This window comes from Spirochaetota bacterium (assembly GCA_004297825.1).
Lineage (GTDB): Bacteria > Spirochaetota > UBA4802 > UBA4802 > UBA5368 > FW300-bin19.
Genome location: SCSX01000036.1, coordinates 1 through 56,030, shown reverse-complemented (window position 1 = coordinate 56,030; position 56,030 = coordinate 1). Strand labels below are relative to the sequence as shown.

The 56,030-nt window shown below is 58.2% G+C and carries 58 protein-coding genes, 3 tRNA genes and 1 pseudogene (1 of these 62 running past the window's edge); 35 read left to right on the top strand and 27 right to left on the bottom strand.

What is annotated here, in order from left to right:
* Positions 1-752, top strand: the end of a protein-coding gene (locus tag EPN93_07220; protein ID TAL36608.1) for a DUF4445 domain-containing protein. 787 nt of this gene lie to the left of the window's left edge; the window shows 752 of its 1,539 coding nt (coding positions 788-1,539); its start codon lies off the left edge, out of view; it ends in the stop codon at positions 750-752.
* On the opposite strand, the gene EPN93_07215 is transcribed toward EPN93_07220, so the two are convergent.
* The 11 genes from EPN93_07215 to EPN93_07165 all read right to left on the bottom strand — a co-directional run bounded on the left by EPN93_07215 (position 745) and on the right by EPN93_07165 (position 12,060).
* Complete coding sequence (locus tag EPN93_07215; protein TAL36607.1) at positions 745-1,404, bottom strand: bifunctional precorrin-2 dehydrogenase/sirohydrochlorin ferrochelatase; 660 nt, start codon at positions 1,402-1,404, stop codon at positions 745-747. The two genes, EPN93_07220 and EPN93_07215, sit on opposite strands and share 8 nt — an antisense overlap.
* Positions 1,405-1,408: 4 nt before the next feature.
* Positions 1,409-2,503 carry an addiction module antidote protein, HigA family gene (gene higA, locus EPN93_07210; protein ID TAL36606.1) on the bottom strand — a complete coding sequence of 365 codons (1,095 nt, stop codon included), beginning with the start codon at positions 2,501-2,503 and terminating at the stop codon, positions 1,409-1,411.
* Positions 2,493-2,798 carry a killer suppression protein gene (locus tag EPN93_07205; GenBank protein ID TAL36605.1) on the bottom strand — a complete coding sequence of 102 codons (306 nt, stop codon included), beginning with the start codon at positions 2,796-2,798 and terminating at the stop codon, positions 2,493-2,495. Before EPN93_07205 ends, higA begins: the two co-directional genes overlap by 11 nt.
* Before the next feature lie 127 nt (positions 2,799-2,925).
* Entirely contained in the window at positions 2,926-4,197 is a 1,272-nt protein-coding gene (locus tag EPN93_07200; GenBank protein TAL36604.1) for a radical SAM protein, read from the bottom strand.
* A 420-nt stretch (positions 4,198-4,617) separates the two neighbouring features.
* Positions 4,618-5,652, bottom strand: coding sequence for an Lrp/AsnC family transcriptional regulator (locus EPN93_07195; protein ID TAL36603.1), 1,035 nt, complete (start codon positions 5,650-5,652; stop codon positions 4,618-4,620).
* 221 nt (positions 5,653-5,873) lie between these two features.
* Positions 5,874-7,028 carry a hypothetical protein gene (locus EPN93_07190; protein ID TAL36602.1) on the bottom strand — a complete coding sequence of 385 codons (1,155 nt, stop codon included), beginning with the start codon at positions 7,026-7,028 and terminating at the stop codon, positions 5,874-5,876.
* A 150-nt stretch (positions 7,029-7,178) separates the two neighbouring features.
* Positions 7,179-7,799: a TetR/AcrR family transcriptional regulator gene (locus EPN93_07185; protein ID TAL36601.1), complete on the bottom strand. Its 621-nt coding sequence runs from the start codon at positions 7,797-7,799 to the stop codon at positions 7,179-7,181.
* Positions 7,800-7,865: 66 nt separating this feature from the next.
* Positions 7,866-8,759: a DMT family transporter gene (locus EPN93_07180; GenBank protein TAL36600.1), complete on the bottom strand. Its 894-nt coding sequence runs from the start codon at positions 8,757-8,759 to the stop codon at positions 7,866-7,868.
* Positions 8,760-8,783: 24 nt separating this feature from the next.
* Positions 8,784-9,845: a radical SAM protein gene (locus tag EPN93_07175; GenBank protein TAL36599.1), complete on the bottom strand. Its 1,062-nt coding sequence runs from the start codon at positions 9,843-9,845 to the stop codon at positions 8,784-8,786.
* Complete coding sequence (locus EPN93_07170) at positions 9,842-11,149, bottom strand: glutamyl-tRNA reductase (GenBank protein ID TAL36598.1); 1,308 nt, start codon at positions 11,147-11,149, stop codon at positions 9,842-9,844. Before EPN93_07170 ends, EPN93_07175 begins: the two co-directional genes overlap by 4 nt.
* A complete protein-coding gene (locus EPN93_07165) occupies positions 11,146-12,060 on the bottom strand; it encodes a hypothetical protein (GenBank protein ID TAL36597.1) in 915 nt (304 codons plus the stop codon). Before EPN93_07165 ends, EPN93_07170 begins: the two co-directional genes overlap by 4 nt.
* 90 nt (positions 12,061-12,150) lie before the next feature.
* Between EPN93_07165 and EPN93_07160 the strand changes: the two genes are divergently transcribed.
* The 5 genes from EPN93_07160 (at position 12,151) to EPN93_07140 (ending at position 16,651) form a co-directional block, all read left to right on the top strand.
* Positions 12,151-12,816, top strand: a complete 666-nt coding sequence (locus EPN93_07160) for a hypothetical protein (GenBank protein TAL36596.1) — start codon at positions 12,151-12,153, stop codon at positions 12,814-12,816.
* A 5-nt stretch (positions 12,817-12,821) separates the two neighbouring features.
* A complete protein-coding gene (locus EPN93_07155) occupies positions 12,822-13,610 on the top strand; it encodes a histidinol-phosphatase HisJ family protein (GenBank protein ID TAL36595.1) in 789 nt (262 codons plus the stop codon).
* Positions 13,607-14,338, top strand: a complete 732-nt coding sequence (locus tag EPN93_07150) for a laccase domain-containing protein (GenBank protein ID TAL36594.1) — start codon at positions 13,607-13,609, stop codon at positions 14,336-14,338. Before EPN93_07155 ends, EPN93_07150 begins: the two co-directional genes overlap by 4 nt.
* Positions 14,339-14,590: 252 nt before the next feature.
* Positions 14,591-15,535: a hypothetical protein gene (locus tag EPN93_07145; GenBank protein TAL36593.1), complete on the top strand. Its 945-nt coding sequence runs from the start codon at positions 14,591-14,593 to the stop codon at positions 15,533-15,535.
* 270 nt (positions 15,536-15,805) lie between these two features.
* Positions 15,806-16,651 (top strand): hypothetical protein, encoded by an 846-nt coding sequence (locus tag EPN93_07140; GenBank protein TAL36592.1) that lies wholly within the window; start codon positions 15,806-15,808, stop codon positions 16,649-16,651.
* Between the two features lie 82 nt (positions 16,652-16,733).
* Here the strand turns inward: EPN93_07140 and EPN93_07135 are convergent, their stop codons facing one another.
* Together EPN93_07135 and EPN93_07130 are read right to left on the bottom strand one after the other, a co-directional pair.
* Entirely contained in the window at positions 16,734-18,197 is a 1,464-nt protein-coding gene (locus tag EPN93_07135; protein ID TAL36591.1) for a hypothetical protein, read from the bottom strand.
* Positions 18,198-18,272: 75 nt separating this feature from the next.
* On the bottom strand, positions 18,273-19,013 hold the full coding sequence (locus EPN93_07130) for a RibD family protein (GenBank protein TAL36590.1): 741 nt from the start codon (positions 19,011-19,013) through the stop codon (positions 18,273-18,275).
* 141 nt (positions 19,014-19,154) lie between these two features.
* Between EPN93_07130 and EPN93_07125 the strand changes: the two genes are divergently transcribed.
* From EPN93_07125 to EPN93_07095, 7 genes are all read left to right on the top strand, one after another.
* Positions 19,155-19,859 (top strand): HAD family hydrolase, encoded by a 705-nt coding sequence (locus EPN93_07125; GenBank protein TAL36589.1) that lies wholly within the window; start codon positions 19,155-19,157, stop codon positions 19,857-19,859.
* Positions 19,860-20,005: 146 nt separating this feature from the next.
* Complete coding sequence (gene clpB / locus EPN93_07120; protein TAL36588.1) at positions 20,006-22,585, top strand: ATP-dependent chaperone ClpB; 2,580 nt, start codon at positions 20,006-20,008, stop codon at positions 22,583-22,585.
* Between the two features lie 164 nt (positions 22,586-22,749).
* Positions 22,750-23,217, top strand: coding sequence for a hypothetical protein (locus EPN93_07115; protein ID TAL36587.1), 468 nt, complete (start codon positions 22,750-22,752; stop codon positions 23,215-23,217).
* 64 nt (positions 23,218-23,281) lie between these two features.
* Positions 23,282-23,752: a YbaK/EbsC family protein gene (locus tag EPN93_07110; protein TAL36586.1), complete on the top strand. Its 471-nt coding sequence runs from the start codon at positions 23,282-23,284 to the stop codon at positions 23,750-23,752.
* 320 nt (positions 23,753-24,072) lie between these two features.
* Positions 24,073-25,188: a hypothetical protein gene (locus tag EPN93_07105; protein TAL36585.1), complete on the top strand. Its 1,116-nt coding sequence runs from the start codon at positions 24,073-24,075 to the stop codon at positions 25,186-25,188.
* Between the two features lie 262 nt (positions 25,189-25,450).
* Positions 25,451-25,702 carry a type II toxin-antitoxin system prevent-host-death family antitoxin gene (locus EPN93_07100; protein ID TAL36584.1) on the top strand — a complete coding sequence of 84 codons (252 nt, stop codon included), beginning with the start codon at positions 25,451-25,453 and terminating at the stop codon, positions 25,700-25,702.
* Entirely contained in the window at positions 25,699-26,118 is a 420-nt protein-coding gene (locus tag EPN93_07095; protein TAL36583.1) for a PIN domain-containing protein, read from the top strand. The genes EPN93_07100 and EPN93_07095 overlap by 4 nt, the downstream gene beginning before the upstream one ends.
* Positions 26,119-26,135: 17 nt before the next feature.
* Here the strand turns inward: EPN93_07095 and EPN93_07090 are convergent, their stop codons facing one another.
* Entirely contained in the window at positions 26,136-26,957 is an 822-nt protein-coding gene (locus tag EPN93_07090) for a crotonase/enoyl-CoA hydratase family protein (GenBank protein TAL36582.1), read from the bottom strand.
* A gap of 252 nt (positions 26,958-27,209) precedes the next feature.
* Between EPN93_07090 and EPN93_07085 the strand changes: the two are divergent.
* A pseudogene (locus tag EPN93_07085) lies at positions 27,210-28,661 on the top strand (DUF853 domain-containing protein).
* Here EPN93_07085 and EPN93_07080 read toward each other — a convergent pair.
* From EPN93_07080 to EPN93_07035, 10 genes are all read right to left on the bottom strand, one after another.
* Positions 28,662-29,642: a hypothetical protein gene (locus tag EPN93_07080; GenBank protein ID TAL36581.1), complete on the bottom strand. Its 981-nt coding sequence runs from the start codon at positions 29,640-29,642 to the stop codon at positions 28,662-28,664.
* The gene (locus tag EPN93_07075; protein ID TAL36580.1) at positions 29,575-30,549 is read right to left on the bottom strand and encodes a DUF2279 domain-containing protein; all 975 of its coding nucleotides are present in this window, start codon (positions 30,547-30,549) and stop codon (positions 29,575-29,577) included. Before EPN93_07075 ends, EPN93_07080 begins: the two co-directional genes overlap by 68 nt.
* Before the next feature lie 149 nt (positions 30,550-30,698).
* Positions 30,699-31,157 carry a nucleoside deaminase gene (locus tag EPN93_07070; protein ID TAL36579.1) on the bottom strand — a complete coding sequence of 153 codons (459 nt, stop codon included), beginning with the start codon at positions 31,155-31,157 and terminating at the stop codon, positions 30,699-30,701.
* A gap of 49 nt (positions 31,158-31,206) precedes the next feature.
* Positions 31,207-31,280: transfer RNA gene (locus tag EPN93_07065), tRNA-Arg, on the bottom strand.
* Positions 31,281-31,284: 4 nt separating this feature from the next.
* Positions 31,285-31,770 (bottom strand): hypothetical protein, encoded by a 486-nt coding sequence (locus EPN93_07060; GenBank protein ID TAL36578.1) that lies wholly within the window; start codon positions 31,768-31,770, stop codon positions 31,285-31,287.
* A 15-nt stretch (positions 31,771-31,785) separates the two neighbouring features.
* Positions 31,786-31,872 (bottom strand) — tRNA-Ser (locus tag EPN93_07055).
* Between the two features lie 37 nt (positions 31,873-31,909).
* Positions 31,910-31,993: transfer RNA gene (locus EPN93_07050), tRNA-Ser, on the bottom strand.
* 52 nt (positions 31,994-32,045) lie between these two features.
* Positions 32,046-32,906: an acetylglutamate kinase gene (argB, locus tag EPN93_07045; GenBank protein TAL36577.1), complete on the bottom strand. Its 861-nt coding sequence runs from the start codon at positions 32,904-32,906 to the stop codon at positions 32,046-32,048.
* A gap of 120 nt (positions 32,907-33,026) precedes the next feature.
* On the bottom strand, positions 33,027-33,377 hold the full coding sequence (locus EPN93_07040; protein TAL36576.1) for an anti-sigma factor antagonist: 351 nt from the start codon (positions 33,375-33,377) through the stop codon (positions 33,027-33,029).
* Positions 33,378-33,529: 152 nt separating this feature from the next.
* The gene (locus EPN93_07035) at positions 33,530-35,227 is read right to left on the bottom strand and encodes a UDPGP type 1 family protein (protein ID TAL36575.1); all 1,698 of its coding nucleotides are present in this window, start codon (positions 35,225-35,227) and stop codon (positions 33,530-33,532) included.
* Positions 35,228-35,249: 22 nt separating this feature from the next.
* Between EPN93_07035 and EPN93_07030 the strand changes: the two genes are divergently transcribed.
* From EPN93_07030 to EPN93_07010, 5 genes are all read left to right on the top strand, one after another.
* Complete coding sequence (locus EPN93_07030; GenBank protein TAL36574.1) at positions 35,250-36,587, top strand: glycerate kinase; 1,338 nt, start codon at positions 35,250-35,252, stop codon at positions 36,585-36,587.
* 201 nt (positions 36,588-36,788) lie between these two features.
* Positions 36,789-37,556, top strand: coding sequence for a hypothetical protein (locus tag EPN93_07025; protein ID TAL36573.1), 768 nt, complete (start codon positions 36,789-36,791; stop codon positions 37,554-37,556).
* 26 nt (positions 37,557-37,582) lie between these two features.
* Positions 37,583-39,010 (top strand): hypothetical protein, encoded by a 1,428-nt coding sequence (locus EPN93_07020; GenBank protein TAL36572.1) that lies wholly within the window; start codon positions 37,583-37,585, stop codon positions 39,008-39,010.
* 19 nt (positions 39,011-39,029) lie between these two features.
* A complete protein-coding gene (locus EPN93_07015; protein ID TAL36571.1) occupies positions 39,030-40,340 on the top strand; it encodes a PDZ domain-containing protein in 1,311 nt (436 codons plus the stop codon).
* Positions 40,341-40,348: 8 nt separating this feature from the next.
* Positions 40,349-40,795, top strand: coding sequence for a hypothetical protein (locus EPN93_07010; protein ID TAL36570.1), 447 nt, complete (start codon positions 40,349-40,351; stop codon positions 40,793-40,795).
* Between the two features lie 11 nt (positions 40,796-40,806).
* On the opposite strand, the gene EPN93_07005 is transcribed toward EPN93_07010, so the two are convergent.
* Positions 40,807-41,448 carry a hypothetical protein gene (locus tag EPN93_07005; protein TAL36569.1) on the bottom strand — a complete coding sequence of 214 codons (642 nt, stop codon included), beginning with the start codon at positions 41,446-41,448 and terminating at the stop codon, positions 40,807-40,809.
* Positions 41,449-41,600: 152 nt separating this feature from the next.
* Here EPN93_07005 and rpsF point away from each other — a divergent pair, with 152 nt between their 5' ends.
* The 8 genes from rpsF (at position 41,601) to EPN93_06965 (ending at position 46,764) form a co-directional block, all read left to right on the top strand.
* Positions 41,601-41,969 carry a 30S ribosomal protein S6 gene (gene rpsF / locus EPN93_07000; protein TAL36568.1) on the top strand — a complete coding sequence of 123 codons (369 nt, stop codon included), beginning with the start codon at positions 41,601-41,603 and terminating at the stop codon, positions 41,967-41,969.
* Positions 41,970-41,989: 20 nt separating this feature from the next.
* Entirely contained in the window at positions 41,990-42,424 is a 435-nt protein-coding gene (locus tag EPN93_06995) for a single-stranded DNA-binding protein (protein TAL36567.1), read from the top strand.
* Between the two features lie 26 nt (positions 42,425-42,450).
* The gene (gene rpsR, locus EPN93_06990; protein TAL36566.1) at positions 42,451-42,867 is read left to right on the top strand and encodes a 30S ribosomal protein S18; all 417 of its coding nucleotides are present in this window, start codon (positions 42,451-42,453) and stop codon (positions 42,865-42,867) included.
* 5 nt (positions 42,868-42,872) lie between these two features.
* Positions 42,873-43,766, top strand: a complete 894-nt coding sequence (locus EPN93_06985) for a DUF2232 domain-containing protein (protein TAL36565.1) — start codon at positions 42,873-42,875, stop codon at positions 43,764-43,766.
* Between the two features lie 14 nt (positions 43,767-43,780).
* Complete coding sequence (locus EPN93_06980) at positions 43,781-44,224, top strand: 50S ribosomal protein L9 (GenBank protein TAL36564.1); 444 nt, start codon at positions 43,781-43,783, stop codon at positions 44,222-44,224.
* 3 nt (positions 44,225-44,227) lie between these two features.
* Positions 44,228-45,577 carry a replicative DNA helicase gene (gene dnaB / locus EPN93_06975; GenBank protein TAL36563.1) on the top strand — a complete coding sequence of 450 codons (1,350 nt, stop codon included), beginning with the start codon at positions 44,228-44,230 and terminating at the stop codon, positions 45,575-45,577.
* On the top strand, positions 45,574-46,353 hold the full coding sequence (locus tag EPN93_06970) for an ABC transporter permease (protein TAL36562.1): 780 nt from the start codon (positions 45,574-45,576) through the stop codon (positions 46,351-46,353). Before dnaB ends, EPN93_06970 begins: the two co-directional genes overlap by 4 nt.
* 99 nt (positions 46,354-46,452) lie before the next feature.
* Positions 46,453-46,764 (top strand): anti-sigma factor antagonist, encoded by a 312-nt coding sequence (locus tag EPN93_06965; GenBank protein TAL36561.1) that lies wholly within the window; start codon positions 46,453-46,455, stop codon positions 46,762-46,764.
* Between the two features lie 6 nt (positions 46,765-46,770).
* On the opposite strand, the gene nadA is transcribed toward EPN93_06965, so the two are convergent.
* Complete coding sequence (gene nadA / locus EPN93_06960; protein ID TAL36804.1) at positions 46,771-47,682, bottom strand: quinolinate synthase NadA; 912 nt, start codon at positions 47,680-47,682, stop codon at positions 46,771-46,773.
* A gap of 247 nt (positions 47,683-47,929) precedes the next feature.
* Between nadA and mnmA the strand changes: the two genes are divergently transcribed.
* The 6 genes from mnmA to EPN93_06930 all read left to right on the top strand — a co-directional run bounded on the left by mnmA (position 47,930) and on the right by EPN93_06930 (position 53,009).
* Positions 47,930-49,006, top strand: coding sequence for a tRNA 2-thiouridine(34) synthase MnmA (gene mnmA / locus EPN93_06955; GenBank protein ID TAL36560.1), 1,077 nt, complete (start codon positions 47,930-47,932; stop codon positions 49,004-49,006).
* 245 nt (positions 49,007-49,251) lie between these two features.
* Positions 49,252-50,106, top strand: a complete 855-nt coding sequence (locus tag EPN93_06950) for an alpha/beta hydrolase (GenBank protein ID TAL36559.1) — start codon at positions 49,252-49,254, stop codon at positions 50,104-50,106.
* A 78-nt stretch (positions 50,107-50,184) separates the two neighbouring features.
* A complete protein-coding gene (locus tag EPN93_06945) occupies positions 50,185-50,937 on the top strand; it encodes an ATP-binding cassette domain-containing protein (protein ID TAL36558.1) in 753 nt (250 codons plus the stop codon).
* The gene (locus EPN93_06940) at positions 50,915-52,402 is read left to right on the top strand and encodes an N-acetylmuramoyl-L-alanine amidase (GenBank protein ID TAL36557.1); all 1,488 of its coding nucleotides are present in this window, start codon (positions 50,915-50,917) and stop codon (positions 52,400-52,402) included. The genes EPN93_06945 and EPN93_06940 overlap by 23 nt, the downstream gene beginning before the upstream one ends.
* Before the next feature lie 171 nt (positions 52,403-52,573).
* Positions 52,574-52,750 (top strand): type II toxin-antitoxin system Phd/YefM family antitoxin, encoded by a 177-nt coding sequence (locus tag EPN93_06935; GenBank protein ID TAL36556.1) that lies wholly within the window; start codon positions 52,574-52,576, stop codon positions 52,748-52,750.
* 88 nt (positions 52,751-52,838) lie between these two features.
* Positions 52,839-53,009 carry a type II toxin-antitoxin system RelE/ParE family toxin gene (locus tag EPN93_06930; protein TAL36803.1) on the top strand — a complete coding sequence of 57 codons (171 nt, stop codon included), beginning with the start codon at positions 52,839-52,841 and terminating at the stop codon, positions 53,007-53,009.
* Positions 53,010-53,093: 84 nt separating this feature from the next.
* Here EPN93_06930 and EPN93_06925 read toward each other — a convergent pair whose 3' ends face one another.
* Positions 53,094-53,972 (bottom strand): hypothetical protein, encoded by an 879-nt coding sequence (locus EPN93_06925; protein TAL36555.1) that lies wholly within the window; start codon positions 53,970-53,972, stop codon positions 53,094-53,096.
* Positions 53,973-54,207: 235 nt separating this feature from the next.
* Between EPN93_06925 and EPN93_06920 the strand changes: the two genes are divergently transcribed.
* Together EPN93_06920 and EPN93_06915 are read left to right on the top strand one after the other, a co-directional pair.
* Entirely contained in the window at positions 54,208-54,729 is a 522-nt protein-coding gene (locus EPN93_06920; protein ID TAL36554.1) for a sigma-70 family RNA polymerase sigma factor, read from the top strand.
* On the top strand, positions 54,726-55,850 hold the full coding sequence (locus EPN93_06915) for a hypothetical protein (GenBank protein ID TAL36553.1): 1,125 nt from the start codon (positions 54,726-54,728) through the stop codon (positions 55,848-55,850). The genes EPN93_06920 and EPN93_06915 overlap by 4 nt, the downstream gene beginning before the upstream one ends.
* The last annotated feature ends 180 nt before the right edge of the window (positions 55,851-56,030 follow it).

Below are 56,030 nucleotides of genomic sequence, written 5' to 3'. Positions count from 1 at the left end.
TGGACGGGCAGGGTCACCGCAGGGGCGTGTTCTTCATCGACCTGGGCACCAACGGCGAGATGTTCCTGCGCACGCCCTCCGGCGATATCTTCGCCGCGTCGTGCGCGATGGGTCCCGCGCTCGAGGGGATGAATATCAGCCACGGGATGACGGCCGACGAGGGCGCGCTCACCCACGTACACATGAATGCGAACGTGCCGTCCTGTGAGGTGATGGGCGGGGGGGAGCCCGTGGGCATCTCGGGGACCGGGCTTATCGACGCGGTTTCCATAATGCGCGGATCGGGGATGATCGGCGCGTCCGGCGCGTTCGCGAGGACCGGCGGCAAAGAGACGTTCAGAATAGTTTCGCATAACGGTATCTCCGCGGTGCGGATTTGCGGAAACGTGATCATCACCCAGAAGGACATTCGAAGCCTTCAGCTCGCAAAGGGGGCGTCCCTGGCCGGGGCAAATATTCTCTTAAAGGAAGCGGGATGCGCGGTCGGGGAGATCGGGCAGGTGTTTATTGCCGGGGCCTTCGGGGAAAACCTTTCGATCGACCATTTCAAGCGGCTTTCCTTCATTCCATTGTTCCCCCGCGCTGTGTACAGCTTCTCGGGAAACACGAGCCTGGCCGCGGCCGCGCGCGCGTGCGTCGATCCGGCCTTCATGGCGCGCACGCGGGAGCTGCGCGACGCGGCGCGCGTCGTGGAACTTTCCACGCACCCGGAATTCAACGACGAGTTCGTGCGTTGTCTCGATTTCAGCTGACGGGGGGAAGGCCCGCGCGGATGCGCAGGTAATGGGAGAGTGTGTGTTCCCGAAACGCGGCAGCGAGCTCGTCCAGGAGCGCGTCGTCGTTCACAATGCGTTTCATGATATCACCACGCTCGTCCGCCGATAGCTTCTTGAATGAAGCGTCCCCCTGGATAATCCTCCGTGCCTCGCGGAGCGCCTCGAGGATGACCTCCACGTTTTCCGGCACCGCCTTTTCGATCATGCGGCGGAGACGCGCCGCCATCGCGGGCGAAGCGCCGCTCGTGGAAACGGCAAGAAGGAAATCGCCCCTCTGCGTGAACGAGGGCACGATGAACGAGCAGTGGGGCGGATCGTCGACGGCGTTGATGAAGATGCCGCGTTCATGCGCCTCCCGGTACACGCGCGCGTTCACCAAGGCGTCGTTCGTGCACGAGAACACGAGCGCGGCGCCCTCCAGGTCGCCCTCCGCGTATTCCCGGGTATTGATGCTCACCGCTCCGTCCGCGGCGCGCGACGCGATTCCCTCGTGAACGCGCGGCGCGATCACGCGCACGCGCGCGCCCGCACGGCAGAGGTCCGCGACCTTGCGCAGCGCAACCTCGCCTCCGCCTATGACAACGACAAGTTTATCTTTAATGTCGAGTAATACAGGGTAGTATAACATTTATTTATTGATCGTTGGAAGATAATTCATATTTCCTTCTCAGGCCATTCAACTGGGCAAATGCGATCTTGCGCTCATGTTGCAGTCGTCCCACTACAATCGCAGGTGATATATTCATCTCCTTCGCGAATGTCTTAATTTTTTCTGCTGAGAAAATATTCGCCTGGATGAACTTCTCCCATTCTTCTTGTGGTATCAGAATATCCCTGGCAAAACTGTCAGCTTCGTTTTCCTTCGAATTATTTTCGATATTTGATTCAATGAATACATCCCGCTTGCCGTGCAGAAGAATATGCCCTGCCTCATGAAAAAACGTGAACCAGAAAATATCCTCGTATTTTCCACGCAGGCTCAATTGAATAAGCGCCCTTTCGGGATTAAGCCACCTTGTCACACCATACACGGGAACACCTTTTAATGGAGGTACAAAAACTAAAGCTATACCGGTTGCGGCGCACATTTCGATCATTTTTTCTGCGAAGAGATCCGGCACTTCCCTGGTATAAGGCTTTATTTGATTCAAAATAATCTTAAATCGAGTTCTATCAAAGGGTTTACATTGTATTTTCTGAGCCTCAATTTCACCAGCCCTCAACCATACCGATGTCGCTATTGGATTTTTAGTGAATGCTTTTGACTGTCGATATACAATGGAAGGTTTGTCCCATACGGAAGTCCATTCGTCCGGCGAGTTGATCCCAAAGAACTTAAAAACCTCGTTTAACAGCGCTTTTTCCTGTTTTATGGCGGGAAGCCAGTTATTTGAAATCATCTCTTTTATCGGCAAGGTTTTTATCCATTGCCGGTGTTTCAGCAGCTTGTCTCCCTCCGCTTTCTGCGCAACGAATTCATCGAATCTTCTTTGCCGGTTATTCCAGAAAGACGCGGGAATTCCCAGAACCCTCTCAAATTGAATCGCGGTTTCAGCGGTAATTGACGTCTTTCCCTTTATTATTTCATTTATCGTTTTTTTAGGGCGGCCTGTCCTTTCGGAAAGCTCCGCCTGGGACATTCCCTTTTCTTCCAACACATCGTTGAGGGTCTCGCCCGGATGGGTTACTGTTTCCGGATTATATTCGTTAATCATTCTATTTACCATGATAATCCTCCACGTCGATAACTTCTATCGCGGTTATCAGCTTTAAATCAATTCGTCCGTCTTTCGACACGGGCAAGGGATTTCCGAGTGGTCTGAAAATTAGACGCCTGGGATGCTCCGCGTCCATTGCCCATTGGCCCTTCCTGTTTCCAACGAGGGCGTGGCAGCGCCCCGGCAGGGTGAGCAGAACCTCCATGGTATCCGCATCTCTGATGTCATCAAGACGCCTTTTCAGTTTTCCAACCGCATTCTGGCATATTTTTCTGACCACAGTATTGCCGAAAACAATGTCCATCTAATTATATTAACCTTTAGGGTTAATATAATTATATTATCGAATTAAATTGTCAAGAAAAAAGCTTTTCTTGGTGGGATTATTGAGTGAAGGACAATAATTAACAATCCATAAGAATACGCTTCATCTACCGCTTAAGCTCCTCGGGCACGGAAAACTCCTCCCCGCACGCGCGAAGCTCGTTTTTCTTCTTTTCGTCGAGCCCGATCTCCTCGTCGCTGATAAAGCACTGCGGGTCCGGCGCCCACGGGTCGCCAAAGGTGCGATACGCCCGGACACGCATGGCCCCCGTGCAGAGCGCGCGGTGGGCGCACACGCGGCAGCGCCCCTTGATGTAGTCGGCCTTGTGCTTGAGGCCCTTCATGAGGGGCTCGCCCTCGTCCATCCAGATGTCGGCGAAGCTGCGCGCGCGGATATTGCCAAGGGTATAGTCCTGCCAGAACTGGTCCGGGTGCACGTTTCCCACGAAGTCGATGTTGCCGATTCCCACCCCGGTCGAATGCGCGCCGCCCCCGTTCCACGTGAGCAGTTCGCGAACCTCTTCCGCACGCGCGGTATTCTTCTCCCTGAGCTTCAGGTAGATGTACACCCCGTCGGCATGATTGTCCACGGTGAGGATGTTGATATCGAGCCCGCGGTTGAAGTAATCCTGGGTCCTTTCCAGTATGGTGTCCATGGCCGCGCGGGACTCGCGGTGCGTGAGATCGTCCGCGTAAAGATTGCCCCCCCGTCCCGAATAGACCAGGTGGTAGAAGCACGCCCTGTTGATTTTTTCGCGCTCGATGAAATCGAAGATCCCGTCAAGGTCCTCGTAGTTGCGTTTCGTCAGGGTAAGGCGCAGCCCCACGCGCTGGCCCACGGCGATGCAGTTCTCGAACCCCTTCATCGCGCGGGTGAACGCGCCCTTGACGCCGCGGAATTTGTCGTTCACGCCCTCCATCCCGTCCAGGCTTATGCCCACGTACACCACGCCCGAGTCCTTGATTGCGCGCGCGGCGTCGCGGTCGATGAGCGTGCCGTTGGTGGAAATTACCGGCCGGATCCGCCTTTCCGTGGCGCGCTCGATGAGCGTGAAGAGGTCCTTGCGCATGAGGGGCTCCCCGCCCGAGAACAGGAGCGAGGGGATGCCGAACTCCGCCAGGCCGTCCACGAGCGCGAGCCCCTCGCTTGTGGTGAGCTCGCCGTCGTACTTCCGGTTATCGGAGTCCGTGTAGCAGTGTACGCAGTTCAGGTTGCAGCTGCGCGTCGTGCTCCAGACAATGATGGGCCTGCGCTCGCTCGCGAGCACCTGCCGTTGGTGCGGGGCGTTCCCGTGCGCGTCGCCGTGCGCCTCGGTGCCGTAGCGCAGTCCGTCGCCCGTTGATGATCCCCCGCAGTAGAGTTTTCCTATATCGATCATGGCGTTCCTATTTTTTCCTGATAAATTCAAGCAGCCCGAGCAAAAAACCGGCTATCCCGATAATCACTGCCAGCAAGTTTACTACCACGTCGCTCGTATAAAAATACAGAACATAATAAACGGCGAGGGAGATGGTCAGAATCGCGGACAGGACGATCAGTTTATCGATGATTTGCATTCTGAATCTTGATCTGTCCCTTCAATTCGAGGAGATTGCTTTTAACCGTGTTCGCTATTTCACGCCTGACAACCCGGATAAATATCGAATAGAGGGCATAAATGCTTCCCGAGATGCCTATAATTATCAAGCTCAGATTAATCAATTGTGCATTGTTCATAAAACCTCGGTACTAATCCATTCTATGTCTAATTATACCCAGGAACGGCCGATTGTCAAATATTTACTGCAGCCACCCGGGTTTAAACACCTGAAAGATACTTCTCCGCCCATTTCCCGAAGTCCGGCGTGAAATACATGACCCGCCGCTTTTGGTATTCCTTAAGGCTTTTCAGCACCAGGTAATCATCGAGACCCGACTCGCGCGCGAGCGCGCCGATAATACCTTCCAGCTCCCCGTCGCTTTTTGCGTGAATCATCGCGAAGAGCGGATGCTCCCACCGACCGGGGAATACCGTGCGCCGGTAGAGGTGCGTGATGTGCGGGCATTTTTCGAAGACCGATACGAGCTCGGCCTCCCGCGCCACGGGGAGTTTCCATGCCGTCATCGCGTTCGCGCGATAGCCCGCGTTCTGGTGGCGCAGGACGGCCGCGTACCGTCGCATGATGCCCCTCTCCTTGAACGATTCGCCGGTCTGCGCGAGAAGCCCCGGGTCCATGACGACGCCGCGCTCCGCGGCGAGCCTGGCGAACGGGTTTTTCACGACCGGAAGGTCCGTCTGGAGGAGCGTGACCGCGAGGACCTCGTCCTCGCCCTGGACCGTGTTCTTCGCGCCGCCGGGCCTCGCCGCCAGGGGGGCATCTTCCGGTTCCGCATCGCCCACGGCAAGCATCACGCCAATCTTGAACATCTCCTCGTTTTTCAGGACCAGGAAATCCCGGGCGCCGCACCGCCGCGCGAGTACCCCCGCATGGTCCTCGATCGCCTGTCCCGGAGGAACCGCGAGCGTGAACCAGATGTTATAGCGGTGCCCCCGCAGGTAATTATGGCTCACCCCGGGGTGCGCGTTGATGATGCGTGCCGCCTCGTCCGCCTCTTCCCCGGGAACGCAGAAGGCGACAAGGCTCGACGAGTAGCCGAGCGCCTGCGCCGAGAAGATCGCCGAGATTCTCCTTATGACGTTCGCGCTTTTTAAAGTGCGGATCTCCGCGAGAAGCTCATCTATATCCAGCCCAAGCTCCGCCGCCAGCCCCGCGTACGGGTCCGCCGAAAGCGGCATATCGCGCTGGATACGGTTTAGAATGAGCTCCTGGGTCCTGGTGAAATGCGGTGACATTGCGGAATATCCTGTGCCGTGTATCGGTGAAGCGTAGCGCATGATTTATCCGGATGCCGTAAAAGTCAACCAACAGTTTGGCGAAAAATCGGCCTGCCGGTCCCGTTTTCACACCGGAACCGTCTGTACTGTAATGCGCGGTGAAGTCGTGCACCATGCACGGAATCGATTCCGTGCATGACGGCGAATACCGGGACAGGTAGTATCGGCGCGCAGCGCGGCTACGCCTTTAAAAACCATTCCACCGGCCTGCGCAAACTTACCGGGTCCGGGTACTTCGCAAGATAGCCGGTGCGAAGAATGAACTGCACCGTACCCTCCGCGCCCACTGCGCGCACCGCCTGCCCGCGCCACGGGGACTCCTCGAGTATCTGCGTCATCGGGTGCACCGCGACCATGCGCTCCCGCGCGCGCAGGAGCATACGCTGAAAGCGTCTCCCGGTCTCGATAAGTTCGGCGATCGATGCGCCGCTTGAAACCAGGAGCATCCATCCGCCGCAGTTCTTCACCTGGTCGGCCGTCATGTCGACGGTCCGGTCGCGGAAATCCTTCCCGAGCACGTCGCCGCGATCGTAGAAATTCCGCACGAACCAGCCGGCGAGTCCCCCTATTTCCATCCCCTCGGGGGTGAGACCGTTGCGGTGCTTTTTCGCGTCCGCATCCCTCCACCTGATCCAGTCGGCGAGCTCCGTCTGGGCGTCGTCGCGCCATGCCTGCGCGCGGTTCGCTTCTACGGTCGCCTGGGCGAGCCAGGCGCCCTGCGCGGAGGACGGCGTGAAGAACATGAAACCGGGCTCGCCGCCCGACAGGTGCGCGACATCCGCGCCGCGCAGCTCATCGCGGAGCATCCCCTTGCGCACCGTGCGCCGGGAGACGATTGCCGCGTCCGTGTCGCGGGTGCGCGCGCCGCCCGACAGACGCACATCGAGTATCTCCGCGTCGTGCGATCCGCGCGCGACGACCGAGTACTCCGCGCTCAATCCCCGCGCGCCCGCGGCCTCGACCAGGTTTTCCATGAACGCCCCCAGCGAGAGCAGGAGCTCCCTGTTTTCCGGGTCCACCGCCGGGAGCATGCGCGATTTTTCCGCGCCGATAATCCAGTTTCCCTTTCCCGCGACGCGGACCGTCCACGGCTGCGTGTTGTGCCCGCTGGGGGCAAGCGACGCCAGCCGCAGAATTTCGTATTCATCCGGCGACAAACCCGTTTTTCCCTCATCTCCCGCCGATTCGCGCAGGGCGGTTCTCGTCACCCCGGCACACGATAGTCCGGCGAGCGCAAGCCCCGCCGCGGTGGCCGAAAGTAAAAAATTCCGTCGGCACTGCCGTCCGTTTCGCTGCGCCCTTCCCATAAGATTGTGCAGGTCGTATGTATTCATGGTATTCCTCCTTCAAATGTCGAATAAATTGCCGATCTTCAGCGACACCTACGCGTCGATATCCACTGATACAAATATAGAGCAAATACTCTAATCGTCAACAAAAATGACGCGTCCCGGGAAAAAATATTCACGCGGGATACGAGTGGATCAGCGGGGGGAGGCCAGGATTTTCTCGATCTGGGCCAGGGCCGCGGGCGCGAGGTGGGGTTTCAGGAGGCAGTAGACCTGGAAGACGCTTTCGCGTATCCGCCCGGGGGTGATCCTGCCGCCCCCGATATACAGGTACGTGAGCCAGAAGTCGCTCACGATCCACCCGCTTATCAGGCTCGCCCTGAGCTCGGCGGGCGGCATGGAGGCGAGGATGCCCGCGTCCTGCATGGAGCGGTACAGCGCTTCCTGCTGTTCCAGGCGCTTCTTCAAATTGGCGTTGTAGCGCTTCCTTAACAGCGCGTCCTGCGCCAAAAGGGTGGCGAGCTCCAGGTAAAAGAAGCGATAGGCGTAATACAGGTCGCAGTTTTTCGAGAACATGTCCAGGAGCGCCGCCGCGGAAAATGCGGTATCGGCGGGACGCCCGTAAAGGCCGTCGAATTCGCGCACGATCCGCTCGAAAATCTCCCTGATTATCTCCTCCTTGTTGGCGAAGTGATAATACAGGTTCCCCGGACTTATACCCATGGACGCCGCGATGTGATTGGTGGTAACCGAATGGGCGCCTCGATCGTTGAAAAGATCGAGTGCCGCCTGGATGATCCTGTCCCGTGTTTTCATGGCGCGTACGACGGCACTTCTAAAGTAAATACTCTAAAAGGTCAACGCTTTTTGCGTTCCCGGGAATCAGGCCATGAACATGACGGCCGTGCCGGCGACGGCAAGGAATGCGCCGATAATCTCCTTGAAGCCGACGCGCTCCCCCAGCAGGAATACCGAGGGTACGATAAGAAAGACCGGCACCAGCGCCATGATGGTCGCGGCCACCCCCGTCGCGGCGTGTTGGAGCGCATAGAGGGAAAGCGAAACCCCCAGGAAGGGGCCGAAAAACGCCCCCAGGGCCGTGCGCGCCATGGCCGTCCGGTCCGCCGCCGCCGCGGGGACGATGCGCCATTTCCCCGATACCAGGAATATGACCGCGAACCCTGCGAGCCCGGCGATGATCCGGATATGTGTCGCCGCAAACGCATCGTAGCCGCCCATCCCGAACTTGGAAAGCACGAGCCCCCCCGCCTGCCCGAGCGCGCCGCCGAACGCGAGAAGCAGTCCCAGCGGGGAATACGAGAACGAGAACTTTTCCAGGCCGGGCTTCTTTTTTGTCACCACGAGCGCGATCCCGCCCAGGGTGAGCCCCATCCCCGCGAGCTCGGGTGCCCTCATCCGATCGCCGGTGATCAGCCAGCCCCCCAGCGCCGCGAGCGGCGGGGCGAGCGTCATCACGAGCATCGAGACCCGCGCCCCCACCATCGTGAACGACTGGAACAGGCACAGGTCGCCCAGGACGAAGCCCACGAGGCCGGACACACTCAGCCAGAGCCATTCATGCGCGCCCGCATCGAGCGGGAGCGGCAGGTTCCTGGTGACGAGCGTGAACGCCCCGAGGAAGAGGAACCCGAACACGAGGCGGATGATGTTGACGGGAAGGGATCCGACCCGGCGCGCCGCGGATTCGAACGCGAGCGCGGTCACCGTCCAGCACATGGCGGTGAGGAGCGCCGCGAGTTCACCCTGGTGTGTCATCCTTATTCTCCCATTTGATTCGAATCAGGGGTGCGCGCGGCGGGGGACATACACACAATACGGCTCCTCGTCGAAGCAGTCCCCGGTCGCGTAGTAGGCGCGCGCCCTGCAACCGGCGCAGAAGGCCTTGTACTCGCAGGCCCCGCATTTGCCTTTAAGGTTGGAAAGGTTCCGGAGTTCCCGGAAGAGCGCGGATTCCTCCCAGATCGTGCGGAAATTCGTCTCGAGCACGTTGCCCGCGATGCGCGGCAGGTAGCCGCAGGGCTGGACGTCGCCCCGATGCGAGATGAAGCACACCCCGCTCCCGGCCAGGCAGCCGCGCGTCATCGCCGCCATGCCGTGCGATTCGACGCTCACGCTGCGGCCCTCCTTTCTGGCCTCCTGGCGGATAATGCGGTAGTAATGCGGCGCGCAGGTCGCTTTGAATTCGAGCCTGGTTTCCTTCGATTTCCGGTAGAACCAGAGGAGCACCTCTTCGTATTTTTCTTTCGATATCATGTCGGTTTCGGCGATCTCGATGCCGCAGCCCACGGGGACCAGCATGAACAGGTGAAGCGCCGCGGCCCCCAGGTCCTGGGCGAGCCGGAGCACGCCCTCGATCTCGCCGACGTTGCGCCTGGTAACGGTGGTGTTGAACTGGAACTCGACCCCCACCGCGCGCAAGTGCTGCGATCCCGCGATCGCCTTGTCGAAGGATCCCGGTATCCCCCTGAACCCGTCGTGCGAGGGCGCGCCCGCGCCGTCTATGGAAATGCTCACCCTCCTGATTCCCGCGTCGCCTATTTCCCGCGCGATCTCCCCGTCGATCATGGTCCCGTTCGTCGCGAGCGCGACGGGAAGCGACAGGCCCGCCGCGTGGCGGGCTATCTCGAACAGGTCGCCCCTGTAGAGCGGCTCGCCGCCCGTGAGCACCATGATGGGCTTGGCAAATGACGCGATATCGCCTAGCACGCCCTTCACGCGATCGGTGGAAAGCTCACCCTCGAACACGGATTCGTCCGCCTGGGCGCGGCAATGGACGCAGCGCAGGTTGCACCGCTTGGTGAGCTCCCAGAACACCAGCCTGGGCGCGTTCGTGTTCATCATTTTTCGAAAAGCTCCTCGATTATGCGTTTCGTATCGCGCACGTCATGAGCGTCCCCGTTTTCCCTGGACGCGTCCAAATGTTTTTTTAACGTGGAGATGGGATTATGCAGCGTCTTCGTCATTATCTGGCGCGTGAGGTCCTCGATGATCCTGAAATCCTCGTCCGCGAGGTGTTTGAGTCTTCTCCGGCGGTACCGCTCGAGCTCGGCGACCCGGATCTCGTCGAAGGCCGACTGTAGTTTCTGGATGGCCGGCACGAGGGCGAGGCCGTCGTACCAGCGGATGAACTCGTCCGCGTCCGCCTCGACGAGTCTTTTCGCGAACTCCACCTCGCGCAGCCTGCTTTTCAAATTTTCATCCGCGATGGAGCGGAGGTCGTCGACGTTATACAGGAATACCGCGTCGAGCTTGCCCGCCTCCGGGTCCACGTTGCGCGGCACCGCGATATCGATGACGAATATGGGCCTTCCGCCGCGCCTTTTCTGGATCGCGCGCGCTGCGGCGGCGTCGATCACGTACCCCGGCGCGGTCACCGAGGCAATGATGATGTCGACCTCCGGGGCGACCGCGCCGATCTCGTCCAGGGGCACGATGCGCGCCTCGCGGTTTATTTCCTGCGCGATGCGTTCCGCGTTGTGGAGCGACCGGTTCGCGATCGTGATTCCGCCGATCTGCGCCTTGGTCAGGTATTTCAATATCAGCTCGCCCATCTCGCCCGCGCCTATCAGGAGCGCGTTGTGCCGCGAGAGGTTGTCGAATATCTTGCCCGCGAGCTCGGTCGCAATGTAGGCGATCGAGAGCGGGTTTTTCGAGATTTCGGTTTCAGTTTTTACCCGCTTCGCCGTCTTGAACGCCTGATGAAAGAGGCGGTTGAGCAATGGTCCCGTCTTTTTGGCGTGCACCGACCGGCTGTAGCAGTTTTTCACCTGGAAAAATATCTCGTTCTCGCCCACGACCATCGAATCGAGCGAGGATGCCACGGTAAACAGGTGCACCACGGCGTCCCGGGAGTACTTGCGGTATGTCTGGGCCTCGATCACCGCGCGGGGAAGCGCCGATACCGCCTCCATGTGCGCAAAGAGACCCTCCAGCGCGGCGTTCACGTCCCTGGAGGCGACATAGATTTCCATGCGGTTGCAGGTCGAAAGGTAGACTATCTCGTCCGCACCCTGGGAACAGGCGCGCTCGAAAAAGGCCGGGAGCTCACCCTCGCCCAGGGCGAACTTCTCCCGAAGCTCCACCGGGGCCGTCTTGTGGCTGATCCCGAGCATCACGAGATCGGGGCTGTCCGTGCGCGCGCTCATCGGAAGCTGTGGAACCCCTGCTGGATGAAGATATTCGAGAAAAGGACGAAGCCCAGGAGCACGAGGAACGCGAGCGCGGCGAGCTGGCTGCGCCTGTGAGGCCCCACCGCGTTCCCGCGGCTGAGCGTGAACAATGCAAGGATACACATCCACGAAAGGTAAAGGATCACCTCTTTGGCCGTGCCCTGAAACGGCGCGCCGAACACCGTATAGGTCATGAACATGCCGCTCGCGATCCCCGCCGAGAGCAGCAGGAACGCGCGGGATATCGCCCAGCGATTGAAGTTTTCGATGGATTCGAGCGTGGGAAAGCGGTAGATGAATTTCATCGAGCGTTTCTTGCGGAGCTGTCCCTCCATGACAAGGTACAGCACGGAACCGGCGAAGCCCATGAGGTAAAAAAGCTCGCCGAGCACGGACACGAGGATATGGACCGGGACCAGGCCATGCGAGAGGTCAAGGATGATCTTCCGGCTTGACCCGGTGAACGGGATGGACGCCGCCAGGATCACCGATATAAAGGGAAGCGCGAACGCCGCGAAGGTCTTCCATTGCGCGCTCCAGCGGGAAAAATTCAGGTAAATAAGCGTGAATATGAGAAGTGCAACGAAAATATAGAAAAATCCCCAGATGGTGAACGTTCCCTGCAAGAGTCCCGCGGGGGCGTCCCCGTAGAATCGCACCACGCCCGTGAGCATGAACAGGACCGAGGATGCGTAAAAGCCGCCGCGGGCGCGCGCGTAGTGGGCGCTGTTGTCGGTATGCAGCGAGTAGACCGCGAGCACGGAGGCGATCACGAAACCCGCGAGCGTGAGGATGAACGCCAGTTCGAACATGGAAAACCCTTCCGCACAATATAGCTCATTCTGTCTGCCTAATCCAGCCTTATTAGCCGGGATTAACTCAAGCATTTTTTAGTGACGCGGACCGCGCACGCCTAAATTCCCCGTCCCGGGTGAAAAAAACTTGTCGCCGGAAGGGCCCCTCGATAGATTTACGGTATGTTTGATATTCGAGATTACTACCGTGAGCACAGGAACCTCGGCGACGAGGAGGACATGCAGGGGACGGGCGAGCTTGAGGACGATATCGCCCTCGATATAGACAATATCCTCCGCAACCGCTTCGACTCTCCCTACTTGAAGGACAGGTTCAGGCACGGGAACACGGGGATCGATATCGTCTATCCCAGAATCGCCTACGGCAATGCGAAGAGCGTGATGAAGGGCCCGGACCACGTGCGCTACCTGCTTTCGCTCTACCCGTACAAGAGCGATTTCGACAACATCGACAAAATCGTCCTCAGGCCGCGCCACATAGAGTTCGGCGACATGGAGCTCATGGCGCTCTACCTGCGCAGGAAGCGAATCCTCGTATACTACCTGCACCATCCCCATGTCTACCCGGTGCGCGATTCGCGCTTTTTGCAGTACGCGGAGATGGTTCCCGCGGCCGCGGCGGAGCTTCTTCACCGCGAATCGGAGCACAAGGGGCCCGACAAGCCGGAGCGCGGCCTTCCCGCGCTGTGGTACCTGCTCTCGATCGTTTCCCATTCGGACGATTCCACCATAGACAAGTTTTTTGTCCGCAGCAACCCGCGCGAGCGCGGCGAGGCCGGCCGTCTCATACGCGAGGTTTCGTTCTACTATTCGCGCCACGGCTACTAGGCCGCATGGTCGATTACCACACCCACACCGAGTTGTGCGAACATGCCGTGGGCAGCGTGGACGATTATATCCGCGCCGCGATTGACGGTGGTCTTCAGGAGATCGGGTTCGCCGACCACGCGCCGCTTCCCGACAACCTGCGCGAGGGGATCACCATGCGGGTCGGTGACACCGAAAAGTACCTTTCCCTCATCGCGGGAAAACGCGCGGAATACGCCGGCCGCATCGCCGTGAAAACGGGCTTCGAGGTCGACTTCCCGTTCTTCGACACCTTCGACCGGAGGTACCTCACCCATCCCGGGATCGATTACCTTATAGGCTCCTGCCATTTTATCGGCGACTGGCCGTTCGATCACCCCGCGGCAACTGAGCGCTTCAAGGAACGGGATATCGACGAAATTTACACCGAGTACTACGCAATCCTCGAAAGGCTTATCGCGTCGGGCGCCTTCCAGATTATCGGACACTTCGACCTTGTGAAAAAATTCGGACACCGCGCACGCGCCGAATTCGAGGATACCATTACCGTGCTCGCGCGCGCCTGCGCATCGAGGGACATCGCCGTGGAGCTCAATACCGCGGGACTCCGCAAACCCGTGGGGGAAATCTATCCGTCCCAAAAAATTCTCGGCATACTCTTCAGGGAGAATACCCCCGTGACCCTGGGGTCCGATGCGCACGCCCCCGAAGAGGTCGCCTGGGAATTCGCACGCGCCGTGGAGCTGCTCAGGCGCACGGGTTACCGGTCGATCTCCGGGTTTTCCGCACGGCGCAGGTACGACATTCCCCTATGACGAAATTCGAGAAACGCGCCGACGGCGCATACGTGATTTCGGGAATGGAGCGCGCCCTGGTCGGTACCGTGGGCAGGGAAATCAACCGCGTCGATTACACCCTCGATCCGGCAGCGATCCGCCATGAGGAAAAAGCCCTGCTCGCGCCCGTCACGGGGCTTCCGGGCGCGCGCATCGTCATGCTGCAGCAAGTCCACGGCGACACGATCGTCGACATGCGCGAGCCCCCCGGTGAAGACCTTCCGTGGATCGCGGAGGCCGATGCGCTGGTAACCGCCCTGGGGGGCCTCTGCCTCGTGATCCGTACCGCCGACTGCATCCCCGTATTCATCCTGGATCCCGTACGCAGGGTCCTGGGAGCGGCGCATTCCGGCTGGAAGGGCACGAAACTGGAAATCGCGCGCCTCACCACGCGTTTCATGAAGGAGCGTTACGGCAGCGACCCGGCGAATCTGCGCGCCTTCGTCCTGCCGGGGATCGGACCGCGTTCCTATGCCGTGAACGAGGATGTCGCGTGCCTCTTCCCCAACGATACCGAGACGCGTGAAGGCAGGATTTACCTCGACCTGTGGCGGCATATCGCCCGCTCCCTCGCCGCCGAGGGCGTTCACCCCGATTCCATATTCATGACCGGAATCTGCACGCTCGAAAATTGGAAAAGTTTTTTTACCCATCGGGGCGGCGACGCGGGCCGCAATCTCAATTTTGGCGCGCTTTTTCCGGCGTAAATCAATACTGAACGATGTTCAGTATAAATAGACCCGGGTGTCAGTACAATAATTTCCGGAAATCCCGTTTATTTTCATTTTTTGTTGCACTCCTGTGTTTCAACGCGTAGTATTAATGACATTTCGCACCGGTGGGACGCGCCGCGACTCGAATACCTCATTCCAGATGATAGTCCCGATCGGGTTTTCAGTACGAGCCGCCGTTTCCCGGGCTCCTCACCGCCCGGAGCCAATCCAGGGAAGGAGAGACACATGGCACACACATCCAACGTTCAGCTAGCCGGCCTCCTCGATACGCGCGATCCCCGGGCGGTCATAGAAGAAATCCGGAGGATATTCTGCTACCATTATCCCAAAACCCGGTTCAAGAAGATAAAGTCATCGTATGGTCTGATAAAAAAACTCTTCGAGGGGCGCTTCCCCGGCTTCAGGTCGTGCAATACCGAGTATCACAACCTCACGCATACCCTGGACGCGACCCTCGCGTGCGCCCGCCTTTTAGACGGATACAACCTTCACCATCCGCCCTTTAGCGCGCACCTGGCCGAGTGCCTGCTCCTGGCCGGGCTCCTGCACGACACCGGCTACATCCAGGAATCCTGGGACACCGAGGGCACCGGGGCCAAGTACACGAGCAACCATGTTGAAAGAAGCGTTGGCTTCCTGGATTCACACGCCTCCGATTTCGGTGCGAGCGCCCAGGACGCCGCGCTCGTCGCGAAGATAATCCGGTGCACGGGACTCAGCATTAAAGTGGATTCGCTGCGATTCGACAACGAACAGGAACGCGAGGCCGGTTGCATACTGGGAACCGCCGACCTCCTGGGCCAGATGTCCGACAGGACCTACCTGGAAAAACTGCTCTTCCTCTACTACGAGTTCAAGGAAGCGAACGTGCCCGGCTTCAACACCGAGTTCGACCTCATCCGCAAAACGCTCGACTTCTACGAGATCGCCAAGGCCCGCATGAACGAGGCCTTCCGCGGAGTGCATGTATACGCGCAGTACCATTTCAAGACGCGGTTCGCCGCGGACGCACCCCTGTACCTCGAGGCCATCGAGCGGCACATGGATTATCTCCGCAAAATCGTCGCGGACGATACCACCAACTTCCGTCACAAGCTGAAGCGCGGAAGCTGGATCAAGCTCCATTTCGGCCGCAGGGAAGACGAGTCCGGAACCGCGCGCGTACATTAAGCCTCGCGCACCCGATTTAACACGGATTTAATAAACGGGACCACGGTCGTATTTTGTCCTAAATACCCGTGGATTTGCGCGATCGCCCCGGTCGCGCCGCCGGATTCGCTTTGCGCACGGCGTACCGGCGCATTAATTAGCGGAAATATATTTCCAACGAGCGCTCCGCGTATTTAACTCGCCATTAACATGAATCACCAGTTATTGGTTGCCGTGTTCCTGCCCCGGCGCTACCCTGTTTTCATGAAACTACAAGAAGGAGTGAACATCATGAAGAAAACATTGGTCTCTCTCGCACTCGTCGCGATCCTCTCGGCGATACCGGCGGTCGCGCAGGAAGCGGCCCCGGCCGCGGAAAAATCCTTCCTCACCTTTCCCGTATCGGTCACCTACTACAGTATTTACTGGTGGCGGGGTGTCGAGCTGAACGGAAAGGGCGCGGGGCTCATTTGGCCACAAGCCGGGATTAACCTGGGTGAAACTGGTCTCTCCGTATTCGCCGCCGGCGGCGTGAACACGGATTATTTTGCGGCCTCGGATTCAGAGGACCGGAAGTATTCTAAAACTTTGCATGAATTCGACGGGGGTCTTGCGTACACCACCGAGATCGCGGGCACCCTCACGCTCGGCTTGGGCGCTACCTACGTAAAGTATTTTTATCATGACGCGGTTACCCATACGGCGGACGATCCGAGTTTCATCGAGGGCGCCCTCTCCCTGGGCCTCAAGGTGCCTCTCAATCCAAAGATCGACTTCTACTATGACTATTATGTGAAGGAGAGCGCCGCGAAGACGCCCGTGGACGAGGATTACTATGTGAGCTTCAGCCTCACCCATGATTTCATCGCGACCGATGACGGCTTCAAGCTCACGGCGAATCCCTGGGTTTCGTATTACAACAACGCGTACCTGGACAGGAAGGGGTGGAGCGACGCCGGCCTAACGCTCACGACGGCGAAGGATTACAAGGGTACTACCTTCACCGCGAGTGTAAATTACGCACGCTCCCTTTCAAAGGATTTTCAGCCTGAGGTGGACATCAACGGCGACGGGATTTCGGGCAAGCTAAAAAACCATTTCTGGGCGGAGTTCGGCGTATCGAGAACGCTCCAGTAATAGATTCGCCCTCCTAGTAAATTTGCTGAACGTATCACGGCACGGCCCCGTCGCTTGCGACGGGGCCGTGTTCTTTTCACCGCTACCTGGCCTCTTTCCTGGAATAATACCTGGTGACGTGACCGATAGCCTTCATGGCCGATATGAGATCGTCATAGACGGGGATGCCGCGCGCGAGATAGGCCGCGCGCGCCGCGCGCATGACGTTCTCGATGTCCATCGATTCCGGTTCGCGCTTGTGGTTGGGGAGCACCGCGACCACGGGCTTCCCCGTGCAAGCGGCCGCGGCGGCGGCCGCGTTCGCAAACTGTTCCACCGGCACGATGTCCATGAGCGATTGTGCCCCCATCATGGGCACGAGCGATTTGAAATGGTAGAGGAGCTGTACGAGGATCAGTATGTCGACCCGCGGGTCCGATCCCGCGTGGGAGAGTATGCCCTGGATCGCGTCCGGCGGGACGAAGGGGTTCGCCACGTCCACCGGGTTTCCCGCCGATGACCCCGGCCTGGGGAGAAGCGGGAGGATTTTTTCCTGGAGCGCCGCATCAAAGGGCGGCATCACGAGCCCGTAGGATTCCGCCGCATCGGCGGCGGCGACGCCCAGGGCTCCCCCGCCCCCGACGATCGCGAGGCCCCGCAAGGGGCGCGCGGGGAGAAGGGAGAACGCGAGACAGGTGTCGGCGAGCTCCTCGAGCGATTGCACCTGGCACGCGTTGCACTGCCGAAGCGCCGATTCCCAGATGACGCCGCTCCCGCCCATGGACGCCGTGTGGCTCGCGACCGCCCGGCCCCCCGCCTCCGAGAGCCCGCCCTTGTAGAGCACGACCGGTTTCACGGCGGCGGTGCGCCTGAGCGTTTCGATAAATTTCCTGCCGTCCCCCACGCCCTCGGCGTACACGCCGATAACGCCTGTTTCGTCGTCCGTGCGCAGGTAGTCGAGGAGCTCCGTTTCGCGCAGATCGGCGCCATTGCCGAAGCTCACCACCTTGCTGAAGCGAATTCCCTTCCATCGGCCCGCGTGGCACAGGTCAATCGCCATCCCTCCGCTCTGGGAGATGAAGGCGACGGGACCCGGCTCGCGGGAGAGATCGGGGCCCGGAAGCATCGTGAGCCCGCTTTTTGGCGCGTAAACCCCGAAGCAGTTGGGCCCGATAACGCGAAGCCCCCTTGCCGCAACCGCGCGCACCGCCTCTTCGAGCGCCGCGCCCTCATCGGTACCAAGCTCGCGGAAACCGGCCGAGAGTATCTCGGCCCCCGCGGCGCCTTTTTCAAGGCATTGCCCCAGAGCCTCCGGTACGAGGTTCGCGGGGAGCGCGATGATGGCGAAGTCGAGCGGGCCGGGAATATCCGCGATGCTCTTATGAATGGGAAACCCCAGCATCTCGCCGCCCTTCGGATTCACCGCGTGGAGCGCGCCTTCGAACCCGATCGCGTGCAGGGCGTGCAGGATGCCCCGCCCGAAGCCGAAGCCCTGGGCGCTCACGCCCACCACGGCGAGCGACCGGGGATTGAAAATCCTTTCCAATTGCGCATGAGCGGCGTTCATATCACGCACCCCCGTTTTTCTGAGAGATAAATCGTTTCCTGAAAACGTCAAGTGATAACCGGGTGCTCATAGCGATCATTGTACTGACGCTATCCTGTACCGTACCCAGAGATGACCCTGTTCGAGCTTTTGCGCCTCCATGAGCTCCAGGCGTATCGGCCCCGCGCCCGCCGGAAGTGCCGGTTCCCTGAAGATTCCGTTCGGAATCCCGCCCGCGAGGCAGGGGCTCACGAGGAGGCTCATTTCATCCACGAGCCCGGCGCGCAGCAGCGCACCGTTGAGCGTCCCCCCGCTGTCCACGCGCACCGTGTTGACCAGGAATTCGCTCTTTAGAATTGCGAGCGCGTGTGCGAGGTCCACGTGATCCGCACCCGCCTCTATCGCATGGATGTGCCTTTCCCGTAGATACGCGCGATGTTCCGGCGGGGTCGCGGCCGAGCAAAGAGAAATGCCCTCCCGCCAGAAGGGGAGACTCTTCAAGTAATGCCATATCCTGAGCCTCCCCCGGCTGTCGGGAACCACGAGGAGCGGCCGGTTGTCGGTGCCTATCTCGAAAGGCGGCTCAAAAGTGTGGTGGTCCTCGTCGGGAAAGGGGCCCGGAACGGCAAGGAATGTATCGGCGCCCACGAGGGTGGCGTCCTCGTTCCAGGTTCCCGCCAGGCGGTAATACAGGGCCTGGTCCGCTTCGAACCCCGTTATGCGCCCGTCGGCGCTTATCGCGTTGTGCAGTACTACGTGGGGCCTGTCCTTCCCTGACATGGCGTTGTCCTCCGGGTTGGGGGTTCGTTTCGCGAGCGCTTCCCCTGCCGGAAGCATCGCCTGCCGGGTGAAATTTTCGCAACCGGAAAAAGAAAATATCGGCGCCCGCGCCACCGCATCTGATTTTTACCAATCGATTGACACGACGGCGCCCGGGAATTACCGTGATTGTATAGTTATTCAGGAGATTTCACCGCCATGGCATACGATCGCCTGTCGCCGATACTCGCTGGGAAAAGGGCGTGCATGTTCGACCTTTTCCACACCCTCACCTCGATTGAGGACACGACCCCGGACGCGCGCATGTCCTGGGAAATCCTGGGGGTGCCCAGGGATCTCTGGATCGAGCAACTCATGGTAAAATCCCCCGAACGGCTTAAGGGGTCCGATATCGACCCGTTCGCGACGATAGCCCGCATGGCCCGCGCGATACGGCCCGATATCCCCGACACGCTCATCCGCCAGGCGACCGAGAACCGGAAGCGCATATTCAGGCGCTCGCTCCTGTACATGCCGAAGGACTCGCTGCGAACGCTTTCCTCGTTAAAGCGGCTCGGCATGAAGATCGGGCTCGTGAGCAACGCTGATACGCTTGAGCGCGCGGGCTGGGAAGAATGCCCCGCGGCGCCCTTTTTCGACAGCGTTGTCTTTTCCTGCGACGTGGGTTTCATGAAGCCCGAGCCCGGGATCTACGAGATTTCGCTCCGGGCGCTCGACGAGCACCCGGAGCGCTGCGTTTTTTCCGGGGACGGCGGGTCGGAGGAGCTGCGCGGGGCCCGCGAGGCCGGCATTACCACGGTGCTGGTGCACGGCATGATCGGCAGGCTATGGCCGGAGCTCATTCCCGCGCGACGAATCCATGCCGACCACGTCGTCGAGCGCGTATCGGACCTGCTCGTGTGACACGCGTGGACACGCTTGACGCAGTGCGTTTTTTCATGTATTTTGATACTCAAAAAGAATTTTCATTGCCTGTATCCCCATTCTGATTAAAAGAAAACCAGGTTTTTGTATCGCGCCGCAGGGGCATTTTTTTCGGAGGCATCATTATGCGTATGGACAAACTCACGCTCAAGGCACAGGACGCGCTCAACACGGCGCAGAACGAGGCCACGGCGAACAACCAGGTTGAGATCCAGCCCGAGCATCTGCTGAAGGGACTCGCCATTCAGGACGGGGGCATCTTTACGACGATCGCCCAGAGGATAGGCGTGTCCCCTCACGAAATCGTGAACGAGACGGACCAGGCGATCGCGGCGCTTCCCCGGCAGGTGGGCGGCGGTCCCGGCGGTGGCGCCATGTCGCCGGCGCTCCGCGATGTGCTGAACGAGGCGTGGAACGAAGCCGTAAAGCTCAAGGACCAGTACATGAGCACCGAACACCTGGTACTCGCCCTCTCCTCCACGGGCGAAAGCAAGGCGCGGCGCATCCTAAACGCGCACGGGTTCATCCGCGACAACATCCTGAAAACGCTCATGGACATCCGCGGCTCGAAGCGCGTCACCGATGAAAACGCCGAGGAGAAGTACAACGCCCTGGAGCGCTTCAGCCGGGACCTCACGCGGCTCGCGCGGCAGAACAAGCTCGATCCCGTGATAGGGCGCGACGAGGAGATACGCCGCGTCATGCAGGTCCTCACCCGCCGCACGAAGAACAATCCCGTCCTCATAGGCGAGCCCGGCGTGGGCAAGACCGCGATCGTCGAGGGGCTCGCGCGCCGTATCATCGAGGGGGACGTGCCCGAAAACTTGAAGAACAAGCGACTGGTCGCGCTCGACATGGGCGCGCTCATCGCGGGGGCCAAGTATCGCGGCGAGTTCGAGGAACGATTAAAAGCGGTCATCCAGGAGATCGAGGAGTCCGAGGGAGAGGTGATTCTCTTCATAGACGAATTGCACACCCTGGTGGGCGCGGGCGCCGCCGAGGGATCAATGGACGCGTCCAACATGCTCAAGCCCGCACTCGCGCGGGGAGAGCTACGCTGCATCGGCGCGACCACGCTGAACGAGTACCAGAAGTATATCGAAAAGGATAAGGCCCTGGAGCGGCGCTTCCAGCCCGTCTTCACCAGCGAGCCGAGCGTCGAGGACACGATCGCGATCCTGCGCGGGCTCAAGGAAAAGTACGAGGTGCACCACGGCGTGAGGATATCGGATTCGGCGGTCGTCGCGGCGGCGGTATTATCGGACCGCTACATCACGAACCGCTTCCTGCCGGACAAGGCCGTGGATCTTATAGACGAGTCCGCCTCCAGGATCAAGATGGAGATCGATTCCATGCCCACGGAGATCGACGAGTACGAACGCAAAACGCGCCAGCTCACGATCGAGCGCGAGGCGGTGAAGAAGGAAAAAGATAAGGCGTCCAAGGAAAGGCTCGCGAAGATCGAGGAGGAGCTCGCGAACCTGAACGAGAAGAAGAACGTACTCGTGGGCCAGTGGAAACGCGAGAAGGAGATCATCACCTCCATACGCGCCATCAAGGAAAACATCGAGCTCATGCGCAGCGAGGAGGCCCGCGCCGAGCGCGAGGGGGACCTCAACCGCGTCGCCGAGATCCGCTACGGCAAGATCACCGAGCTCGAAAAGAAGCTCGCGGAAATGAACGCGAAGCTGGGGACCATCCAGAAGGACAAAAGCCTTCTAAAAGAGGAAGTAACCGAACAGGAAATCGCGGAGGTCGTGGCCCGGTGGACGGGAATCCCGGTTTCCAAAATGCTCGAGGGCGAGAAGGAAAAGCTCCTTTCCATGGAACGCATCATCGAAGACCGAATCGTGGGACAGAACGAGGCGATCGTCGCGATATCGGACGCGGTGCGCCGCTCACGGTCCGGCATACAGGATCCCAACCGTCCCGTGGGGACGTTCGTGTTCCTGGGGCCCACGGGCGTGGGAAAAACCGAGACCGCGAAGGCCGTGGCCGCATTCTTATTCAACGACGAGAAAGCGATCGTACGCATCGACATGTCGGAATACATGGAGAAACACGCGGTCGCCCGGCTCATAGGCGCGCCCCCCGGCTACGTGGGCTACGAAGAAGGGGGACAGCTTACCGAGGCGGTGCGCAGGCGTCCCTACGCCGTCGTGCTTATCGACGAGATCGAAAAGGCGCACCACGACGTGTTCAATATATTCCTGCAAATCCTTGACGAAGGAAGGCTCACGGACGCCAAGGGGCGCACCGTGGATTTCAGGAACACGCTCATCATCATGACCTCGAATATCGGCACGGCCTATATCGCTGATGCGTCCATCCCTATGGAGGAGCGGCGCAGGGGCGTGGAACAGGAACTCAAGATGAACTTCAAGCCCGAGTTTCTGAACCGGCTGGACGAGATCATCATCTTCAACCCGCTCTCGCGCGATAATATCCGGGACATCGTGAAGATCCAACTGAGCGACCTCGCCCGGCGCCTAAAGGAGCGCGGCATCCACCTGGAGCTTTCGAAGAAGGCGCTCGAATTCCTGGTGCAGGAAGGGTTTGACCCGCAGTTCGGGGCGCGGCCGCTCAAGCGCGCGGTTCAAAGACATATCCTGAACCCGCTTTCGGTGAAACTCCTGGGGGGAGAGGTTGCAACCGAGCAGGTGGTGAAGATCGACAGCGACGGGAAATCGATTATTTTGAAGTGATGGTGCTGATACGGCCCCCGGGGTATTCCGGGGGCCGGTCTGTGTTGAATGCATGAATAACTATTCTGCTTTAACCGCATATGCCTTCCGGATAAAGACAAAAATATTTTCTGTTTCATCACTCACCTCCGTAATAAGGGCATATCTGTCAACGGAGGCAAAATATGGGAATCGATACCAGTATCAACACCACGCGTGCCACTCGCGAGACCCTGCTCGATGCATCCATACAAACCGGCAAATCCCAGTGTTGGATCATTATTTTTCTAATGAAGCAGATGATGAAAAACCACCAGAAGCTGGGAAGGGCTAATCGGGGCGTAGAGCGCCAGGAAGTCGATGAAAATGAGGATTGGAAGGCGCTGCATATCTGCGTGTGCCCCAGGGACCATGACCTCTTTATGGATATGAAAAAATTTTTCAAACGCACCGTCTCCCTGCTGGTGGCGATGGCTGTCGGAGAATTGCTTGAGGGGCTGGTGCGCCGGATTTTGGCGAGAAAATTTGACGCGTACACAGATAATTATTCATTCAATAACTATTTCATCATTCTCCAGCCCTTGGACGGAGCCCTTTGCTGGAAAATATTCTGGGGAAAACCAATCGACTCCTCGCTTCTCTCACCACCCTGACGCTTGTTTTCATCCGTCCCCCTTAGTACGTTAGAGGTAATCTCAAACGTACAAGGAGGACGCTATGCCGGGACAGAAATTGCGCGCATTCCTGGACCAGAACAGCATCAAGTACGTGAGCATCATGCATTCGCCGGCCTACACCGCCCAGGGGATAGCGCATTCAGCGCACATCCCCGGGAAGGAGCTCGCCAAATCCGTGATCGTGAAGATCAACGGGAAGCTCGCCATGGCGGTCGTGCCCGCAAGCCATAAACTGAGCCTCGAGAGCCTCCGCCAGGCTGTTTCTACGAAAAATGTCGAGCTTTGCCGTGAGGAGGAATTCAAAGAGGTCTTCCCGGACTGCGAGCTCGGCGCGATGCCCCCGTTCGGCAACCTCTACGGGCTGGAGGTGTACGCCTCCCGCGAGCTTGCAAAGGACAAGGAGATCGCGTTCAACGCGGGGTCCCACAGCGAGCTTATCAGGATGGACTACACCGATTTCGAGCGCCTGACGAAGCCCACAGTTTTGGACATTACTGTGCTGAATTCATGACCGATAGCCCTCGGTAATGCGCATTTCCTACCCGGAATTATTAAAATCAGGGGGCTGATACAATTTACGTTGTTCAACCATGCGCCAATATGAGCATGCTCGCGCACTAAAATCACCATGAGCATGAATACTTATTCAGGCTCCCTTGCCGAACCCGGTAAATTCTCCCCGGTTGTCTTGCTTTAACCGGGTTTGCACCACCCACGACACCGCCCTGAACGCCCGCCCGGTCTAAAATTTATTGCCTTTTTTGCAACAGGGGAATATACTAAGATAATAGTCAGGAACATTGCCTTCGGGCGATGATTGAAGGAGGAGATATGAGAAAGATTTGTTTATTTGCTTTAGTATTAGGAATGATTGTGGGAATTGCACCCACACTGAATGCTGCGGTGATTTCCGGAACAGAACCAAAAATTTCAGGGACGGCCTTTGATGCCACCATAAATGGTTTTATAAACTCCGCGTTTACTAGTGCGATTGCCAGTGCGAACACGACCCTTGCAAAATACGATAAGCAAAACGACCTCGCGACCGGATTTGCGAACGCGAATATCTACTCTGCGCATGCGGGCACTTTGCAGGGATATCAGAACTACGACTTGTTCGCAATCTCAACTGGTGTAATGCTTGGCGCCCAAGCCCCAAGCGTAGATCCCTCCTACTATGATAAAATCGGACAAGAACTGGAAAAGAAAGGAGACTTGTATGCGGGACTGAGCGCGGGTATCTCCTTTGTCAACGTTGGTATCAATGCAAAATTCATCATGGACGATCTTTATCTGAACTTCAAATTTGGTAAGGTTTCCTGGAAACCCGTTGAAGAATTGGATGTTAATAATACCCTGATAGGAATTGGTGCCAACTACGCGCTTATTCGCGAGCATGGTATGGGCTGGGGATTTCTCAAATGGAGAGGGCTCTCCCTGGGGACGGGTCTAATATATCATAAGAGCGAAATAGTGTATGATGCGAAAATCGATACCCAAACACAACACTTTAACACAGGAGATATGGGCGGAGGTTTATATTTCCAAGGTGATGTCGTGGTGGACCCCACAGTCGCCATCGGTGTTACTACCTATTCTTATACGATTCCCGTCGACGTGGTAACATCTGTTCAATTATTATGGCTCCTAAACCTGACCTTGGGTGCAGGCGTTGACTTCAGCTATGGCAAAGCGGATATCGTTTTAAAATCGGCGGGTGATGTCGCGGTTGAAAATACGGACACGAACATCCCAGGTGCTTACACCTTTTTACCGGGGAAGGTATCCATCGATGGATCAACACTAGGCGAAAGACCTTATTTTATTCGACCAAAAATCATGGCCGGATTAGGACTTAATATTTCCGTTGTAAAAATCGATCTACAGGTAATTTATTACACGATGTCCGGAGCCGCCGTTGGCCTCACCGCTGGCATAGTCTGGTAAACTCTCCAATAAATTATACTCACGCTGGGCCGCCCTCAAGGCGGCCCTTCTCATTTCCGCATACTCCCGGCAAACCATACTTTACAGGCATGTTCGCGCATCAAACCCCATCCCCCTTCGCCGATTCACAGATTTCACCGAAAACCGAAACGCCGATACGTCCGGCGATGAAGGCGCGGATACGTATCCGTGCCTTCATCGCCGGACGCGCCTTTATTTTTCCCGCTCGACATTAACCAACTGGTATATTATACTGGTTTACATGAAAGTGAAAGAAAAATCCGTCGGCTCCTTCGAGGCCAAGACCTGCCTCGCCGCGCTTCTCGAGGAGGCGGCGGGGGGCGCCTCGGTGACCATTACCAGGCGCGGGACGCCCGTGGCGCGCATCGTTCCCTTCGCGGAGAAGGGCGAATCGGCGCGCCGCGACGCCGTCCAAAGGCTCGCGGAAATCCGCGCCACGGTGCGCGGCGACGGTTCCATCCGTGAGCTTATCGGCGAGGGGAGAAAGCGGTGACCGCCTGGGTGACGGATTGCTCGTTCACCTCCGCGCTTTTCCTTCCCGACGAAAAGTCCGTGCTGGTATCGGAATTTTTCAAGTCGCTGGGACCGCGTGACCGCGTAGTCGTACCCGCGCTCTGGTGGTACGAAACCGCCAATGTGATCGCGACCGCCGTGCGCAGAAAACGCATCAGCCACGCGGACGCGGCGGGCGTGATCTCATTGCTGGGCGAGCTTGGAATGGGAGATGAAAATATCTGCGGGCCGGATTACCTCACAGGCCTGTTCGACCTTGCGCAGTTGTACGGGCTTTCGGCGTACGACGCGGCATACCTGGAATGCGCGCTCAGAAACAGGGCTGCCCTGGCAACTCTTGACGACGACCTCGCCGCGGCCGCGGGACAGGCGGGTGTGAAACTTCACCGGGCATAAAGCCCGTGTGTTCGGGCTTATTTCCCCGTGAAATTGGGCTTCCGCTTCTCCATCTTCGCGGTCATCGCCTCGAAGAGGTCGTTCGAGGGAATGATGTTCGCGCTTATCGATGCCACGTACTTGAGGGCCTCGTCCACGCTCTTGCCTATCCCGTAGTTCAGCACGTCCTTGGAGGCCTGCACCGCGAGCGGCGAGTTCGCGGCGATCTCCATCGCCATCGCCTCCGCGCCGGCCATGAGCGCCTCCTGCGTGTCGAACACCTCGTTCACGAGGAGCACCTCCTTCGCGCGCTTCGCGTCGATATTCTTCGCCGTGTAGGCGAGCTCGCGCGCGACGCCCTGTCCCACGATGTGCGGGATGCGCTGCAGCACGCCCACGTCCGCGACGAAGCCCACGGCCGCCTCGCGCAGCGAGAAGCTCGCGTCCGCCGTGCACAGCCGGATATCGCACGCGGTCGCCATATCCAGCCCCGCGCCTATGCAGTAGCCATGTATCGCCGCGATCACGGGCTTGCGGCATTTCTCGATGCAGGTCATGGTCTCCTGCAGCATGTATATCTTGGGGATGAATTTCCACTTGGTCGCGCCCAGTTGGTCCCGGCTCCCCACCTCGGGGATCACGCCCGCCATGCCCATCATGTCGATCCCGGCGGAAAAATGCTTCCCCTTCCCCGCGACGATCACCACCTTGATCTCATCGTCCGCGTCCAGGTCGGCGAAAATGGGCGGGGTTTCCGTCCAGGCGGGTTCGTGCATCGCGTTGAACTTGTCGGGGCGGTTCAGGTATACCCAGGCGATGGGCGGTTTTTTCTCGACGATGTAGAACTGGTAGCCGGACATAGGTTCCTCCCGTGATCCGTGATTTACCGGCAATCTTCCCGCGCGTGCCGCATTTTTCAATACAAATTTGCCGCGTTTTTGGTGTTGACTGTGCTTCCGGTTCCTGATTAAATCATGAAGGCGAATCGGCCCCCCACTATTTTTCGGGTCCGATACTGCCACGCCGCGTGGGGACGCGGGAAGCCGCGCGACGGGACGCATCCCCGTCCGTACGCCGCGAAAAGTCCCCGACCGATATCACCTGGAGGAGTCATGGAAAACCTGTTCGTAGCCAAGGGCGACAAGGAAATCGAGCTGCTCGCGAAAATGGCGAACCGCCACGGGCTCATCGCGGGCGCGACCGGCACCGGCAAAACGGTGACGCTGCAGAAGATCGCCGAAAGCTTCAGCGCGATAGGCGTCCCCGTCTTCATGGCCGACGTCAAGGGAGACCTCTCCGGCATCGCCAACCCCGGGAAGGAAAACGACAGGATCAAGGCGCGTATAAAAGAAATGAAACTCCCGGCGTTCAAGGGCGAGGGCTGCCCTGTCGCCTTCTGAGACGTCTTCGGAAAGGACGGGCATCCCGTGCGCACCACGATCTCCGAGATGGGGCCCGTGCTGCTTTCGCGCCTCCTCGACCTGAACGAAACCCAGAGCGGCGTCCTCTCGCTCGTCTTCAAGGTTGCCGACGACAACGGCCTCCTGCTCCTTGATATGAAGGACCTGCGCGCCATGCTCAAGCACGTGGGCGACAACGCCGAGCAGTTCACCACCGAGTACGGCAAGGTGAGCTCCGCGAGCATCGGCACCATCCAGCGGGGGCTCCTCGCGCTCGAGGAGCAGGGTGCGGACCAGTTTTTCGGCGAACCGGCGCTGTCCATCGAGGACCTCATGCTCACGGTGAAGGGCAAGGGCGTCATCAACATACTCGCCTCGGACAAGCTCATCCAGTCGCCCAAGGTATACGCGACCTTCCTGCTGTGGCTTCTCAGCGAGCTCTTCGAAACCCTTCCCGAGGCCGGGGACCTGGACAAGCCCAAGCTCGTCTTCTTCTTCGACGAGGCCCATCTCCTGTTCAACGACGCGCCCAAGGCGCTCATGGAAAAGGTGGAACAGGTGGTGCGGCTCATCCGCTCCAAGGGCGTGGGCGTCTACTTCGTGAGCCAGAACCCGCTCGACATCCCGGAGATGATCCTGGGACAGCTCGGCAACCGCGTGCAGCACGCGCTGCGCGCGTTTACCCCCAAGGACCAGAAGGCCGTGAAGTCCGCCGCCCAGACGTTCCGGGCGAACCCCAAGATCAAGATCGAGACCGCGATCACGGAACTGGGCGTGGGCGAGGCGCTTGTCTCCTTCCTGGACGAGAAAGGCACGCCCTCGGTCGTCGAGCGCGCGTTCATATGCCCGCCCTCGAGCCAGATAGGTCCCCTCACCGCCGACGAGCGCAAGGCCGCCATGAAATCGTCCTCCGTTGCGGGAAAATATGACGAGCCCGTAGACCGCGAGTCCGCCTTCGAAAAGCTCAAGGGCCGCGCCGACAAGGCGTCGGAGGATGCCGAAAAAGAAGAGACGAAAAAATCCGGCGGGAAGAAGCCGGCGGGAAGGCGCGGCGACTCGGTGGGCGAGACGGTGGTCAAAAGCCTCGCGCGCGCCGCGGGAAGCCAGATCGGCCGCCAGCTCGTGCGCGGGGTGCTGGGTTCGCTCCTGGGAAAACGCTGGTAATTACTGTTCCAGGACCACCGGCGGGCTTCCGTCCCAGTCGAACGCGCGGCCCAGCGGGTGGTTCACGTCCAGGCCCTGCACGAACTGGTGCTTTTCATGATCGCGCACGCGCATCTTCATCACGTTCGAGCCCCGCTCGAAAATGAGGATGCGCGAATCGATCGTGTCCAGGAAAAAGTCCTTCTTTATCGAGGCGACGTCCATGAACAGCGTGCCGTTCAATTCCGGTACCGCGTTCGTCCTCCCCGGCACGTAGTAGGGCATGTGCGTATGCCCGGATATCCAGACGTCCACCCGGTACTTCTTCAATACCTCCGCGAACCGCTCGCCGTCCTTGATTATCATCGTGTAGATGGATGACGCCGCAAGGTTGCTTTCTTTCAAGTGGGCGTGCGTTACGGTTATGAGTATGCGGTCCTGGTTGTTCACCACCAGGTTTTTCCACCATTCAAAGGTGAGAGGGGAAATATCCGTATCGGGGCTGTTCTGTTCGTCCGACATGAGCACGATCAGGATATTGCCCACCGTGACCGCGTAATGCAGGGGGCGCGTGAAGTATTTCTGGAAGGTGGGGAAATCCTTGGCGTCATGGTTGCCCGCGATCTCGAACCAGTAGGGGACTCGGGCCCCCTCGCGCGTTTTCAGGAACCATTCATAATCCTGCGGGCTCTTCGAAAACTGTACGATATCGCCCGCGACGATCGCCATGGTCACGCCGGTAAGGTGGCGTGCCATGTCCTTCACCGCGGTCTCGTAGTGCCAGTACTGGGAGGGGGTGTGCGGTTGGATATCCGAATGCACCCACATGACAAGGGTGCTTTCGGTGCCGGAAAAATTCTTCCCGGGGAGTAACCGTGATTTATCGCATGCCGTGAAAACGCAGGCGACGGCCAGCAGGACGAGGAGCGCGCGCCTAAAATTCGTCGTTATTGGGAACACGTACCAGCTCCCATTTTTTCGCCTCCAGGGTAAGCGGAACATGATAATAATTGAATATAGACTGGAAGGTGGAAGAAGTGTATCCTGTCGGTAGCAAATCCCCGAATGCGATGGAATAATTCACCGAGAGTCCCAGGTAGAGGTTCTGAGTATTGCTCTTGTAATAATTGTTATAATAGCCGCGCGCATAGTATCCCAGGTCGACATTGAGGTAGCGCAGCGGGGTGCGCGACAGGTAAGGAATACCCCCCAGCTTGGTGGCCAGCAGGATTTTTTGCCCGCTGTAGTCCGTGAAAACATCTGAATTCTGGGTGAACGGCTCGAAATTTTTCCTGAACTTCTTTGAGGGGATCCATTCGCACTGCAGGGCGAACATGCGGTCCAGTACCGGAAACTGGTCGAGCAGGAAACCTGCGAGGATACCGACATTGTTACCCACCACATCCCAGGGATCAAATCCATACGCGGTCGACAATCCGTCACCGAATTCGAGTATCAGAGTGACGACTTCGGCATACGCCGCGCCCATAAGGTTCGCTTTCAGCCTGGAATCACCCGATGCCCGGAAAAGAAACGTGGCTGCGCGCTTCGCCGTATACGCGCCAAACATGTGCCCGAGCTTGTCGGAACCGCCATCCAGCGCATCGGCCCCCCATACGTCGGTGGGATGGACTTTAAATGAGTGCCCGGAAAACCATCCCCATTCAACAAGGCCCCACACGGTCACGAAGGCGGGGCCGAAAATATACATGGATGTCCTTACGGTTGTCTGGTTTTTCTCGTCGAAGGTAAAGGTGTCATAAAGGTTAATGGGAGTCAGCACGGTCGGCTCCCAGCGCGATACGGGCTCTTCCCTGGCCGGCTCGGTTTTCTCCTGAGCGAACGCCGAATTTGCAATCATGATAAGAATTACTAAGGTAACGATTCTCAGGATTTTACTTTTTTTCATGGCGTGACCCGATTGTAATATTCAAACAGCTGTTTCGCCCCTACTACGCATTGTATTAATTCGATGTCAAGCATATATCGACGACAAAATGTATGAATTTGACAATGATACTTTATCTGAAGAATATTAAATGAATTCATGGAATTTGTCTACTTTTTACGGAGATTTCGGAAAAAATCCGAGAGCATTCTTATGGACTCGTCCCGCAGCAGCCCGAACTCGATTTCCGGGACATGGTTGAGACGCTCGTTTCCGCACACCGAAAGCACCGTGCCGCACGCGCCGTATTTCGCATCCTCAGCCGCGATCACCACCCTCGCGATACGGGCATGCACCATAGCCCCCGCGCACATGGAACACGGCTCCTTGGTCACGTAGAGTACGCAGTCCACCAGGCGCTCATTCCCCAACACCCTGGCCGCCGATTGAATCGCGTTCAGTTCGGCGTGTCCCGCGGGATTGTTGCGCGCCCTGTTGTCATTGCGCCCCCGGGCGATCGGCTCGCCTCCCCGTACGACGACGGCCCCTACGGGGATTTCCCCCGCATCCGCGGCGGCCATGGCCTCTTCGAGCGCCATCCGCATGAAATATGTATCGTCCTTATCCATGGGAAAAAGTAAAAGGCGCGGAAACTGGTCCACGCCTTTATGGGTGATGCGCGTCTAAGAGGATTCGAACCTCTGACCTACGGATTCGTAGTCCGGCGCTCTATCCAGCTGAGCTATAGACGCGTGGTTAGAATTCTATGATACCGGTATATTTTCCCAGCACGGGGATTTCAAGGTTTTTTTCACGGTATGCCTCCCGCATGCCCCAGGCACACATCGTGAAATAGGCAAGGTGGAGCAGATAGATCACGAGTACAAGAAAAAAGCTTACCGGCCTCCAATCGCGCGGAACGAAGAGCAGGTTCAGGAAAAAGACCGCGAGCTCGACGCCAGCGAACGCGACCGCCGCGGTGAAGCCGTTCCTGCCGTGCGCCTCGCAGAAACGATGCCCGCGCTTAAGGTACAGGGGCAGCAGCCATCCCACGTAGGGTATGTATGCCGCGGCCGCGTAATATCGGGCATATTCCTCTATTCCGGGCGAGCGCCTGACCAGCTCGATTTTTTCCCGGACTACCGGCTCGTAGCTCCTCAGGTTAAGGATAAAATCCTTTGCCTTTAAAGCCCATGTGCGCGCCAGCGCGGCGTAAATCCTGACTTTTTCTGTAAGTGTCACCGCATCATCCTTATTCGGAGAGAGAGGGATTCGAACCCTCGGTACCGTAATTGGTACAACGGTTTAGCAAACCGTCCCCTTCGGCCACTCGGGCATCTCTCCTCGGTAGTACTGGTATTCTGTGCAATCCCTGATGAATCGGAGGGTGAGGGATTCGAACCCCCGGAGCTCATCACTCAACGGTTTTCAAGACCGCCTCTATAGACCACTCAGACAACCCTCCGCAGGGTAATTTATGAGGGGGCGATATTCTGTCAAATAGAATTTATAGGACCCTATTTGACGATCTCGGTGCCCACGCCGGCGTCCGTGAAAATCTCGAGGAGCACCGCGTGCTCGACCCTGCCGTCCACGATATGCGTCTTGTGGACACCCCCCGCCAGCGCGTCCAGGCAGCAGTTCACCTTGGGGATCATCCCCCCGGTGATGTCGCCCCGGCTAATCAGCCCCTGAATTTCCCCCATCCTGAGCGTCGATGCCAGCCGGCCGCCTATCTTCACCCCTTCGACGTCCGTGAGCAGGATGAATTTCTCGGCGCTCAGCGCCTCCGCTATTTTCCCCGCCGCGATGTCGGCGTTGATATTATAGGTCGCCCCGTCAGCACCGAAGCCTATGGGCGCGATGACGGGAATGAAGCGATCCCTGTCGAGCGTCTCGATAATCGCAGGGTTGACGGTCTGCACGGTGCCTACCTGTCCTATATCGTGCCTGGCGCCGCCCTCCTCGTGATACATTTTTTCCGCCACGAGGAGACCCCCGTCTTTTCCGGACAGACCCACCGCTTTTCCGCCCGCCATATTGATATTGTGGACGATTTCCTTATTGACCTTGCCCACGAGCACCATTTCGACCACGTCCATGGTCTCGCCGTCCGTAACCCTGAGTCCCGCGACGAATTCGCTTTTTTTCCCGATCTGCTTGAGGAGGGTGCCTATCTGCGGCCCGCCCCCATGTACGATAACCGGGTTTATGCCTACGTATTTCAGCAGCACCATGTCGCCGGCAAACGAGCGCCTGAGCGCCTCGTCCTCCATGGCGTGCCCCCCGTACTTGATGACAATGGTTTTCCCGTAGAACTGCCGGATATACGGGAATGACTCGGTGAGGGTCTTCACTTTTTCGATGTATTTCTGCATGCGCAACCCTGCCGGATTTTGATAATTCGCCGATTAAAGAAAACGCGCCGCCGGATTCTGTCAATACTATTAAGCGTTCCCATCGCGCGGAGATACCGTGCGAAATTATGGGGGACCGGTTTATCGCTTTTCAGAGAACGCAGCCAGGGCAAGCGAATCGGTGTCGTAGATACCAAAAAAATTCTGCAGGCTGCACAGCGTTATGATCTTCTCGGCCTCGATGCTCAGCTCGGAAAGCTTCAATTCGCCCTTGCTCCCCTCCAGCAGCTTGCGCACGTTGATGAGCGCTCCCAGTCCCGCGCTGGCGATATAGTCCACGGAGCTCATGTTGCAGATAATCTTGACGAATCCCGCCTGCATCTCCTGCATGAGTATCTCCCTGAGCTGGGGCGCGGTTTCCAGGTCAAGGTCGCCATCGAGTCTGAGAATGCTCACATCCCCGCGCCGGGACGATTTAAATTTAATTTCCATTCCTTTTCTCTCTGTGTATACTCGTATAATTCATTGTTTTTCAGGCCTCGTCAAATTATTTTTCATTTTTATTTCGCGCGCGTCTGGTCCGCCCCTTCCCCCGCCCACGCTCGAAGTCGATTTCAGTGCCGGATGATCCCCTTCAGGGGCACTCATTCGAGGTACACCCTCTCCTCGTTCGGAACCGAAAGATTTTCAGGGATATCATCAGGTTCGACCGCAAGGAGCGGTGAAATTTCGACCAGCTTGACCGCCGGCGGCAGGGCTATGCCGCGATGGGCCAGCCACCGCATGCATTGCCCCGTCATGAGCGCGCGGGCGGACTCCGCCGAATCCACCCCCGACGGATTTTTGACCGGCGCGAACTCATCCTCCCGCAGGGTTTCAAGGACAAGATTGCGCGGGGTCAGCGGGAGGGCGTCGAAAACGAACTTCTCGAACTTGAACCCATCGATGTCGGCGGCGCCTTTCCCGGTGTACGACCGGATTTTTTTCCTGGCCACATGAAACGGCAGGGACAGGGACGACCCGCCCGTGATCGATCCGATAAACCGGGTTCCAAAGAGATGTATCGCGATACTCCCCATGCAGTACCGCAGTGCGCCCTTCCCGTCCCGCGCTTCTTGCAGTTCCGCGGGAAGGTCCGAGTATTCAACCACCCCGGTAGTCCCGTCCTCGAATTTTACGAACACCCCTATCTTTTCGCCGGGATACGCCTTCATGAGGCCTTTGCTGGAAATATCGGCCCCCCGCAATTCGTGAAACCCGATAAACACGGGATCAAGTATCCGCACCAGGGGGTTATCCACCTGGAAATACGAGATAGTTTCTACGCCCCTGCGCTCCATCTCGGCCAGGGCGCCCGATCGCGCGAGCGCCGTAAGGCTGCCCCCGTGACCGTCCGGGTTCCTGAAAATCCTTCCGGGCCCCTCGAGGATAAGACGTCCCTCCGTATCCATGGAAGGGATCATGCTCTGCGGGAAAATGATGACGTCGCGTTCGTCGAGCCCGAAATACCCGTGATCGCGCAGATAGGCGGCCGTGTCCTCGTGGTTCGCCTCGGAGGTCATGATGAGCCAGGGCACCCGGGCCCCGTACTTGCGCGAATATTTTAAAATCTTCTCCGCGTGGATCTGGAAGAGCGACTTGCCCGAGACCGGCCCGACACCGAACATGCCCTTGGGGCCTTCAAAACCGAGCCTGCTGCCCTGTCCCCCGGCTACCAGGAACGCGGCCACCCTGCCGGATCGTATCGCCTCCTCGCCGCGCACCCTGGCGCGCTCCCATTCGGCCTTTGCCCCGTCATCCGCCGGCAGGGGGATATATTCGGCGGGGTCATAGCGCATCGGCGCGAGCGATTCCCCCGACGCCAGCGCGTGCAGCTTTTTCAACAATTCGAAATCAAGGGATTCAATTTCTTTCAGCAAGCCATGTCTGGCGCCTTCGTCCAGCCGGTCCCAGAAATCGAAGAGGTGTCCCTGGCCGTTATCATAGGCCCTGCGAATCACCTCGTCATAACCCTTGAAAGTAATCATCGCCCCCCCTTGAAAATGCGGTATCCCCTGCCTATCTCCATCCCACGCCCTTGACAAGCCTTTTCCGGGCGCGGGCGTGTCTAAAAATGTTTGAGTATATCGTGCACACCATGTATTGTTATTACATAAGGCCTGTCGGATTCCGGCCGGCCGAATAATGGTGCGTTCACCTGCACGTGTGCCGGAAAATCCGGGGGGGTCCGATAAATCGGGCCGGCCGGTGAGTTCTCTTCCCGCACGTCCAGGGTGGTCCGGTATCAAACCCGCTTCCCCGCGGCCGATGCCCGGAAACGGCGCCGATACGCGCATCAACATCAGGTATTGCGGAGGTACCTCTATGAAAAGCACATGCGACGACCTTGCCGCTATTTACCGGGCGGGGATCGATGCCGTGAGTCCGCATACCGCGGTACTCAATGGACTCAAATTGAAGGGAAATATGCTGATCGTACCACATGACGGCGGGACGGCGGCTGAATTCAATCTCTCCCAATATAAGAATATAATCGTCGTGGGAGGCGGAAAAGGGACAGCGCCCATGGCACGGGCGGTCGAGGACCTCCTTGGCGACAGGATTTCCGCGGGATGCGTCTCCCTGAAATACGGGTACGTTGAGCCGCTTCGTAAGATTGAGGTTATCGAGGCCTCTCATCCCCTGCCCGACGCCCAGGGCTTGAAAGCCGCAGGCACGATCCTCGACCTTATATCGAAGGCCGGTGAGCGGGACCTGGTTATCTCGCTCATCAGCGGCGGCGGATCGGCGCTCCTGCCGCTTCCCGCCGCATCGATCCCCCTCGATGACAAGATTGCCGCGACCAACCTTTTGCTGCGCAGCGGGGCGAACATCCACGAGATGAACGCGGTACGCAAGCACCTCTCGCTCGTAAAAGGGGGGAACCTTGCAAAGGCCGCCTACCCGGCGACCGTGATCAATCTCATGATATCGGACGTGTCCGGGGACGATATGGACGTTATCGCCTCGGGACCCTTCGTCCCCGACAAATCGACGTACGGGGACGCCCTTGGGGTGCTGGAGAAATATACGCTCGGCGGGCAGGTACCCGCATCGGTACGCGCGCACCTGGACCGGGGCGCGGCGGGAGAAATGGAGGAGACCCCCAAGCCCGGAAGCCCGGTATTCGGGCGCGTGACCAATCTCATCATTGCCTCGAATATAATCGCGCTCAAGGCGGGGGCCGCCGTCGCGAGAAAGCTTGGCTACAACACGGTGATACTCTCCTCGGTGATAGAAGGCGAAACAAGGGAGGTGGCGCGCATGCATACCGCGATCGCGCGGGAAGCGCTGCTTTCCGGAAACCCGGTCCGCCTGCCGGCCTGTATTATCAGCGGGGGGGAAGCCACGGTAACCGTAACCGGCAGCGGGCTGGGCGGAAGGAACATGGAGTTCGCGCTCCAATGTGCGCTCCTCCTGGAGGGAAGGGAGGGCATTCTCGCCGCGAGCATAGGTACGGACGGAAGCGACGGACCCACGGATGCCGCCGGCGCCTGGGCGGACGGCACGACCTGCGCACGGGCGCGCGCGAGGGGTGTTTCGGTTAACGATTATGTCGCCAACAACGACTCGTACAGGTTTTTCAAGGAGATCGGCGACCTGATCGTCACCGGTCCCACCAATACCAACGTTATGGACATGCGCATTATGCTGGTCCGGTGAAGGGCCAATACTAATGCCCCGTTTAGCGATATTGTATATGTAAATATTAAGATAAAAATTCCGGTTAAAATTTTTTTATTTTACAAAAAAAATGTTGCTTATAATAAAATTATACATTAAAATCATTTTAAGTCGGCATCATGCAGCATCGGGCAAGGATGCCCTATTATTAAGAAAGTTGCATAACAAAGGAGTCCCCGTATGAAACTCAATGTGTGGATGAAAGCACTCATTCTTTGTATGGCGGTATGTGTAGCTGCTACCACGGGAGTAATGGCCCAGGACGCAAAGGATGCGAAGAAAGATGAAAAGTCGGAATCGGCAGCCAGGGAATACACGCCCGCGACCAAGCCGGATGACAGCTATCTCGCCAAGTTCAACGCCATCGACGTATGTGAAAGGCTGGTGAGGGAAAACCTCGAGGAAATTTACATTCTTAAAGTTATCTCGTCCAACTACAAGGATCAGGGTTGGGACAAGGATTACCAGGGCCTGTACGATGGTTACAAGAAGGGCGTGGGTCTCTTCTACAAGCGCGACGCGATCAATGCCCGCGTGGAACTCGAGGACAACCGTAAAGGCATCCAGGCGCTCTACAAGAAAATATCCGGGTACTACAAGGGCCAGACCGAAAAGCTCCTGAGCGATTGCGCCGACGCCATCCTGAACCTTTCGCTCGACGAGAAGACTAAATCCGATCCCAACAAGAACAAGGTCGTCTTCCAAAACATGATGCGCCTGCGCATCGGGTACGGACAGTTGGACGAGGCCGAGGCCAATCTCATCGAGGGCAATTTCGCGAGCTCGGTATACCATTACCGCGTGGCGAAATCGTACGCTATACGCATAATGGAAGAGCTTGATCCCGAAGCATCGAAGAACAAGTTCGACACCGACAAGGCCGATAACCTTAACCGTATCCTGAATCCCGAAAGCAAGGAAACCGTTAAGAAAGAAACACCCAAATAATCGCCGCTCAAAGGAAATTGTAACGCATGAAAAGGGGGAAGAAATTCCCCCTTTTTCTATCACGCAGACGCACAAAGGCCCGCCCAGGAATGCATGCCGCCATGAAAAAGAGAATTTTCGTCGTCGCAGCCGTCGCGTACACGGCAATCGTAATCGGTATCGCCCTGTCCCGGCTTGGCAACTTCGGGATTCCCGTTTACCGGGTCATGCTCGATCCGGGACATGGAGGCTTCCGCCTGAGCGAAACCGACACCCACGGTGACCGATACGACCGCCTGAGCGGGGAGTACCTGGAGCACTACCGGGAAGGCGCCGCCGAGGGAAACCTGGAAGAGCACGCAATAGTATATGCGGTGGCGGAAAAGGTCCGAGACCTGCTCGCCCTGTGCGGCCCGCATGGAGACTTTTCATCGTTCCGCGCAATCCTGGCTCGCTACACCGACGCCGAAACTCCCCGTATTATAATAGAAACGGGCATGAGCCGGCCCGATTCGCGCAACCGGGATGAACTTAGAAAACTGCCCGACCCGAACGCCGCCTTCCGGGAGTTCGACTACCCGGCACCCGACGGCTCCACCAGGCCCGGTCGCATCTCACGGATTAACCAATTCAAGCCCCACCTCGTGGTTTCGCTGCACACGGACAGGTACGGCGGCCAATTCTATATGGGAATGAATCCGGTTATAGTTCCTCCCCCTTCATTCCTTCGCCAGGGGCTTGCCGTGCTCAAGGGGGAGCAGAAATCGAACAAGTTTTTCGTGAACAGCAAATACAAGGACTGGCTCGTCGAAAGCGCGGGCCGTACTGGATACGAATGGTTCCTGAGCGACACCTCGCTTTACTACACATGCTTTCCTCTCAAGGCCGATAAATCGGTCAATAAGGAGGCTTTCCGGGGATACCGTTACAACATGGTAACCTGGGCCTATGCGGACGATGAGGGCTGGGTCGAGACGGCAAAGAAACACCCCGCAAATACGCGCTATGCGGACACCCTGGAGAAGTTCGTTCCCGAGGGAAAATTCTGGGAACGGGAGCAGTCCCGCTTCGAGGATTATCGCCGGGACGACGGGGAGGAGGGACACGGCGGCGACAACCATTTCGCCTCGGCTGAAATCATCCGGTACATGATGTATGCCCTCCGTGCGGGAAAGATCGAACATCCCGATCAAAAACCGGGAAGGCCCTTCTATTCTGTCTGGCAGCTTCCCCTCTCGGTGAACGCCATAAGCGCCTACATCGAGCTGGGCTACCTGCTGAGCCCGCACTACCGCATGCTCTTCACCGAAAAGGTCGATGTACTGGCCGAAGGCATCGCCGTGGGAATATACTCGCTGTTCGCCGGGTTAACGCCCCGGCCGCAGGAGGGCGTGATGCCCAGAGGAAAAAGTATTGACCTGAAAAAATATTCAATCTCTAAATACTCAAGCTATTTCGACATCGTCGCGCCGTAAATCGGCGCGCATCCAATTAATGAAACACTATCGCTACCTGACAATGTGCATGTGCCTTGCGGCGGCCGTTTTTCCGTTCGCCGCCGCGGGCGGAACGCCGGAGCTGAACCGTGCATTCATCGATACCGCCAAGCGCGTGAAGCCCTCCGTGGTGAATATCGTTATTTACCAGACGAGCACGAAAGACGGGGAGCGCGTCTACGCGAAAACCGGGTACGGCTCGGGTACGATAATCACCGAGGACGGCTTCATGGTGACGAACTGCCACGTGGCCCGGAAGGGCGATTTTTACCAGGTGATCATGCACGACGGCACCGAATGCGAGGCCGAACCCTTTTCCGACGGTGCGTACTATATCGCCGACCAGAAGACCGACATCGCCCTCATGAAAATCGGGCCGTTGCCGCATGCGAAGTTCCAGCCCGTCAGCTTCGGCGATTCGTCCCGACTTGAAGAGGGGGAATGGGTCCTGGCCATTGGCAACCCGTACGGCCTGTCCCAGTCGATATCAAGCGGCATAGTATCGTCCAAGGGACGCACCGATATCGGATTCGCCGATATCGAGGATTTCATCCAGACGGACGTCCCGATAAACCCCGGGAACTCGGGCGGTCCCCTCGTCAATCTTTCCGGGGAGCTCGTCGGCATCAATACGGCAATCCGGACCGTGACCGGCGGCTACCAGGGGATCAGCTTCGCCATCCCCTCCAATACCGTGAAAATGATTTCCTACGAGCTCATGCGCTTCGGAAAGATCCGCAGGGGCTGGCTGGGATTTCTAATCCGGGAAAAAAAGATCCTCGCGAAAGGGGAGAAGACCCTGATCGAAGTGATTTCGGTCATCAAGGACTCGCCCGCGCAGACCGCGGGGATTCAGAGGGGTGACATAATCAAGGAGATCGACGGCAAGCGGATTTCCACGCTGGGCGAGCTCGTTTCCGTCGTAGGGAATTATCCCGTGGGAACGAAGCTCAGGGTTGCCATATCCCGCGACGGCCGCCTGTTTGAGTATCAGCTCCTTATGCGCGAAAAATCGGAGCCCGCGGCGTCTCCCCTGGATTCCCGGAGCCTTTTTTCCCTGTATGGGATCGAGATCGACGAGGACGCGCGTCCGGGCTCCGTAGTAATATCGTACCTGTCCCCCATGGGCGCAGGATACCAGTACGGCCTTGTCCGCGGGGATATCATCATTTCCCTTAACGGCGAGCCCGTGCGATCCCGCGGGGAATTCCTCGACGTGTTCAGGAAAAACAAATCACGCATCGCGCGCCTCGAAATTTCCCGCGACTCCCGCACCTATACCATCGGCTTCGCGTCCGAGGCGGAGTGAGCCGCGCCATGCCTGGGAGGTTTGCATCCGCGTTCGCACTCTGGTGTGCGCTGTCGGGCGCCGCTTCCCTGCACCCTTCCTCGGGCGAGATCGCCGCGCCCATACTCGGAAAAGAATTCTATGCCGGCCTCCAGGAAACCCAGCCGATCAAGCGTGATTATTTCCTGGACGCGCGCCTGAACCGCATTATTTCGGGAAAGGGAAGCGTCGTTGCGGTCGAAACCGTGAGCCGCTACAAAAGAAAATACCGGCTTACCCTGGCGGGCCAGGGCTCCGGCCCCGTTTCAATCACGTATCTTGTATTCACCGACCGGGATGAATACCTCAAGATGCTCCACAAGAACGACATTTTCGAATTCAAGGGACAGTTCATCATCTATACGCCGCTCAATTCGCTTCGGGATTCGTACATCTTTGACGTGGTGCTTGAAGACGGGGCAATCGTCGTGGAGTGACGCCGCAGCCTCTACTCCCGGTACACGGTGAATACATAATCGAGAATCGCCCCCCGGACCTTTTCGTGAATCCCCATGTATTCAATCCTGCATTCGGCCTCCCGGCCTTCCCCGTTCCGCGAAATCACGCGCGCGGTGATTTCCAGGCCCGATGGGGTGCCGATAGGCAGGTGGGCGTTCAGGAGATGCCCCACGGGAAGCTCGCCGGAACATGAGAGGACGGCATCCCTGTCCGATATTTCGGTGATCGTTCCGTCGTGCATCACGATCTCTTCGGTGTAAAAGCTCTTTTCCGCGTGGTTGACGCTTATCGGGTAGTACTTGACGGGCAGTGAGACCTTCGCGGTCAGGCACTTTCGCTCTTTGGTCGCCGATACGGTGTCCGCATGGGCGCACAGGAGTATGGGCGCCTTGACGAGAATTTTTCCCTTCACCTGCAGTTTAAACTCGTACGACGCGATATCCTCCCGCCAGAGATACCCGTCCAGGGTATCACCGTCGGCCGCGTGCTCATAGAGATCCTCCGGAACCTGCATCGCCAGGAAGTACTCGTTAACGTCGATTACGGTTACCTTGGCATAGCCGAACCCGCGCTTATAAACGCGAAGTGCCGATTCGATCTTGAGATTTCGTGTGCTTGTTATCGTTTTCATTGTATCGGGATCCCGGCGAACAGTCGCAGACTTTAAATAACTCCGTGTTTTTGTCAAATAACTAATATGAAGACGAGCGTAATTTAACCCTGAAACCTGAACATTCGCTAATTTTTATTAATTATATAAATATTTGTTGATAATTTGAACCCATGTCGGTGATAGTGAAAATCCTTTCTGCCGCACGCCCCTCAGCAGTGCGGCAAAAATTCCAAAGGGAGGAAGTAGACGTGACGAATTATGAATTAATTGTTATCCTGCGCATCAACGACTCACTCGAATCGAACAAGGAAAAAGCGAGATCAATTCTCCAGAAGTACGGGGTGACGTTTAACTCCGAGGATCACTGGGGAACCAGGAGGCTCGCCTACATGATCGACGGGGAAAAGGACGGCTGTTACCTGAATTGGAACATCCAGGCCCCGCCGGACGCGGTGCAGAAGGTCATCACGGAATACCGCCTCAACGGGGACATCCTGCGCTACCTCTTCGTCAAGGTTAAGAAGAAAAAGGTCGCCTAACCCGCGTACGGGGGAAATCTATGGCCAGCGACATCAATAAAGTCATACTCATAGGCCGGTTCGTGAAGGATCCGGAGCTGAAATACACGCAGGGAGGCTCCTCCGTGACCAATTTCAGCATTGCGAACAACCGGAGCTATACCCAGGGCGGCGAGAAAAAGGAGATGGTCTCCTATTTCAATTGCGTCGCCTGGGCCAAACCCGGCGAGCTCATCGCGCAGTACTGCAAGAAAGGGCAGCGCATCGCGGTGGAAGGAAGGCTTCAGCAGCGCTCGTGGGACGACAAGGACGGCAATAAAAGGTCCGCGGTAGAGGTCGTCATCGAGAACTTTCAGTTCCTGTCCGCAAAACCGGGACAGGGCGAAAGCGCCGATCACCACGAACCGCCGCAGGACTTCGGCGCGATGCAGGGCGGCGGCGGAGGCTCATTCTCCGACGACGATATACCATTTTGAAATTTTGAGATTACAGGAGCACGCACATGTCTGATGAAATAAAACAGGAAGCTTCAACCAGTACCGACAGTACCGACGTGGCAGCGCCCGCGACCGAGACACCCACGGCGCCTGCTGCCGCACCGGCGGCTGCACCGGCACCGGAAAGGCACCACGGCCGTGAACATCGTGAAGGCTCTACGTCGGCAGCCCCGGCGGAAGGCGGGAGCGATTACCAGGCCCCCCGGGTCCCCAGGTTTAAGAAAAAGGGATGCCGTTTCTGCCAGAACAAGAGCCTGGTCATCGACTACAAGGTTGTTGAAACCCTCGAAAGGTTTATTACCGACCGCGGGAAGATTCTTCCCCGGCGCATTACCGGTACGTGTGCCAAGCATCAGCGCGCGCTTTCGGAGGCGATCAAGAGGGCGCGAATCGTGGCGCTTCTGCCCTTCATAGTTCAATAACGGCGGTGGCGGTACTTCTCTTCTCCTCGCTCATCGGTCTCGCGTTCATCGCCGGCACGGCTTCCGTTTTTTTCCGATTTGGCTGGAAATCCCTGTCGGCAATTGTCCCGGTGACCGTGGGTATCGCTTTCGCGGCATATGCCTCGAACGGCGGCGGGAGCGCGGAGTACGCGATAATGGTTTTCGCGCCCTCCTTCACCGGGGTGGTCGCGGGATACAGTTTCAGGAACATGAAGTCCCTGCAGTTTTTCGCCATCCTGACCTCCGTGGTCATAGGGTGCGCGCTTACAGGGAATTATTATTACCAGAAGGTGAACGGGGGCGTTGACCTCCTTCAGGATACCAGGCAGCGGGCCGTGGAGTTTTTCTCCCAGGCCCAGATGGATGAACGCGAGCGTGAAGAATCGCTCGCGAAGCTTGACGCCTCGCTCGATCTGTTAAAGGACGTGATGCCGTTCGCGTATTTTCTGAATGCGCTTTCCACGGCCTTAATAGGATACTTTCTCGCGCGGGCGCTCCTGCGGCGCACGGGGGCAGCTGCTCTCGAAGAGTCCCCGGGGTTGGAGCTTTTCCGCCTGCATGACTATCTCATATTCGGACTTATCGGAAGCTGGCTTGCGGTGCTCCTTCTCAATAGGGAGTCGTACCAGGTACCACATATCGCCGGGCTCAATCTGGCGCTTTGCCTGTCGTCGCTGTACCTGCTGCAGGCCGTGGGTATCGCCAAGTTCGTCATGGGCGCCAGGAACGTTCCGCCTTTCGTATTGCCGCTTGCGCTGATCGTGGTGGTGATCCTGGGCGCGGAGTTCATAATGTTCTTTTCCATCGTATTACTGAGTATCGGGGCCCTGGATTTCTGGGCCGATTTTAGAAAGCTTGAAGCAAAGAGCAAAAATTAACAGGGGTACCAGCCATGAAAGTCATTCTTCAGAAAGATATTCCCAGCCTGGGCGAAGCCGGCGACATCAAGGACGTGTCCGAGGGTTACGCCCGCAACTTCCTGCTTCCCAAGAAAATGGTGATCCTCGCCAACGATTCCAGCCAGAAAGCGATCGAGCACCAGAAAAAGCTCATCAAGATAAAGAAGGACAAGCGCAAGAAGCAGAGCGAGAAGCTCGTCGAGGCGCTTACCGCCCTCGAGATCAAGATCGGCGCGCAGGTGGGCGAAGAGGAAAAGCTTTTCGGATCCGTCACCACCATGGACATCGCCAGGAAGCTCAAGGAGCTGGGGCATGTCGTCGACAAGAGAAAGATCCTTCTCGAGGAGCCGATCAGGAAGACCGGCGATTACGAAGTGTCCATCAAGCTTGAAGAGGGCATGATCGCCAAGATCAAGGTTTCGGTCATGAAGGAGTAGGCGATGCCCGTCGAATACCTGCCCCCGCAGGACGCGGAGGCCGAGGCATCGTGCCTTTCCTCGGTGCTCCTCAGCAAGGACGCGCTCATCAAGGTAATAGAAATCCTCCAGCCGGAGGATTTTTATCTTGATGCGCACCGCATCATATTCAAGGCGATTCACGACCTCGAGCGCAAAAACCTGCCCATCGACCTGATCACCGTCAAGCAGCGGCTCCAGGACCAGGGCCAGCTTGAAAAGGTGGGGGGCGACGGCGCGCTGGTGGATCTCTACCGCACCTCGGCCACGTCCGCGAATGCCGAGTACTATGCCAAGCGCATCAAGGAGATGAGCCTCAGGCGAAGGCTCATCGAGGTCTCGCAGGACGTGGTTCAGAAATGCTACGATCCCGCGCGTGATACGTACGAGCTTATGGACGAGGTCGAACGGGACATCTTTCATGTTACCGAGAAACGCATCACGTCCGACTTCAAGTTCATATCGGACATACTCGCGGAGAGCATCCAAACTATCGGGAGGATGTACGAGACCAAGAAGACCGTGACCGGGATGGCTACTGGTCTCACGGGCATCGACGAAATGCTCACCGGCTTCCACGGCTCCGAGCTCTTAATCATCGCCGCGCGCCCCTCCATGGGAAAGACGGCGCTCGCGCTCAACATGGCGCTCAACATCGTCTCGAAGGAGAAGCAGCCGGTGCTCTTTTTCTCGATCGAAATGCCCGCGTCCCAGCTGGGTCTCCGGCTCCTGTGCGTGGACGCGATGATCGATTCCCAGAAGGTCCGCACCGGCGGCATCACCCACGACGAGCTCAAGCGGCTTTACGCGAGCGCGAACCGTCTCGAGAAGACGCCCCTGTTTATCGACGACACCCCGGCCATCAACATATTCGAGCTTCGCGCGAAGGCGAGAAGAATGGCGCAAAAGGAGAAGCTTGGGGCGATATTCGTTGACTACCTTCAGCTCATTTCGAGCACATCGAGGGTCGACCGGCACCTCCAGATCGCCGAGATCTCGCGTTCCCTGAAGCAGATCGCGCGCGAGCTGGATGTCCCGGTCGTGGCGCTCTCCCAGCTCTCGCGGCAGGTCGAGTCGCGCACCGACCAGCGCCCCCAGCTTTCGGATCTGCGCGAATCGGGCGCGATCGAGCAGGACGCCGACGTGGTCATGTTCATCTATCGCGAAGAAAAGGTGAAGAAAGACAGCGAGAAAAAAGGCATCGCCGAGGTAATCATTTCCAAGCAGCGCAACGGCCCCACGGGCACCGTCGAGCTCAAGTTCTGGGAACAGTACACGCGTTTCGGGAACCTGGACAGGGTGCACGCATTCGAAGAGGCGACCGCGGGCGCATGACGGCGCGATCCGAACATGGCAGGGTCATCCGGTTCCTGGAAGGCCTGGGAGGGTACCTTCTTTTTTTCACGGACACCGTGAAGTGGACCTTTCGCCCCCCATTCGACGCGAAAAACGCGATCACCCAGATGGTGGAGATCGGCTACAATTCGATATCGGTCACCACGGTAACGCTTTTTTTCACCGGGATGGTGATGGCGCTCCAGATCGGAAAAGCCATGGACAAAATCCTCACCGGCTCTTCGATATTCATCGGAAGCGCGGTCGCCATTTCCATGTTCAGGGAGCTGTGCCCCGTGATCACCGCGCTCCTGCTTGCCGGCCGGGTGGGTTCGGCCATCGCGGCGGAAATCGGCACGATGAAGGTGACCGAACAGATCGACGCCCTGGTCACCCTTTCGGCCAATCCGGTGCAGTACCTCTCGGTTCCGCGGTTCCTGGCGTGCCTGGTGATGACGCCCATGCTCACCGTGCTCACGGATATCGTGGGGGTCCTCGGGGGAGGGGTTGTCGCCTATTTCGGCCTGGGGATCACGCTCGACAAGTACATCGAAAACATTTTGCAGAACCTGAGCGCGCTGGATTTTCTCACCGGCATATTCAAAAGCGTATTTTTCGGCGTCGAGATAGCCATTATCGCCTGTTACCAGGGATTCAACACGTCCGGCGGCGCCGAGGGCGTGGGGAAATCCACCATACAGGCAGTAGTCAAATCATCGATGGCGGTGCTCATCTCCGACTACTTCCTCACCTACCTGCTGCAGTTCATCGAGTAGACGCGCGCGCCGTTCCGCGGAGGAAATTTCTTGCATTTATCCGCGATTACGTACACATTTGAAAACTAAGGATATTCCCGTCGAAAAAGGAACCGGCCAATGGAAATAAAATCAAGGGTTGTTAAGGATTACCAGGTTTTCGAAATACTCGATGACATTACGAGTGAAAACGTCATGCAGCTCAAGGACATGGTGATCTCCGGGCATGACCCGAAATACAAAAAGGTCGTCCTGAATTTCAAGAACGTCACCTACGTGAACAGCTTCGCGCTGAGCGTTTTAATGAGTATACACAAGGAACTGGAAAAAAAGAATACCACCATATCCATCACCAACGCCGCGCCCAGCATAGTGGCGCTATTAAAAATGACCAAGCTTCACGAGGTGTTCCCCATCCTGGGCGATCTATAGCCGCCCCTAGCGCGACAGTTCCAGCATCCGCTCCAGGCAGCGCACCGCTTTTTCGGCTATATACGCCGGCACGGTGATTACCGGCGTCTCGGTCTCCAGGGCGCGTAAAATCTTGGGAAGCGTGATCTTTTTCATATTGGGGCAGATAAACGATTTCCCCGCCAGGATGTACTCGTTGTCGGGCGCGACGGATTTGAGCTTATAGAGCATTCCTGTCTCGGTCCCCACGATTATCTTTTTCCCGTGCACCGTCTGTACGAATTTCACCATGCCGCCGGTGGAAAGCACCTGGTCGGCCATATCCGCCACCTCCGGCCTGCACTCGGGATGCACCATCACGAGAGCCCCGGGATGCTCCCGTTTCACCGCGGCGAGGTCTTCGGCCGAAAATTTCTCGTGCGTGGGACAGAAGCCCTTCCACGGGATGATCTCCTTTTTCGTGAAGCGCTGCACCCAGCTCCCCAGGTTCTTGTCCGGCACGAAGATGATTTTATCCCCCTCGACGCGGTCCACGATCAGCTGCGCGTTCGCCGAGGTGCAGCACACGTCCGACAGGGCCTTCACCGCGGCGCTCGAATTGATGTAGGTGACGACCGTCGCGTCCGGGCGCTCCGCGCGCATCGCCGCGAGGTCGGCCGGTTCGGCCATGTCCGCCATGGGGCAGCCGGCGTCCGGGTCGGGGAGGAGCACCTTCTTCATGGGCGCGAGCATTGACGCCGATTCCGCCATGAAGTGCACCCCGCAGAAGACGATGATATTTGCGTTGTTGGAGGCGGCGATCCGCGCGAGCTCCAGCGAATCGCCGGTGTGATGGGCGATCGCCTGCACCTCGTCGCGCTGGTAATTGTGCGCGAGTATGATCGCGTTTTTTTCGCGCGCGAGCTCCTTTATCTGCGCCGCGAGCTGTTCGTCCGTCACTTCCCTGGTTTCGATCACGTTAAAAAATCCCCCTTCACGAGCGCGTCGTCCACGGTCATCATTTCCAGCCGGAGCCTTTCCGAGCGCAGCGTTTCGACCCGTTGTTCCATGGCGCGTTACCGGTCTTTCGATTGATAACAAGAATGCAGAATTTTGGCAACAATATAAAGCCCCGTCATTAATTTTGATTGCCTAAATCCGGCGTGCGATAATTCCTACAGGCAGTACAGGGGGGATTAACCAGGATATGCGTATCGCGGTTGCCATGAGCGGCGGCGTGGATTCCTCGGCAGCGGCGGCATTGCTCAGGGAAGCGGGTCACGATGTCTACGGCATCACCGCCAAGATATTGCTCTGCGCCGACATGGACGGGTGCGAGCCCCGCTTCGACGTGTGCTGTTCGCCGGAAAGCATCCGGGACGCGAAGGAGGTCGCGCACCGCCTGGGCTTCCCCCACACGGTGCTCGACGTCGAGGAGGATTTCTCGCGCGAGGTGATCGATCCCTTCTGCACCGAGTACCTTCGCGGCCGGACCCCGAGCCCCTGCATCCACTGCAACGCGCGCATCAAGTTCAAGAGCCTCCTGGAGTTTGCGCGCTCAATAGGCTGCGAGAAGCTCGCGACCGGCCATTACGCGCGCACCGGGATGAGCCCGGAAGGCCGCGCCTTCGTCTCGGCCGGCGCGGACCCTGCAAAGGACCAGTCCTACTTCCTGTTTTCACTGTCCCAGGAAATACTCAAGGACGTGCTGTTCCCCCTGGGGGAGCTTCGCAAGGCCGACATCCGCGCGATCGCGCTCCGACACAATCTCTGCGTCGCCGACAAGCCGGAGAGCCAGGAGATATGCTTCGTGCTGGACAACGATTACCCGCGCTACATAGAACGGCGCACCGGAATCGTCCCCCCTCCCGGCGACATCGTCGATTCCGCCGGAAAGAAAATCGGAACTCACCGCGGCATCCATCGCTATACGATCGGGCAGCGGCGCGGGCTGGGAATATCCTCACCCGAGCCCCTCTACGTGACCGGCATCGACAGCGCGCGCAACATCGTCATCGCGGGTCCCCGGGAGGAACTGAACCGGATCGGCCTGGTCGCCGGGGACGTCTCGCATATGAAGCTAGAATCCCTGGACGGAATCGATGCCTTCGTCAAGACGCGCTCCACCCAGAAGCCCTTTCCCGCACGCCTTACGGAGACGCCCGAGGGAATAAGGGCAGTGTTCATCGAACCGCATACGGGCATCTCGCCCGGGCAGGCCGCGGTATTTTATTCGGCGGAGGGCGACGTGCTGGGCGGGGGCTGGATCCTGAGCGCGTTTTAGCGACGGCGGGCGCCCCCTCCCAACGCGTTTTTGTCGGCGGCTGAAACCGGCATGCCCTTGATCGTTCTCACGATCTTACGCATCGTACTGCATAAAACGATTGAATTCCACAATGCCGCTTGTATCATTTTGCAGGGATTCATGGGGGGCCGATAACGCGTATCGGCCCCCCGCGCCTCTTCTGAAAATAATGCCATGCCGAATGCCATGCCATCACACCGGGAATCGACAGGAGGAAATCAACGATGTATCCACGCCCGCGCCTGGCGCGTCAAATATTCATGCTGTGCATCCTGCTCCCCGCGCTGCCCTGCGGCGCGGTCCGATGCGCCCCGCCGGAGACAGGCGCCATGATCTCGTTCACGGTAGCGGTGGACTCGGGCACGGGCGTTTCCGTGGACGTGTACACGCCCGAACATGCAGGCGCGCTTTTGGGGGACGTGCTCGTTCTGCCGGGGTGGAACCACCCGCGCGCGCGATGGCAGCACGAAACGCGGATACTCGCGCTCGCCCGGGAACGCGGTTTCCGGCTCGTATTCCCGGAAATGGGCAAGACCAACTATGAGTCGCGCTACTTCCCCGAGACCGTGCTGAAATGGGCGCCCGTTCCCGGCGGCGCATGGGTGCGCGACGCGCTCATCCCGGCGCTCCAGGAACGAGGCATCCTGAAGCCCGGCGGGAAAAATTTTCTCCTGGGCTATTCGACAGGCGGCAGGGGCGTGCTGCTCGTGAGCCTCCAGAATCTCGGGCTCTTCCGCGCCGGGGCGTCGCTCTCGGGCGACTGCGACCAGACCCTCCTCCCCAGCGAACCGCTCTACACCGAGCAGTACGGCGCGTTCGCGCAGAACGGCGCGCGCTGGAAGGCTGTTGATAACCCGCTCACCTCGATCGCGGAGTGGCGCATGCCGCTCTATCTTGGCCACGGGAAAAAGGACGCGGTGTGCCCGTACGCGCAGACCGAAATTTTCTACAACGCGCTGCGCGCGCACTATCCCCTCTTGCGCACGGTACTGCATCTTGATGCAGGCGCGGCGCACGATTTCGCGTACTGGGACTCGGAGCTCCCCGCGGTGTTCGACTTTTTCCGGGACACCGAATAGCCGGCCTGTTTTTGGGTTGATTTCAATCTCTTCCGCGGTATCATTGTGCCTGCCCGGATTCGGGGCATGCGCCCAATCATGAAGGAAAAAATCAGGATCGTCGATCTGCACAAGGGATTCGCGGGGAAGACCGTGCTCGCGGGCGTGAACCTTTCGGTGTACGAGGGGGAGATCCTCTGTGTAATCGGGAAGAGCGGCTCGGGGAAATCGGTCATCCTGAAGCACCTTGTCGGCATCATTCGGCCCGACTCCGGGGATATTTTCGTCGAGGGAGTCCCGTTCACCGGTTCCGACGAGATGACGCGCATCGCCCTCCAGTCGCGCTACGGCATACTCTTCCAGGGCGCGGCCCTCTTTGATTCCCTGTCCATTTATGACAACATCGCCTTCGGGCTTCGCAGGAAACACGTGCCCGAGGAAGAGATCGCGCGCCGCGTGCCGGAGCTCCTGGGCATGGTGGGACTGCGCGGCATCGAGGACAAAATGCCTTCGGAAATCTCCGGGGGGACTCAAAAGCGCGTGGGACTCGCCCGCTCGATCGCGATGAAGCCGGAGATCATGCTCTACGACGAGCCCACCACCGGCGTGGACCCCATCACCGCGGGCTCGGTGGACCGGCTCATCCGGAAGATGCGCGACGACCTGGGTATCACCTCGGTCGTCGTGACCCACGACATGAAATCTGTATCGCGCGTGGCGGACCGTGTCGCGATGCTCCTGGACGGGGTCATCGTGTTCGACGGCGCGCCGGCGGAGCTCATGGCGAGCGGCGACGAACGCCTCAGGCAATTCGTGGAAGGGAGGGCCCATGGTCCCATTAAGGTCGCGTAAACTACTGATCGCGTGCGCGTGTGTGCTCGTCTTCGCCGCGTGCGAAAAAAAATACCAGGGGAACATAACCGTGGGCTCCCACACCTGGCTCAAGGGCAAGAAAATATTCATCGATCCCGGGCACGGGGGAACGGCCGCGGCGGACAGCTTCCGCAGCGGGCCGGGCGGCCTCACCGAGGAAGAGGTCAACCTCGCGGTCTCGCTCCACCTCGCGTCCATGCTCAGAGGCGCCGGCGCGGTCGTCGCGCTCGCGAGGGAAAAGGACCTCGACGTTCCGCTCATCGAGCGCGTCCGGATGGCGCGGGAATTTTCCCCGGACCTTTTCCTTAGCGTTCATCACAACGGGACCATGCGACGCATGGACGGCGTCAATTACCCGTGCGTGCTCGTCTGGGGAAGCCCGGGGGTGAGCCCCGCGTCATTCGATTTTGCAAACCTGCTCCTGGGTGAGTTTCATCGCATCATGGACGCGCGGGGAAGCGTGCTCAGCGACTTTTCGGTCTTTCCCGAAACGGGGTCCATGATGCTCAGGGAGACGCACGACCTGTGTCCGGGTATTATCGGCGAAGCGGGATTTTTCTCCGACGAGCGCCACGCGATCCACCTGCGCGACGCGCAGTACCGGGAGCACGAGGCGGGGGCGTACTTCAATGCCGTGTCCGAATACTTCCGGCGCGGCGTACCGTCCGCCCGGGCGCAGATAAACTGCCGCGTGGAGAATACCGGCTATCTGAAAAATCTGCTCAAAGACCGCGAGCCCGCGATAATGCTCCTCCTGGACCCCGGCGCCCCGGGCGTCGATATCGACGACTCGACGATCCGTGTCACCCTGGACAACATCCCCGTCACGGCCTCGCGCATGAAGCCGGGAAGGTATTCCCTGGACTACGGGAGAAGGCTTTATCCCGGCGCGCACCGCATCCGCCTGGAGTTCGCAAACACATGGGGCCGGCGCGCCATGATCGTCTCGCTGCCGTTCCACGTCGCCGTCCAGCCGGGAGAGCACGATGCGCTGGTGCGTGAGGGGACGCGGCTCGCCTCCTATTACTACACGGCCCGTGAGGGGCTCAAGATGCTCCAGGCCGCCCTGTCCATGACCGTCACCGCGCCCGATGCAGACATGCTCCTCTGGCGGATCGCGCAGGGATTCGGCCTTATCGGCGCGCAGGAGACCTCACGGTATTATTTTTCGAAAATCGCGTATTTCTACCCGCAGAGTGAATACCAGGGAATGATTGGCAGGTACACGGGAGACCTGCGCTACCCGGTCGAGTATCATGGGAAGGAAATTCAATTTACCGAAGACTGCCCGGCGTGCCCGTCGAAAAACACCGTGCGGGAAATTCCCGTTATCGAGCCTCGATCGGTGGACGGGAAACAGGATGAAGGGTTTTACCTGTTGGAAAAAGCGAAAGCGCTTTTCAGGTCGTTAAGGGAACAGGTTGAGTCGTGGTGGACCAAGTGATCGACGAGTGTCAATCTACCATCCCTTTAAGGCGGCTCAGTTCCTCGTCGTGGATTTCCTTGTAGAGGCGCATCGCTGTCATCCCTGGAGGTAGGAGGGCTGAAGTAGAAAAAGAGTTGATGCGGAAGAGGATCAGTGAGTATATTATTACAATACAGGAAAGGAAACTATATGCAGACACGCCATGAACAATATATCATCGACAAGAATGGCGAAAAGAGCGCAGTGATTCTACCCATCGATGAATACCATGAGCTTCTGGAAGACATCCACGACCTCGCAGTGATCGCGGAGCGTCGGGACGCCGGCACCATTTCGCTTGCAGAATTGAAAAAGCGTATTAAATAGTTACATGTACGAGATTATAGTCTCTTCTGCGGTCGAGAAGGACTTCAAGCACATCGACCGTCAACACTACCGCCGTATTCTCGAATAAATTGAACTGCTAGGCGGCGATCCGCGTCCACAGGGTTCCCGTAAGCTGGTGGACACCATATCTTCGTACCGAATTCGTATCGGGGACTATCGCGTCATATATCAGATCGACGATGATGCCCGTGTCGTCACGGTGATGCATGTGCGCCACCGAAAGGACGCGTACACCTAGAATCCTCCGCGTCGTCTCAAGTACAGGATCCCCGTATATTTAAAAATTCTGTAATTGATCTTGGCTATCGTCTCAATCAACCCGTCACTGCGTTACCGTGCTCTTCACCTTCTCGTTCGGCACCTCCACCGTCCCCTCGGTCGTGCGTATTCTAAGAATGGCGCCGCGGCTTATGATGGCGCCCCGGTATACCTTCCCGGAGTAAAGGGTCACCACGTCTATGCGACCGTATTTTGCCTTTATCTCCTCCATGGTCGCGGGGGGAGGATCCTTGATTTCCTCGTCTATCTTCTCGAGCGCAGGCAGGAATGATTTGCCCTTCTCCTCCAGCGCTCCCGGCGCCATTGTCCGAATCCCCTCGATATAGTTTACCGCCTCGGCCTTGCTCAACACGAGTGATTCCGTTTTTGTGAGGCCGCGCGCCGTGATTCCGGCTTTTACATCAACGGCTTTCCCCTGTGTCACCTCCCCGGCCTTCCCGGAGACGGTTTCGGTCACCTCTACCCTACCCCTGGACACGCCTACGGTTCCCGTCCCGCGATCATACGAGACGCTGAAGATCGTTCCGCGCACCGCGGCGATGGCGGTGGGGGTCTTCACCCGGAAATCCTCCGATTTGCCAAGCTTGTCGATCCTTGAAAGCACCGTGCCGTGGAAAAGGTTCAGCTCGCTTTCCCCGGATTCAAAAAGTGTGACCGCCTCAATGCTGCTGTTCGGCAGGACCTGCACGATCCCGCGTTCGCCCATCTGGATGGTAACGTGCGACAGCGGCCCCGTTTTTATTACGTCCCCTTTCACAATTACTCGCGATACTTTAGCCGGAGTATACTCTCCCTCCAAGGCTTTCACCTGGACGTCTCCCACGGCGAGCACTACTACAGGGGTAACCGCTCCTTCCCTCGCGCACGATATCGCAAGTGTAAGGGCAAGAATTCCCGACAGTGCGCATATACTTCTCTTCATGGCAACACCTCTTCAATGCATGAAATAATCAGGGCCCTGTGAAATAGTGAACCCGACTACCATAAGTTGAACAAGAATAATTAAAGGGACAAAGAATATTTTAATGATTGATTTTTTCTTACGCCCTGATAAATCGAGAACGTTGTATGTTGTAACAATGCGCCGCCAAAAAGCGCAATCAGGAAAAAAATATTGTCCCTAAAAACCCCCTCAATCTACTTATCTGGAGAAGGCCATGCCCGGCATCGCTGAAGGGAGAGACCTCTTCGTCGACGTCTACGAGCGGTACTATGGGCTCATTTACAGCACCGCCTATGCCAAGCTGGGCAACGCGGATGACGCCATGGACGCCGCCCAGGAGGTATTCATCCGGTTTCACGGCAAGTCAAGTGAGGTCCGGGAGCCGCGCACCTGGCTTTATGGCACGTTGAGAAACGTGGTATTCGACATGATGAAGAAAAAAAAGCCGGACCTCACCGAGGGGGAAATGGACGACCTGGGAGTGGTCTTTGTAAACGGTTTCCGGGACACCAGGCTCATGATAAAGGAAGCCCTGGAAAGCGAAGCCAACTTCATTGACGAAAACGATCGCGTCCTCTTCGAACTCGTGGCGAGCTATGACTTCACCTACCGCGAGGCGGGCGCGCAACTGGGCATGTCCGAGCGACAGGCCAAGTACCGCTTTGGACTGGCAGTACGTCGCCTTACGGAACATTTCCGCGCGCGGGGAATCACCAACCTGGAGGACCTGCTATGAACGGCTCCGGGTTATTCCTCCAACTTTTGGAAAAGTACCGCCTGCGCCGGCCGGTGCCGGCAGATGTACGCGCCCGCATGGTGCGCGACAAACGCAAAACCCTCAGGCACATTTTACAGCAGAGCGGGGAGCTCTCTATGGGTGTCCGCGCGGCCCTGCCCCTGTACCGGGCGATACGCGGCATGGGATTAGCCCCCACCTTCCGGCAGGGAAGGATCGCCGCATCCGCCATGGTGGCCATGGTGTTCTGCGTCCTCTTCGCGGGGCTGTTAACCGTATCGCGACCGCTCATCGCTCCCTCGCACCCGGATAGCGGCGTGGTCATCTTCGCCTTGGGCGAGGTAACGCGCAGCGGCGCGGATGGAACGACGGCGCCCCTGAAAACGCGGGACTTCCTGGAAAAAGGAGACCGAATCAAAACCGGTGAAGATGCAGCGGCGATAGTTCAGATAGGCGATACCATCATGGTGCGCCTGCAGCCGCGAAGCGAGTTGTCCGTAGAATCCCTGCTGAGCGACCCCGACCTCGCGCTGTCCCTTCGTTCCGGAACGGTGCTGGCCAGGCTTCAGGGCCTCGTGAAGGACCGCTCCTTCACGGTCAAAGCCCAGACGGTGACCGCCTCCGTGCGCGGCACCGCATTCAGCGTCACCGCAGGCGCACCTGATATCGTCGCCGTGGCCGAGGGGACCGTGTCGGTGAAGCACGACAAGAACGGAACCGGGCAGCTCATAAACGCGGATGCCGCCGCCGATGGGGGCGACGAGCTGGTGAAACGCCCCATCACCCGGACCGAACGACTCGAGATCGAGCGCGTGCTCCGCATCCCCTTCATGAAGGATCCCATGGATGCGCCGCAAAAGGAATTTGAAGACCTGGCTGCGCTGGTGCAAAAAAACGATGCCGAGATCGACGCGACCCTGAACAAGCCCAAGGCTGAATCGATTCCCGGCACCCTGGACGAGATCAGGGCGAAGTACGGTCGCATCGATGTAGTATATCTCTATTCAGGGGAGACGGTACGCGGCGCCATCATCGGCCGCGGAGAGACGATACGGCTGATGGTTCCGGGAGGATACCGTTCCATTCCAAAGGCATCGGTGCGGAATACCGGGGTCGAATAGCGGCGATCACGCGGTAAATTTTTTGTCCGTTTTTCCCGTCTCCCTCAACTAATCCGTAATGAAGTGAACCACACACCGCCTGAAGGCGGTGGCTTCGTGTTCGGCTAAAGCCGACTAAAGATCATCATCAGTTTTAAAGTCGGTATCTGTGGGCTCCTTGCCTTGATCCTCAATATATTT

What these genes read in the sequence shown, in the direction of transcription:
- EPN93_07215 (TAL36607.1), bottom strand. Translation starts at nt 1,404, where the DNA reads ATGTTATACTACCCTGTATTACTCGACATTAAAGATAAACTTGTCGTT.
- higA (TAL36606.1), bottom strand. Translation starts at nt 2,503, where the DNA reads ATGGTAAATAGAATGATTAACGAATATAATCCGGAAACAGTAACCCAT.
- EPN93_07205 (TAL36605.1), bottom strand. Translation starts at nt 2,798, where the DNA reads ATGGACATTGTTTTCGGCAATACTGTGGTCAGAAAAATATGCCAGAAT.
- EPN93_07200 (TAL36604.1), bottom strand. Translation starts at nt 4,197, where the DNA reads ATGATCGATATAGGAAAACTCTACTGCGGGGGATCATCAACGGGCGAC.
- EPN93_07195 (TAL36603.1), bottom strand. Translation starts at nt 5,652, where the DNA reads ATGTCACCGCATTTCACCAGGACCCAGGAGCTCATTCTAAACCGTATC.
- EPN93_07190 (TAL36602.1), bottom strand. Translation starts at nt 7,028, where the DNA reads ATGAATACATACGACCTGCACAATCTTATGGGAAGGGCGCAGCGAAAC.
- EPN93_07185 (TAL36601.1), bottom strand. Translation starts at nt 7,799, where the DNA reads ATGAAAACACGGGACAGGATCATCCAGGCGGCACTCGATCTTTTCAAC.
- EPN93_07180 (TAL36600.1), bottom strand. Translation starts at nt 8,759, where the DNA reads ATGACACACCAGGGTGAACTCGCGGCGCTCCTCACCGCCATGTGCTGG.
- EPN93_07175 (TAL36599.1), bottom strand. Translation starts at nt 9,845, where the DNA reads ATGATGAACACGAACGCGCCCAGGCTGGTGTTCTGGGAGCTCACCAAG.
- EPN93_07170 (TAL36598.1), bottom strand. Translation starts at nt 11,149, where the DNA reads ATGAGCGCGCGCACGGACAGCCCCGATCTCGTGATGCTCGGGATCAGC.
- EPN93_07165 (TAL36597.1), bottom strand. Translation starts at nt 12,060, where the DNA reads ATGCTTGAGTTAATCCCGGCTAATAAGGCTGGATTAGGCAGACAGAAT.
- EPN93_07160 (TAL36596.1), top strand. Translation starts at nt 12,151, where the DNA reads ATGTTTGATATTCGAGATTACTACCGTGAGCACAGGAACCTCGGCGAC.
- EPN93_07155 (TAL36595.1), top strand. Translation starts at nt 12,822, where the DNA reads ATGGTCGATTACCACACCCACACCGAGTTGTGCGAACATGCCGTGGGC.
- EPN93_07150 (TAL36594.1), top strand. Translation starts at nt 13,607, where the DNA reads ATGACGAAATTCGAGAAACGCGCCGACGGCGCATACGTGATTTCGGGA.
- EPN93_07145 (TAL36593.1), top strand. Translation starts at nt 14,591, where the DNA reads ATGGCACACACATCCAACGTTCAGCTAGCCGGCCTCCTCGATACGCGC.
- EPN93_07140 (TAL36592.1), top strand. Translation starts at nt 15,806, where the DNA reads ATGAAGAAAACATTGGTCTCTCTCGCACTCGTCGCGATCCTCTCGGCG.
- EPN93_07135 (TAL36591.1), bottom strand. Translation starts at nt 18,197, where the DNA reads ATGAACGCCGCTCATGCGCAATTGGAAAGGATTTTCAATCCCCGGTCG.
- EPN93_07130 (TAL36590.1), bottom strand. Translation starts at nt 19,013, where the DNA reads ATGCTTCCGGCAGGGGAAGCGCTCGCGAAACGAACCCCCAACCCGGAG.
- EPN93_07125 (TAL36589.1), top strand. Translation starts at nt 19,155, where the DNA reads ATGGCATACGATCGCCTGTCGCCGATACTCGCTGGGAAAAGGGCGTGC.
- clpB (TAL36588.1), top strand. Translation starts at nt 20,006, where the DNA reads ATGCGTATGGACAAACTCACGCTCAAGGCACAGGACGCGCTCAACACG.
- EPN93_07115 (TAL36587.1), top strand. Translation starts at nt 22,750, where the DNA reads ATGGGAATCGATACCAGTATCAACACCACGCGTGCCACTCGCGAGACC.
- EPN93_07110 (TAL36586.1), top strand. Translation starts at nt 23,282, where the DNA reads ATGCCGGGACAGAAATTGCGCGCATTCCTGGACCAGAACAGCATCAAG.
- EPN93_07105 (TAL36585.1), top strand. Translation starts at nt 24,073, where the DNA reads ATGAGAAAGATTTGTTTATTTGCTTTAGTATTAGGAATGATTGTGGGA.
- EPN93_07100 (TAL36584.1), top strand. Translation starts at nt 25,451, where the DNA reads ATGAAAGTGAAAGAAAAATCCGTCGGCTCCTTCGAGGCCAAGACCTGC.
- EPN93_07090 (TAL36582.1), bottom strand. Translation starts at nt 26,957, where the DNA reads ATGTCCGGCTACCAGTTCTACATCGTCGAGAAAAAACCGCCCATCGCC.
- EPN93_07080 (TAL36581.1), bottom strand. Translation starts at nt 29,642, where the DNA reads ATGTTCCGCTTACCCTGGAGGCGAAAAAATGGGAGCTGGTACGTGTTC.
- EPN93_07075 (TAL36580.1), bottom strand. Translation starts at nt 30,549, where the DNA reads ATGAAAAAAAGTAAAATCCTGAGAATCGTTACCTTAGTAATTCTTATC.
- EPN93_07070 (TAL36579.1), bottom strand. Translation starts at nt 31,157, where the DNA reads ATGGATAAGGACGATACATATTTCATGCGGATGGCGCTCGAAGAGGCC.
- argB (TAL36577.1), bottom strand. Translation starts at nt 32,906, where the DNA reads ATGCAGAAATACATCGAAAAAGTGAAGACCCTCACCGAGTCATTCCCG.
- EPN93_07040 (TAL36576.1), bottom strand. Translation starts at nt 33,377, where the DNA reads ATGGAAATTAAATTTAAATCGTCCCGGCGCGGGGATGTGAGCATTCTC.
- EPN93_07035 (TAL36575.1), bottom strand. Translation starts at nt 35,227, where the DNA reads ATGTTGATGCGCGTATCGGCGCCGTTTCCGGGCATCGGCCGCGGGGAA.
- EPN93_07030 (TAL36574.1), top strand. Translation starts at nt 35,250, where the DNA reads ATGAAAAGCACATGCGACGACCTTGCCGCTATTTACCGGGCGGGGATC.
- EPN93_07025 (TAL36573.1), top strand. Translation starts at nt 36,789, where the DNA reads ATGAAACTCAATGTGTGGATGAAAGCACTCATTCTTTGTATGGCGGTA.
- EPN93_07020 (TAL36572.1), top strand. Translation starts at nt 37,583, where the DNA reads ATGAAAAGGGGGAAGAAATTCCCCCTTTTTCTATCACGCAGACGCACA.
- EPN93_07015 (TAL36571.1), top strand. Translation starts at nt 39,030, where the DNA reads ATGAAACACTATCGCTACCTGACAATGTGCATGTGCCTTGCGGCGGCC.
- EPN93_07010 (TAL36570.1), top strand. Translation starts at nt 40,349, where the DNA reads ATGCCTGGGAGGTTTGCATCCGCGTTCGCACTCTGGTGTGCGCTGTCG.
- EPN93_07005 (TAL36569.1), bottom strand. Translation starts at nt 41,448, where the DNA reads ATGAAAACGATAACAAGCACACGAAATCTCAAGATCGAATCGGCACTT.
- rpsF (TAL36568.1), top strand. Translation starts at nt 41,601, where the DNA reads ATGTCGGTGATAGTGAAAATCCTTTCTGCCGCACGCCCCTCAGCAGTG.
- EPN93_06995 (TAL36567.1), top strand. Translation starts at nt 41,990, where the DNA reads ATGGCCAGCGACATCAATAAAGTCATACTCATAGGCCGGTTCGTGAAG.
- rpsR (TAL36566.1), top strand. Translation starts at nt 42,451, where the DNA reads ATGTCTGATGAAATAAAACAGGAAGCTTCAACCAGTACCGACAGTACC.
- EPN93_06980 (TAL36564.1), top strand. Translation starts at nt 43,781, where the DNA reads ATGAAAGTCATTCTTCAGAAAGATATTCCCAGCCTGGGCGAAGCCGGC.
- dnaB (TAL36563.1), top strand. Translation starts at nt 44,228, where the DNA reads ATGCCCGTCGAATACCTGCCCCCGCAGGACGCGGAGGCCGAGGCATCG.
- EPN93_06970 (TAL36562.1), top strand. Translation starts at nt 45,574, where the DNA reads ATGACGGCGCGATCCGAACATGGCAGGGTCATCCGGTTCCTGGAAGGC.
- EPN93_06965 (TAL36561.1), top strand. Translation starts at nt 46,453, where the DNA reads ATGGAAATAAAATCAAGGGTTGTTAAGGATTACCAGGTTTTCGAAATA.
- mnmA (TAL36560.1), top strand. Translation starts at nt 47,930, where the DNA reads ATGCGTATCGCGGTTGCCATGAGCGGCGGCGTGGATTCCTCGGCAGCG.
- EPN93_06950 (TAL36559.1), top strand. Translation starts at nt 49,252, where the DNA reads ATGTATCCACGCCCGCGCCTGGCGCGTCAAATATTCATGCTGTGCATC.
- EPN93_06945 (TAL36558.1), top strand. Translation starts at nt 50,185, where the DNA reads ATGAAGGAAAAAATCAGGATCGTCGATCTGCACAAGGGATTCGCGGGG.
- EPN93_06940 (TAL36557.1), top strand. Translation starts at nt 50,915, where the DNA reads ATGGTCCCATTAAGGTCGCGTAAACTACTGATCGCGTGCGCGTGTGTG.
- EPN93_06935 (TAL36556.1), top strand. Translation starts at nt 52,574, where the DNA reads ATGCAGACACGCCATGAACAATATATCATCGACAAGAATGGCGAAAAG.
- EPN93_06925 (TAL36555.1), bottom strand. Translation starts at nt 53,972, where the DNA reads ATGAAGAGAAGTATATGCGCACTGTCGGGAATTCTTGCCCTTACACTT.
- EPN93_06920 (TAL36554.1), top strand. Translation starts at nt 54,208, where the DNA reads ATGCCCGGCATCGCTGAAGGGAGAGACCTCTTCGTCGACGTCTACGAG.
- EPN93_06915 (TAL36553.1), top strand. Translation starts at nt 54,726, where the DNA reads ATGAACGGCTCCGGGTTATTCCTCCAACTTTTGGAAAAGTACCGCCTG.